The organism is Candidatus Paceibacterota bacterium, from assembly GCA_041666915.1.
GTDB lineage: Bacteria > Patescibacteriota > Minisyncoccia > Phycocordibacterales > PALSA-1337 > C7867-002.
The window spans coordinates 1-55075 of sequence record JBAYFZ010000004.1; the positions used below are offsets into that span (position 1 = coordinate 1).

At 38.6% G+C, this 55075-nt stretch carries 64 protein-coding genes and 7 tRNA genes (1 of these 71 cut by a window edge); 51 read left to right on the forward strand and 20 right to left on the reverse strand.

Features of this window, described 5'->3' with window-relative positions; all coding sequences use genetic code 11:
- The first annotated feature begins 827 nt into the window (after positions 1–827).
- From tsaE to WCS89_03435, 5 genes are all read left to right on the forward strand, one after another.
- Positions 828–1280, forward strand: a complete 453-nt coding sequence (gene tsaE / locus WCS89_03415) for a tRNA (adenosine(37)-N6)-threonylcarbamoyltransferase complex ATPase subunit type 1 TsaE (GenBank protein MFA6554533.1) — start codon at positions 828–830, stop codon at positions 1278–1280.
- A gap of 17 nt (positions 1281–1297) precedes the next feature.
- Positions 1298–3757, forward strand: coding sequence for a DNA polymerase (locus WCS89_03420; protein ID MFA6554534.1), 2460 nt, complete (start codon positions 1298–1300; stop codon positions 3755–3757).
- A 98-nt stretch (positions 3758–3855) separates the two neighbouring features.
- Positions 3856–4572, forward strand: a complete 717-nt coding sequence (locus WCS89_03425; protein ID MFA6554535.1) for a hypothetical protein — start codon at positions 3856–3858, stop codon at positions 4570–4572.
- A gap of 56 nt (positions 4573–4628) precedes the next feature.
- A tRNA-Lys gene (locus WCS89_03430) sits at positions 4629–4701 on the forward strand.
- 183 nt (positions 4702–4884) lie between these two features.
- Positions 4885–5499: a hypothetical protein gene (locus WCS89_03435; protein MFA6554536.1), complete on the forward strand. Its 615-nt coding sequence runs from the start codon at positions 4885–4887 to the stop codon at positions 5497–5499.
- 68 nt (positions 5500–5567) lie between these two features.
- Here WCS89_03435 and WCS89_03440 read toward each other — a convergent pair whose 3' ends face one another.
- The 3 genes from WCS89_03440 to WCS89_03450 all read right to left on the reverse strand — a co-directional run bounded on the left by WCS89_03440 (position 5568) and on the right by WCS89_03450 (position 6953).
- Entirely contained in the window at positions 5568–5759 is a 192-nt protein-coding gene (locus WCS89_03440) for a hypothetical protein (protein MFA6554537.1), read from the reverse strand.
- The gene (locus WCS89_03445) at positions 5753–6475 is read right to left on the reverse strand and encodes a zeta toxin family protein (protein ID MFA6554538.1); all 723 of its coding nucleotides are present in this window, start codon (positions 6473–6475) and stop codon (positions 5753–5755) included. Before WCS89_03445 ends, WCS89_03440 begins: the two co-directional genes overlap by 7 nt.
- A 112-nt stretch (positions 6476–6587) precedes the next feature.
- On the reverse strand, positions 6588–6953 hold the full coding sequence (locus WCS89_03450; GenBank protein MFA6554539.1) for a hypothetical protein: 366 nt from the start codon (positions 6951–6953) through the stop codon (positions 6588–6590).
- Between the two features lie 71 nt (positions 6954–7024).
- Between WCS89_03450 and WCS89_03455 the strand changes: the two genes are divergently transcribed.
- A complete protein-coding gene (locus WCS89_03455) occupies positions 7025–7498 on the forward strand; it encodes a TrmH family RNA methyltransferase (protein MFA6554540.1) in 474 nt (157 codons plus the stop codon).
- 21 nt (positions 7499–7519) lie between these two features.
- On the opposite strand, the gene mutM is transcribed toward WCS89_03455, so the two are convergent.
- Positions 7520–8491 carry a bifunctional DNA-formamidopyrimidine glycosylase/DNA-(apurinic or apyrimidinic site) lyase gene (gene mutM, locus WCS89_03460; GenBank protein ID MFA6554541.1) on the reverse strand — a complete coding sequence of 324 codons (972 nt, stop codon included), beginning with the start codon at positions 8489–8491 and terminating at the stop codon, positions 7520–7522.
- 27 nt (positions 8492–8518) lie between these two features.
- Between mutM and WCS89_03465 the strand changes: the two genes are divergently transcribed.
- Positions 8519–9802, forward strand: a complete 1284-nt coding sequence (locus WCS89_03465) for an N-acetylmuramoyl-L-alanine amidase (GenBank protein MFA6554542.1) — start codon at positions 8519–8521, stop codon at positions 9800–9802.
- Between the two features lie 90 nt (positions 9803–9892).
- On the opposite strand, the gene murE is transcribed toward WCS89_03465, so the two are convergent.
- The gene (gene murE / locus WCS89_03470) at positions 9893–11176 is read right to left on the reverse strand and encodes a UDP-N-acetylmuramyl-tripeptide synthetase (GenBank protein MFA6554543.1); all 1284 of its coding nucleotides are present in this window, start codon (positions 11174–11176) and stop codon (positions 9893–9895) included.
- Between the two features lie 25 nt (positions 11177–11201).
- Positions 11202–11807: a Holliday junction branch migration protein RuvA gene (gene ruvA, locus WCS89_03475; GenBank protein ID MFA6554544.1), complete on the reverse strand. Its 606-nt coding sequence runs from the start codon at positions 11805–11807 to the stop codon at positions 11202–11204.
- Between the two features lie 48 nt (positions 11808–11855).
- Here ruvA and rpsT point away from each other — a divergent pair, with 48 nt between their 5' ends.
- From rpsT to purD, 5 genes are all read left to right on the forward strand, one after another.
- Positions 11856–12122, forward strand: a complete 267-nt coding sequence (rpsT, locus tag WCS89_03480) for a 30S ribosomal protein S20 (protein ID MFA6554545.1) — start codon at positions 11856–11858, stop codon at positions 12120–12122.
- A gap of 15 nt (positions 12123–12137) precedes the next feature.
- Positions 12138–12209 (forward strand) — tRNA-Arg (locus tag WCS89_03485).
- Positions 12210–12241: 32 nt separating this feature from the next.
- A complete protein-coding gene (locus tag WCS89_03490) occupies positions 12242–12682 on the forward strand; it encodes a hypothetical protein (protein ID MFA6554546.1) in 441 nt (146 codons plus the stop codon).
- A 41-nt stretch (positions 12683–12723) separates the two neighbouring features.
- The gene (locus tag WCS89_03495; GenBank protein MFA6554547.1) at positions 12724–12990 is read left to right on the forward strand and encodes a helix-turn-helix transcriptional regulator; all 267 of its coding nucleotides are present in this window, start codon (positions 12724–12726) and stop codon (positions 12988–12990) included.
- 87 nt (positions 12991–13077) lie between these two features.
- Positions 13078–14328: a phosphoribosylamine--glycine ligase gene (gene purD, locus WCS89_03500; GenBank protein MFA6554548.1), complete on the forward strand. Its 1251-nt coding sequence runs from the start codon at positions 13078–13080 to the stop codon at positions 14326–14328.
- Between the two features lie 18 nt (positions 14329–14346).
- Here the strand turns inward: purD and WCS89_03505 are convergent, their stop codons facing one another.
- Both WCS89_03505 and WCS89_03510 read right to left on the reverse strand, forming a co-directional pair.
- Positions 14347–14811, reverse strand: coding sequence for a hypothetical protein (locus tag WCS89_03505; GenBank protein ID MFA6554549.1), 465 nt, complete (start codon positions 14809–14811; stop codon positions 14347–14349).
- Positions 14812–14909: 98 nt separating this feature from the next.
- Complete coding sequence (locus tag WCS89_03510) at positions 14910–15380, reverse strand: hypothetical protein (GenBank protein ID MFA6554550.1); 471 nt, start codon at positions 15378–15380, stop codon at positions 14910–14912.
- A 101-nt stretch (positions 15381–15481) separates the two neighbouring features.
- Here WCS89_03510 and WCS89_03515 point away from each other — a divergent pair, with 101 nt between their 5' ends.
- Entirely contained in the window at positions 15482–15976 is a 495-nt protein-coding gene (locus WCS89_03515) for a hypothetical protein (GenBank protein ID MFA6554551.1), read from the forward strand.
- A complete protein-coding gene (locus WCS89_03520; GenBank protein MFA6554552.1) occupies positions 15973–16530 on the forward strand; it encodes an NUDIX domain-containing protein in 558 nt (185 codons plus the stop codon). Before WCS89_03515 ends, WCS89_03520 begins: the two co-directional genes overlap by 4 nt.
- 197 nt (positions 16531–16727) lie before the next feature.
- Here WCS89_03520 and WCS89_03525 read toward each other — a convergent pair whose 3' ends face one another.
- The 3 genes from WCS89_03525 to WCS89_03535 all read right to left on the reverse strand — a co-directional run bounded on the left by WCS89_03525 (position 16728) and on the right by WCS89_03535 (position 18142).
- A complete protein-coding gene (locus WCS89_03525; protein ID MFA6554553.1) occupies positions 16728–17183 on the reverse strand; it encodes a hypothetical protein in 456 nt (151 codons plus the stop codon).
- 261 nt (positions 17184–17444) lie between these two features.
- Positions 17445–17810, reverse strand: a complete 366-nt coding sequence (locus WCS89_03530; protein ID MFA6554554.1) for a hypothetical protein — start codon at positions 17808–17810, stop codon at positions 17445–17447.
- A 245-nt stretch (positions 17811–18055) separates the two neighbouring features.
- Positions 18056–18142: transfer RNA gene (locus tag WCS89_03535), tRNA-Ser, on the reverse strand.
- A gap of 107 nt (positions 18143–18249) precedes the next feature.
- On the opposite strand from WCS89_03535, the gene WCS89_03540 reads away from it, so the two are divergent.
- The 8 genes from WCS89_03540 (at position 18250) to WCS89_03575 (ending at position 22423) form a co-directional block, all read left to right on the forward strand.
- Complete coding sequence (locus WCS89_03540; protein ID MFA6554555.1) at positions 18250–18639, forward strand: RuvX/YqgF family protein; 390 nt, start codon at positions 18250–18252, stop codon at positions 18637–18639.
- 18 nt (positions 18640–18657) lie between these two features.
- Positions 18658–19077, forward strand: coding sequence for a hypothetical protein (locus WCS89_03545; GenBank protein MFA6554556.1), 420 nt, complete (start codon positions 18658–18660; stop codon positions 19075–19077).
- A 1-nt stretch (position 19078) separates the two neighbouring features.
- Entirely contained in the window at positions 19079–19711 is a 633-nt protein-coding gene (locus tag WCS89_03550) for a DedA family protein (GenBank protein MFA6554557.1), read from the forward strand.
- A gap of 213 nt (positions 19712–19924) precedes the next feature.
- Positions 19925–20830 carry a pilus assembly protein PilM gene (gene pilM, locus WCS89_03555; protein MFA6554558.1) on the forward strand — a complete coding sequence of 302 codons (906 nt, stop codon included), beginning with the start codon at positions 19925–19927 and terminating at the stop codon, positions 20828–20830.
- 5 nt (positions 20831–20835) lie between these two features.
- Positions 20836–21378 carry a hypothetical protein gene (locus WCS89_03560; protein MFA6554559.1) on the forward strand — a complete coding sequence of 181 codons (543 nt, stop codon included), beginning with the start codon at positions 20836–20838 and terminating at the stop codon, positions 21376–21378.
- Positions 21378–21950, forward strand: coding sequence for a hypothetical protein (locus WCS89_03565; protein ID MFA6554560.1), 573 nt, complete (start codon positions 21378–21380; stop codon positions 21948–21950). The genes WCS89_03560 and WCS89_03565 overlap by 1 nt, the downstream gene beginning before the upstream one ends.
- 4 nt (positions 21951–21954) lie before the next feature.
- Positions 21955–22296 carry a hypothetical protein gene (locus tag WCS89_03570; protein ID MFA6554561.1) on the forward strand — a complete coding sequence of 114 codons (342 nt, stop codon included), beginning with the start codon at positions 21955–21957 and terminating at the stop codon, positions 22294–22296.
- Between the two features lie 55 nt (positions 22297–22351).
- A tRNA-Arg gene (locus WCS89_03575) sits at positions 22352–22423 on the forward strand.
- Positions 22424–22610: 187 nt separating this feature from the next.
- Here WCS89_03575 and WCS89_03580 read toward each other — a convergent pair.
- A tRNA-Val gene (locus WCS89_03580) sits at positions 22611–22683 on the reverse strand.
- Between the two features lie 149 nt (positions 22684–22832).
- On the opposite strand from WCS89_03580, the gene WCS89_03585 reads away from it, so the two are divergent.
- From WCS89_03585 to WCS89_03595, 3 genes are all read left to right on the forward strand, one after another.
- Complete coding sequence (locus WCS89_03585; GenBank protein MFA6554562.1) at positions 22833–23621, forward strand: RluA family pseudouridine synthase; 789 nt, start codon at positions 22833–22835, stop codon at positions 23619–23621.
- Positions 23622–23636: 15 nt separating this feature from the next.
- Positions 23637–24062 (forward strand): 50S ribosomal protein L19, encoded by a 426-nt coding sequence (gene rplS, locus WCS89_03590; protein ID MFA6554563.1) that lies wholly within the window; start codon positions 23637–23639, stop codon positions 24060–24062.
- Positions 24063–24137: 75 nt separating this feature from the next.
- Positions 24138–24221 (forward strand) — tRNA-Leu (locus WCS89_03595).
- Between the two features lie 5 nt (positions 24222–24226).
- On the opposite strand, the gene WCS89_03600 is transcribed toward WCS89_03595, so the two are convergent.
- A complete protein-coding gene (locus tag WCS89_03600) occupies positions 24227–24850 on the reverse strand; it encodes a PH domain-containing protein (protein MFA6554564.1) in 624 nt (207 codons plus the stop codon).
- Positions 24851–24928: 78 nt separating this feature from the next.
- Here WCS89_03600 and WCS89_03605 point away from each other — a divergent pair, with 78 nt between their 5' ends.
- From WCS89_03605 to WCS89_03645, 9 genes are all read left to right on the forward strand, one after another.
- Positions 24929–25483 carry a cob(I)yrinic acid a,c-diamide adenosyltransferase gene (locus WCS89_03605; protein ID MFA6554565.1) on the forward strand — a complete coding sequence of 185 codons (555 nt, stop codon included), beginning with the start codon at positions 24929–24931 and terminating at the stop codon, positions 25481–25483.
- Positions 25484–25532: 49 nt separating this feature from the next.
- Positions 25533–25607, forward strand: a tRNA-His gene (locus WCS89_03610).
- Positions 25608–25679: 72 nt separating this feature from the next.
- Entirely contained in the window at positions 25680–26789 is a 1110-nt protein-coding gene (locus tag WCS89_03615; GenBank protein ID MFA6554566.1) for a hypothetical protein, read from the forward strand.
- Between the two features lie 33 nt (positions 26790–26822).
- Positions 26823–27302 (forward strand): TspO/MBR family protein, encoded by a 480-nt coding sequence (locus WCS89_03620; protein MFA6554567.1) that lies wholly within the window; start codon positions 26823–26825, stop codon positions 27300–27302.
- A 182-nt stretch (positions 27303–27484) separates the two neighbouring features.
- Positions 27485–28312, forward strand: coding sequence for a hypothetical protein (locus WCS89_03625; GenBank protein MFA6554568.1), 828 nt, complete (start codon positions 27485–27487; stop codon positions 28310–28312).
- 81 nt (positions 28313–28393) lie between these two features.
- Positions 28394–29278: a hypothetical protein gene (locus tag WCS89_03630; protein ID MFA6554569.1), complete on the forward strand. Its 885-nt coding sequence runs from the start codon at positions 28394–28396 to the stop codon at positions 29276–29278.
- A gap of 123 nt (positions 29279–29401) precedes the next feature.
- Complete coding sequence (locus tag WCS89_03635) at positions 29402–29611, forward strand: hypothetical protein (GenBank protein ID MFA6554570.1); 210 nt, start codon at positions 29402–29404, stop codon at positions 29609–29611.
- Positions 29612–29663: 52 nt separating this feature from the next.
- Positions 29664–30014, forward strand: a complete 351-nt coding sequence (locus tag WCS89_03640; protein ID MFA6554571.1) for a hypothetical protein — start codon at positions 29664–29666, stop codon at positions 30012–30014.
- Positions 30015–30093: 79 nt separating this feature from the next.
- On the forward strand, positions 30094–30459 hold the full coding sequence (locus WCS89_03645; GenBank protein ID MFA6554572.1) for a hypothetical protein: 366 nt from the start codon (positions 30094–30096) through the stop codon (positions 30457–30459).
- Positions 30460–30551: 92 nt separating this feature from the next.
- Here the strand turns inward: WCS89_03645 and WCS89_03650 are convergent, their stop codons facing one another.
- Both WCS89_03650 and WCS89_03655 read right to left on the reverse strand, forming a co-directional pair.
- Positions 30552–32132 carry a hypothetical protein gene (locus WCS89_03650; protein ID MFA6554573.1) on the reverse strand — a complete coding sequence of 527 codons (1581 nt, stop codon included), beginning with the start codon at positions 32130–32132 and terminating at the stop codon, positions 30552–30554.
- A gap of 124 nt (positions 32133–32256) precedes the next feature.
- The gene (locus tag WCS89_03655) at positions 32257–33714 is read right to left on the reverse strand and encodes a phosphoribosylaminoimidazolesuccinocarboxamide synthase (GenBank protein ID MFA6554574.1); all 1458 of its coding nucleotides are present in this window, start codon (positions 33712–33714) and stop codon (positions 32257–32259) included.
- Positions 33715–33866: 152 nt separating this feature from the next.
- On the opposite strand from WCS89_03655, the gene WCS89_03660 reads away from it, so the two are divergent.
- The 7 genes from WCS89_03660 to WCS89_03690 all read left to right on the forward strand — a co-directional run bounded on the left by WCS89_03660 (position 33867) and on the right by WCS89_03690 (position 39196).
- Positions 33867–34649 carry a polysaccharide deacetylase family protein gene (locus WCS89_03660; protein ID MFA6554575.1) on the forward strand — a complete coding sequence of 261 codons (783 nt, stop codon included), beginning with the start codon at positions 33867–33869 and terminating at the stop codon, positions 34647–34649.
- Positions 34650–34655: 6 nt separating this feature from the next.
- A complete protein-coding gene (locus WCS89_03665) occupies positions 34656–35228 on the forward strand; it encodes a hypothetical protein (GenBank protein ID MFA6554576.1) in 573 nt (190 codons plus the stop codon).
- Positions 35229–35390: 162 nt separating this feature from the next.
- Positions 35391–36047, forward strand: coding sequence for a DsbA family protein (locus WCS89_03670; GenBank protein ID MFA6554577.1), 657 nt, complete (start codon positions 35391–35393; stop codon positions 36045–36047).
- On the forward strand, positions 35995–36459 hold the full coding sequence (locus WCS89_03675; GenBank protein ID MFA6554578.1) for a vitamin K epoxide reductase family protein: 465 nt from the start codon (positions 35995–35997) through the stop codon (positions 36457–36459). Before WCS89_03670 ends, WCS89_03675 begins: the two co-directional genes overlap by 53 nt.
- 1 nt (position 36460) lies before the next feature.
- Positions 36461–37423 (forward strand): class I SAM-dependent methyltransferase, encoded by a 963-nt coding sequence (locus tag WCS89_03680; protein ID MFA6554579.1) that lies wholly within the window; start codon positions 36461–36463, stop codon positions 37421–37423.
- Positions 37424–37466: 43 nt separating this feature from the next.
- The gene (locus WCS89_03685; GenBank protein ID MFA6554580.1) at positions 37467–38333 is read left to right on the forward strand and encodes a bifunctional 5,10-methylenetetrahydrofolate dehydrogenase/5,10-methenyltetrahydrofolate cyclohydrolase; all 867 of its coding nucleotides are present in this window, start codon (positions 37467–37469) and stop codon (positions 38331–38333) included.
- Positions 38334–38413: 80 nt separating this feature from the next.
- Positions 38414–39196: an SIMPL domain-containing protein gene (locus WCS89_03690; GenBank protein ID MFA6554581.1), complete on the forward strand. Its 783-nt coding sequence runs from the start codon at positions 38414–38416 to the stop codon at positions 39194–39196.
- Between the two features lie 455 nt (positions 39197–39651).
- On the opposite strand, the gene WCS89_03695 is transcribed toward WCS89_03690, so the two are convergent.
- Complete coding sequence (locus tag WCS89_03695) at positions 39652–40059, reverse strand: hypothetical protein (GenBank protein MFA6554582.1); 408 nt, start codon at positions 40057–40059, stop codon at positions 39652–39654.
- Between the two features lie 140 nt (positions 40060–40199).
- On the opposite strand from WCS89_03695, the gene secE reads away from it, so the two are divergent.
- From secE to rplK, 3 genes are all read left to right on the forward strand, one after another.
- Positions 40200–40376: a preprotein translocase subunit SecE gene (gene secE / locus WCS89_03700; protein MFA6554583.1), complete on the forward strand. Its 177-nt coding sequence runs from the start codon at positions 40200–40202 to the stop codon at positions 40374–40376.
- A gap of 73 nt (positions 40377–40449) precedes the next feature.
- Positions 40450–40995, forward strand: coding sequence for a transcription termination/antitermination protein NusG (gene nusG, locus WCS89_03705; protein ID MFA6554584.1), 546 nt, complete (start codon positions 40450–40452; stop codon positions 40993–40995).
- Positions 40996–41089: 94 nt separating this feature from the next.
- A complete protein-coding gene (gene rplK, locus WCS89_03710; GenBank protein MFA6554585.1) occupies positions 41090–41512 on the forward strand; it encodes a 50S ribosomal protein L11 in 423 nt (140 codons plus the stop codon).
- Between the two features lie 125 nt (positions 41513–41637).
- Here the strand turns inward: rplK and WCS89_03715 are convergent, their stop codons facing one another.
- Positions 41638–42135, reverse strand: a complete 498-nt coding sequence (locus tag WCS89_03715; GenBank protein MFA6554586.1) for a dihydrofolate reductase family protein — start codon at positions 42133–42135, stop codon at positions 41638–41640.
- Positions 42136–42238: 103 nt separating this feature from the next.
- Here WCS89_03715 and WCS89_03720 point away from each other — a divergent pair, with 103 nt between their 5' ends.
- Positions 42239–42868, forward strand: coding sequence for an adenylyltransferase/cytidyltransferase family protein (locus WCS89_03720; GenBank protein MFA6554587.1), 630 nt, complete (start codon positions 42239–42241; stop codon positions 42866–42868).
- Entirely contained in the window at positions 42849–43754 is a 906-nt protein-coding gene (locus tag WCS89_03725; protein ID MFA6554588.1) for a deaminase, read from the forward strand. The genes WCS89_03720 and WCS89_03725 overlap by 20 nt, the downstream gene beginning before the upstream one ends.
- A gap of 30 nt (positions 43755–43784) precedes the next feature.
- On the opposite strand, the gene WCS89_03730 is transcribed toward WCS89_03725, so the two are convergent.
- From WCS89_03730 to thyA, 3 genes are all read right to left on the reverse strand, one after another.
- Positions 43785–44369 (reverse strand): hypothetical protein, encoded by a 585-nt coding sequence (locus WCS89_03730; GenBank protein MFA6554589.1) that lies wholly within the window; start codon positions 44367–44369, stop codon positions 43785–43787.
- Between the two features lie 82 nt (positions 44370–44451).
- Positions 44452–44925 carry a hypothetical protein gene (locus WCS89_03735; GenBank protein MFA6554590.1) on the reverse strand — a complete coding sequence of 158 codons (474 nt, stop codon included), beginning with the start codon at positions 44923–44925 and terminating at the stop codon, positions 44452–44454.
- A gap of 1 nt (position 44926) precedes the next feature.
- Positions 44927–45838 carry a thymidylate synthase gene (thyA, locus tag WCS89_03740; protein ID MFA6554591.1) on the reverse strand — a complete coding sequence of 304 codons (912 nt, stop codon included), beginning with the start codon at positions 45836–45838 and terminating at the stop codon, positions 44927–44929.
- Between the two features lie 276 nt (positions 45839–46114).
- On the opposite strand from thyA, the gene glyA reads away from it, so the two are divergent.
- The 5 genes from glyA to WCS89_03765 all read left to right on the forward strand — a co-directional run.
- Positions 46115–47344: a serine hydroxymethyltransferase gene (gene glyA / locus WCS89_03745; protein ID MFA6554592.1), complete on the forward strand. Its 1230-nt coding sequence runs from the start codon at positions 46115–46117 to the stop codon at positions 47342–47344.
- A 441-nt stretch (positions 47345–47785) separates the two neighbouring features.
- Positions 47786–49483, forward strand: a complete 1698-nt coding sequence (gene argS, locus WCS89_03750) for an arginine--tRNA ligase (GenBank protein ID MFA6554593.1) — start codon at positions 47786–47788, stop codon at positions 49481–49483.
- Between the two features lie 15 nt (positions 49484–49498).
- On the forward strand, positions 49499–53071 hold the full coding sequence (locus WCS89_03755) for a class I tRNA ligase family protein (GenBank protein MFA6554594.1): 3573 nt from the start codon (positions 49499–49501) through the stop codon (positions 53069–53071).
- 2 nt (positions 53072–53073) lie between these two features.
- On the forward strand, positions 53074–53694 hold the full coding sequence (locus WCS89_03760) for a recombination protein O N-terminal domain-containing protein (GenBank protein ID MFA6554595.1): 621 nt from the start codon (positions 53074–53076) through the stop codon (positions 53692–53694).
- Between the two features lie 10 nt (positions 53695–53704).
- Positions 53705–55075, forward strand: the 5' portion of a protein-coding gene (locus WCS89_03765) for a hypothetical protein (GenBank protein ID MFA6554596.1). 576 nt of this gene lie beyond the right edge of the window; the window shows 1371 of its 1947 coding nt (coding positions 1–1371); its start codon is at positions 53705–53707; its stop codon lies beyond the right edge, outside the window.

Sequence of the window (55075 nt, forward strand, 5' to 3'; positions counted from 1 at the left end):
GTCGTCTCTGGTAATATGCGTATACATATCCGTTGTTGTTGCTAGTCTGTTAACACTACTAGCGTACAGCAGCGGATATGTTCTTTACAAAAGTTAGTATTGCACTTCAGAGTGGAATTCTAGGGTGTTGGTTGTTATCTCGTTTGTTGGGTGTGCCCGTAATAACATTGAGGAGCGGTACGGTCCCGATGGTTATTACCGTAGTGACCGGAGCAGTTCGCCAATCCGGGTTTGGGGTTCAAATCAGGAACGGAGCAATTTGGGCCGAGTTGAGTATCGGTATTACAATAGCCCCAGCCCCGCTGGCGGGATTTACGGGTATCAAGGAAATACCGCGGTACCGATTCAGCCCCAGCCCCAAATTCAACCTCAGGGCGCTTACTCGGGGACTTGGAATTTTCCACCGCCCCAGCTCCAACAGAATCAGGGGCAACCGCAACAACAGTTTCAAGCACAACCCCAACAGCAACAGCGGGTTCAACAGCAAATTCAGGCGCGACCTCAGGCTCAACAGCCCCAGATTAATGTAAACCTTAACGGTTTGAACTGTTCCTGTTGCGGAAAGCAGGTTCAGCCCCAAGTACAGAATCATCAATTGATTCAGCAGGGGCCCCAACCTCAGGTTAAACAACCTGTTGGTCCGCTTCAGCAAAAACAAGGGCAACCGCCGGTACAACAAAAGGGGCAACTGCAAAAGAAAACACCGAATGCGTCGGTGTCACCAAAATGCCCCAGTTGTAGTAAGAAGTAATCGTTCTTTTCTCACTCAGCCGTCTTTCTTACGAAGGACGGCTGATTTTTTGTACAGAAAGGGTTATGATGGTTATATGAAGACAAGGACGTCTCATTCATTAGAAGAAACCCAAGATATAGCCAAAGAATGGTTGGTGGATATTTCTATTAAAACTGAAAATTTGGATAAGGCCACGATAGTGGGGCTTTCAGGACATTTGGGGGCAGGCAAAACCGCTTTTGTAAAATTGATAGCAAAAATGTTGGGCATAAACGAGAATGTTACTAGTCCGACTTTTGTAATTATGAAAAATTATAATGTAGATCCAAAAATGGGTTATGCAAATTGGAAAAAATTGGTTCATATAGATGCGTATCGTCTGGAAAAACCAGAAGATTTGGAAGCTTTGAATTTTGAAGAAATTATTTTGGATAAAGATAATTTGATAATGATTGAATGGCCAGAGAATGTCGGTTTGAAAACAGACAATCAAATAAATATGAAAGCGGTAGAAGGAGAGGGGGTTTTTGAGATGAGCTTTGTTTAAAATGCTACAATGCCTTCATGAAAGTATCTTCCACTCAAACAAAAAAGAGATTAGTCCTTTTGGACGCACATGCCATATTGCATAGGGCGTATCATGCTTTACCAGATTTTGCGACGGCAAAAGGTGAACCTACTGGCGCATTGTATGGTCTTTCTACGATGCTTATAAAGATCGTTGAAGATCTGAAACCTGATTATGTGGTTGCTTGTTACGACGTGAAAGGTCCAACATATCGTCATGAAGCTTACAAAGAATATAAAGCTGGCAGACAAGCAGCGAAAGATGATCTCATAGCTCAGATGAAAAGATCCAGAGATGTTTTTTCAGCTATGAACATTCCTATATATGATAAAGAAGGTTTTGAGGCTGACGACATGCTCGGAACTATTGTGGAACAATTGAAAGATCGTATTGGTGAAAAAGGTGATTTGGAAATTATTATCGCTTCTGGTGATATGGACACTTTGCAATTGGTCAAAGGTAAAGGTGTTCAAGTCTATACTTTGAAGAAGGGGATTAAAGATACAATCATGTATGACGAGAAAGCTGTTTTGGAAAGATTTGGTTTTGGTCCAGAACTTATACCCGATTACAAAGGACTCCGAGGAGATCCTTCCGATAATATTATTGGAGTAAAGGGTATTGGTGAAAAAACAGCTACGATTTTGATCACGACTTTTGGTTCAGTTGAAAATATGTACAAAGTTTTGGAATCCAATGGAGAAGACAAATTCAAAGCCGTTGGTATAACACCTAGGATTATCCAGCTTTTGAAAGATAATAAAGAAGAAGCGGAATTCAGTAAGATGTTGGCTACAATACGTCGTGATTCGCCCATAACTTTTACTTTTCCCGAAAAAACTTTCAAAGATAATTTGGATATAAAGAAAGTTAGTACTCTCTGGCATGAATTAGAATTTAGAACTTTGACCCAAAGATTGGAGAAGGTTGTTGGTGGTGCTGTCATTCCCGCGAAGGCGGGAATCCAGGATGTAACCAATGAATCTGTACCTGGTGGTAATATCCTGGATTCCCGCCTTCGCGGGAATGACACAGAAAATCACAAGGATTCACCTAAAGAGTTCGACGGGTTCTCTGAGGTGTCCCTAGCCCTGTGGTTAATTAATTCAACAATAACTAATCCAAAAATAGAAGACATCCTAAACTTTACCGAAACAGAAGATTATGAAGAATCCAAAAAAGCTATTTTTGCAGAATTAGATAAAAGAAATCTACGCAAAGTTTATGAAACTATTGAATTACCACTTATTCCCGTTATCAAAAAGATGGAAGATCGTGGTGTGAAGATAGATAGGGCAATGCTAAAGAATCTGTCGGAAACTTACCATGTAGAATTGGCAAAACTTGAAAAGAAAATTCACGAATTTGCAGGAACAGAATTTAATATAAATTCACCAAAACAATTGGGAGAAATTTTGTTTGATAAACTCCAACTTACTGCAAAGAATATGAAGAAAACTAGCGGTGGCGCTCGTTCTACACGCGAATCAGAGTTGGAAAAATTGAGAGATTTGCATCCAATAGTTCCATTACTTTTTGAATATCGTGAATTGCAAAAGCTTCTTTCTACTTATATAGATGCGATACCGCCATTGTTGGATGATAAGGATCGTCTTCATTCAAATTTCATCTCTTCTGGATCAACGACTGGTCGCATGGCTTCTCAAAATCCAAATTTACAAAATATCCCTATCAAGTCAGATCTGGGTAAGGCTATACGCAACGCTTTTGTTGCAGAAAAAGGTTTCAAACTTTGTGGCTTTGATTATTCACAGATGGAATTGCGTATTGCTGCTTTCTTGTCTGGCGATGAAAAGCTTATAGAGATATTTAGAAAAGGGGAGGACGTCCACACTTCGGTAGCTTCTTTTGTTTTCAAAGTTCCACAAAACGAGGTCACCGCTACGATGCGTCGTCAGGCCAAGGTCATCAACTTCGGAATAATTTATGGAATGGGTGTTATGGCTTTGAAACAAAATCTTGGTACAACCCGTGATGAGGCTCAGAAATTTCTCAATGATTATTTTGAGACATTTTCAACTTTGGCTAACTATTTGAATGACGTTAAATCAGAAACAGGTAGACGTGGTTATACCGAGACTTTCTATGGTCGTCGCCGTTATTTTGAAGGTATAAATTCCAAGATACCTTATATCAAGGCTTCGGCAGAAAGAATGGCCATCAATGCTCCTATTCAAGGTACAGAAGCTGATGTGATTAAGTTGGCAATGATTGAGATTGATAAATTTATTGTGAAAAATAGGTTGGAGGATATTGTTTTTCCACTTTTACAAGTTCACGATGAGCTCATTTATGAAATAAGAGAAGATAAAGCTGGGGAGATTGCTCCGCAAATAGAAAAGATCATGGAAGCGATCATGGATCCAAAAGATACGAAGGGAATAGTTTTGAAGGCCACGGCAAACATTGGAGATAATTGGGGAGAACTTAAGTAGCTGTGTCATTCCCGCGAAGGCGGGAATCCAGGATTATTATGATATATTATTTATTGTTCCAACATGGATTCCCGCCTTCGCGGGAATGACACAAAAACATGCTTTACATCTTCCACGGTACAAATATTTCAAAATCTAGTGACAAGGCTCGTTCTTTGGTCAATTCTTTGCGTGCAAAAAAGCCAGATGCTACTTATGTAGAAATAAATTCTGATAATTGGAATCCAAGTATTATAGAAGAACATTTGGGAGGACAGGGATTGTTTTCCAGCAAGTACATAATTTTTTTGAATCGTTTAGCTGAAAAAGAAGATGTGCGAGAAAAATTAATAGAAATGCTATCTGTAATGAAAGAGTCAGATAATATTTTCATCATAAATGAAGGCAAGATTTTGGCTGAATTGAAAAAAGCTTTTGATAAAAATGGAGATAAAGTTGTAGTTTCTGATGAAGTAAAAAGTTCTGTGACAAAAGATTTTAATATTTTTTCCTTGGCGGATGCTATTGGTGCAAAAGATCGTTTCAAAGCATGGAGTATTTATCGTCAGGCTATAGAAAAAGGTTTGGAATCAGAAAGTATTTTGGGTACTATCTTTTGGCAAATAAAATCCATGGTTCTGGCTTTTGATGCAAAATCTGCCAGTGAAGCGGGCCTAAATCCTTTTGTTTATAGTAAAGCCAAGAAATTTTCTAGCAATTATTCCAAACAAGAATTGAGTGATCTTCTTCTAAAATCAATAACCCTGTATCATGAAGGGCATAGGGGACGAGTTGATCTTGAATTGGGTACCGAGAAACTACTATTGAAGTTATAGAAAATTATGTTATTGTGTATCTTGCTTCGGTTTGTAGAGAAAGTGATAGGTAATACGCGCCCATAGCTCAGGTGGTAGAGCAACTCCCTTTTAAGGAGTGGGTCGTTGGTTCGAATCCAACTGGGCGCACTATTTCGCTCCCCGCTAAAAGGCGGGGAGCTTCGTAGTGCAAGCACAAATGAAAAAACCGCCTCTTATGAAGCGGTTTTTAGGAAATTATTTTAATAATTACGCGCATCTTGACAAATCATAAAATCCATGTAGTCTGATATTGAATAGTTCCAATAAACAATGTATAAAACGAAAGGCATTATGCAAGGACTAACATCGTTAGATGAAAAACGAGTAAAGACTCTGTGTAAATCAGGACAAGGTGAAGTAACGTGTAGTTTCCTTGTCGCTGATAGCACGGGTATGTGTTGCTCAAAAGGTTCCGTGTTCGAGCAGGCCATCCTCGAAAGAAGGTCGACTATGGGTTCCAAAGCTGACAATTGCTCTGGTCCTCCAGACTTCACTCCGAACATTGATCCTATGGCCAAAACGTCTACCAACATGTCCAACTTTGAATTGTGGAAAGAAATCGCGGGACGTAAGGACCTTGTTGGTGGGGATGTGGAGTCCATTGAGGACGGTAACTACTATAGGGGTCCTATCAAGAACATCAAGGTCACGGACCAATGTGTTCACTTCGAGACTGAGTGGTCAGCCACCCGTAGCAAAGGTTCGAAAGAGTGGGTCAAACATAACATCGACGGTTTCGTTGTGGATATCAACAGAACTCGACCATTGATTGATTCTGATGGAGTCGTCCACTTCTCAATGATGTTTCTCGGTCCAGTCACGATCTTTCCAAAAGGGACACACAATTTGGACCCAGCTGGTGTTAAGGGTCTTAGGTTCCAATGGAAAGCGACAGTAGTCGAATAAACGACGGTATTATCAAAAAGACGCACGACCTTCGGGTACGGCGTCCTTTTTACAACACTTTTTTAATTTTATACCTCAACTTTCAATTGAGCTTGCTTAAAGATCCTCATCTGATCCTCGTTTGCTTTGCGAGCGGCTTCGGTAAAAACCTTCTTTTGCTCATCAGCTGGAGCGTGCATGAAAAAGTCAGAAAGACTTTCATATTTTTTAGTATCTTCCGATTTCTTTCTTCTGAATATATTTTTAAGCTTATTTAGCATAGTAATTTCTTTAAGTCATTCTCAGTATATCTTACCCCGAGATAATCTTCAATATTGGGACCATCCTGCCTAATTTCAATGAGATCTTCTACGGCATGAGTCTCAAAATTCTTTTTCGCTAAGGATATGATGATACTGTTATCAAAATCTTTCCTTATTCGATTAATTGTCTCTCGCGAGTCAATAAATTGCTGTATAAAAGCATCTTTAGGAATATGTCGACCTTCTATTTTCTCACGAGCTTTAGTAAATGCCCAAGCTACATCGGGCTTCTGGTATACATAGAAAATACGTACTTGTCGTCCTTTGTTTAACGAGCGCTTAATATTTGTTACCGTTTTATCATATTTTGAAAGAGTGCCATCGAGAAGGAAAGTTTGTTTATTATCTAAAACCATGTCATGAATTCTTTCGACGATTAGAGATATTGCGGTTTGAAAAAGAAAAGAATTATTACCTGTATAGCCGGGCATACGCTCACGAAGCTCATCACCGTCAATCCTAATGACTCTATGATTCATCTTTTCTTCAAGGATTTTTATCAAGTTTCGTGAGTATTCTGTTTTTCCAGCGCCCGGTGAACCAGCCATGAATACTGATGTAGGAATTGCATCAGGAATGTATATTAACCTATTAGTTAATCCTTTGGCTATGTGTTGTCTATTTGCTCTAGCAAATTCCTCGGCCGTAAGTTTTATTTTTTCTGCTTCATTCATAAGTGAATTATATAGTATTTTATATTTCAAAGTAGTCTTGTTTGTAAGAATGCTGGTAGGAATGAAAAAACCGCCTCTTATGAAGCGGTTTTAGCAGATCTTTTTAATTGTTTTACAACGGCATATCAAATGCTACGAAACCTGCGCCGGTGAAGAGGAGGGAAAGGGCGAGGACCAAGAGGATGAGGTAATAATTTACACCGTCAGTAAGGAAAGATTTGGCCATAATCTTTTGGTAGAGGCGAACAATGAGGTCAATCGCTATAGTGAGGGCACCAAGCTGGGTCCAGAGGCCTAGGACGAGCAATATACCAGCAAGACCTTCTATGATACCAACGGCTTTTTGTTTTGAATCAGGAGAAGATTTGAAAAAAGTCTTATATGACCAGAAAATGAAGATACCACCCAAAGTCAGGCGAATGAGTAATGGTGAAAGTTGTTGCCAAGAAAGTAAAGAAGGAAAAACTGAAAGGATCATATTTTTATTTTATTATGGTAATGTATGGTTATTATAATCATTTTGAACTTAATTTCCAATGATTATCATATATGGCCAAGATTAAAGATATAAGATTGTTGCTAGATAATATCCGAAGTGTTCATAATGTCGGCTCTATTTTTCGTACCGCAGAAACCGTCGGTGTAACCAAGATATATTGTATAGATACGACACCAACACCTACAGATAGGTTCAATCGTAAACGCAATGATCTTGCGAAAGTCGCTCTAGGTGCAGAGGATTTGGTTCCTTGGGAATATTTGAAAGATAGTATTTCTCTGGTAAAGAGACTTAAAAAAGAAGGTTTCAAGATTGTTGCTCTTGAGCAAGCAGAAAATTCCATTAATTATAAAAAAATAAAAAGCAAAGAAAAAGTTTTACTTATTCTTGGAAATGAAGTGGGAGGTGTATCAAAACAACTTTTGAATTTGTCGGATGAGATAGCGGAAATACCTTTGAAAGGGAAGAAGGAATCTTTGAATGTCTCTGTGGCTGGAGGAATTATGATGTTTGAGTTACTATAATTTCAAATACAAAGTTTATCTTTAAATCCTGGATTCCCGCCGAAGTTTATCCTCGGAGAGGACGGTAAATGACACAAGTAGTTTTTGGTGCTTATCACAATAGTGTGTGGCTCTTCCGCCGACTACTATTCTCACAATAGTTCCTTTGCAACCACGTTTTTCGCACTTTTCACCAGTTTTCTGGTAGGCATGATGTTGTTCTTGGAAATTACCTTTATTTCCCAAGACATTACGATAATCAGACATAGAGTCTCCACCGAAATCTATTCCAGAAGAAAGGGTTAGTTTTATAGCCTTAAAAAGGTCTTTGAAATTATTTACAGGAATATCTCTAACTTTTTCTAGAGGGTGTATGTTCGTGCACCACAATGATTCGTCGGCATAAATATTTCCTATACCAGAAATAATAGTCTGGTCAGTCAGGATTTGTTTTATTTTCATATTGGGTCTGAGTTTCAGGCGCTCAATGAATTTTTCAAAAGTAAATTCTTTTTTCAAAGGTTCTGGTCCGAGATTATTCAAATGGTCGGATTCGTGAATGATATCTGTATTGATCACAGCCACTTTTGCGAATTTTCTAGTATCAGAAAGCGCCAAATACTTTCCATTATTAAAAGTGATGACGAAACGAATACGTCTGTTGTAGGGATCTTTCAAAGATTCTGGTTCTATTGGTTCCCACGGACCTTTCTTATTTTTTGGAATGAATTTGTATAGGCCATAGAGTAGGTGACCAGTCATTTTCATGTGGACAAGGATAGTTTTATTGCCAGTTAGGTTTATGAGAATATTTTTTGCACGTCTCTCTATTCCAATTATCTTTTGATTCAAAATCTCATTTTTGAAATGCTTAAAATAGGCTGGATCTTTGATAGTTTTTGATCCTTTGAAGTAAGGGCTATTATAATTTGTCCAAACGTCCTTTATGGATAGACCTATGATATGCTTTGTTAACCCATTTACGGTTGTTTGTACTTCAGGTAATTCGGGCATATCGCCACTATAATGTATAATATTCGTATGCGCCACATCTTCGCTGTTGTTTTTCTCATCATGCTTTTGGCTGTGCCTTGGTTTATGTATAACCCAGAGCAAGCTAGTTACGTTTACTCCATCATTGGTAAGGTAGAAAATCAGATAGCGGCGGTTATTTTGACTCATAGTCCAAAGACCGTTGTTGATATCAAATCTCGTTATGCTGATGCCGAAAAACAAACAGTATTTGGTACAAAAGTTACTGATAAGAAAGTAAAAATCCTTCTTGTTCCTGGGCATGAACCAGATTACGGTGGGGCAGAGTACGGCTCTCTTTTTGAAAGGAAAATGACAGTAGAGATAGCCGAACAACTTCAGAAATTTTTGGATACGAATGGGCGTTACCAAGTCTATGTAACTCGTGACGAGAATTCTTGGTCACCAATGTTTTTTGAATATTTCAAAAATAATTGGAGTGACATTATTGCTTGGACAAAAGGTCATAAAGAAGAAACGGTACATCTAACTAGAATGGGAGAATATCATCCTGTCGTTCCCAATGTTATACACAATAATGCGCCAAATGATGTAGCCTTTCGTCTTTATGGTTTGGGTAAGTGGTCCAATGAAAATGATGTAGATATCATTATCCATCTTCATTTTAATGACGCTCCAGGGCATGGACGCAGTACTCCTGGTAAATATTCTGGTTTCTCTATTTATGTTCCAGAAAATCAATATTTCAATAGTTCAACAACATTATCTTTGGCCAATACTATTTTTAGTCGTCTACAAAAATATAATGGAGTTTCCAATCTTCCCGGTGAAAGTGGTGGGATAATTCAGGATCAAGACTTGATAGCTGTTGGTGCTTATAATTCTCTAGACGCCGCTAGTTTACTCATTGAATATGGTTATATTTATGAACCACAATTTACTAATCCTGATTTGCATGATACGGCTGTAAAAGATTTGGCATTTCAGACATATTTGGGATTACAAGATTTCTTTGATGAACGTAGTCCTGCAAATGTTACAGGTTCATTTGATACTTTGGTAATGCCGTATTCTTGGAGTAATACCATAACTGATAGTAAGCATGATGATAAAGATGTCTTCTCTTTGCAGACAGCTTTGGTCATAGATGGGGTTTATCCTCCAGCCAATAAATCTTTGAATGATTGTCCTAGAAGCGGATCTTTTGGACCATGTACGAAAGCGTCAGTTGATTCTTTTCAGAATAAACGTGGAATAGTAGGGGAGAAGGGAGTTGTTGGTGTAAAAACTTTGCAAGAGTTGAATAGGTTGTATTCAATCAAAGCGATATAGGGAAGTTCTTGTGTTGTCATTTACCGTCCCCTTCGAGGATAAACTTCGGCGGGAATCCAGTGTATGACCAACTAAGCTAGATCCAGTGGTTTAATCCTGGATTCCCGCCTTCGCGGGAATGACACGATTTATCTCTTCGTTAACTATCCCCGTATCACTCCAAGGAATCTTTGTGCCTCTTGGACCCATAATATATGGATCTGTACCTTTGCCAGTGATCAGAATAATATCTTCAGGCTTGGCTCTCTTGATAGCTTCTCTTATAGCTTCTCTACGGTCCATGATGATAGTTGGCTTGTGGATCTTTATTCCTTTGGCAACATCATCAACTATTTTCCTAGGGTCTTCGTCGTAAGGATCTTCATTGGTTAGAATTATTTCTGAACAATAATTGTCTGCCAATCTACCCATTTCAGATCTTTTCCATGTATCGCGTCCACCGCCTGTGCCACCCAAGACGGCTATTATTCTGGAAGATTTGAATACTTGGTAAAGTTTTTCTAGAGAATCTGGAGTGTGAGCGTAGTCAACAATCACGATAAAATCTTTGCCAGCAATCTTTTCTACGCGTCCAGGAATACCGAGGATCGTTTCTGTTACATGATTTGTATCTTCTAGAGAGACATTTTCATTACGAGCACAAGTAGTGGCCGCAAGAATGTTGTATAGATTGAAAAGCCCAGAGAGGTGAGAGTGGACTAGGCGTCCATTGAAAGAGAATTCAAGACCCTCTTTTTTTATAGTATAAGGTTCAGTGTCATGTATGCTGTAACTCAATTTTTTATCGGCTTCGCAAGCAAGGAAATGATCGGCTTCTTTATCGTCTGAATTTACAATGATAGTTCTAGGAGATTTTCCTGAACGCTTCATATTTTTAGCTACTGAAAGTTTTGAGTCGCGATAATTTTCGTATGAACCATGAGCTTCTATATGTTCAGGGAAAAGGTTTGTAAATATCAAAGTATTTAATTCTATAAAACGATGACGATACGATAGAGCACCTTGGGATGTCATTTCCATAATTACATAATCACAACCAGCATTCACTGCTTTGCGTATAAGTCTTTGGGCGAAGAATCTTCCAGGCATGCTCATCTTGGATAAATTTCTTTTGGAGACGTCACCTATTTTGTAACGAATGGTATTTGAAAGCGCTGTCTTGTGACCAGCTTTTTCTAACATAGCGTTTAGTATTTCAACGGTTGAACTTTTACCTTTTGTTCCTGTTACAGCTATGACATTGATGGCTTTTGAAGGGAAACCGTAAACTAGAGCTGACAAAAAAGCCAAAGTCCAATGATAGCTAGGATTGAGAAAAGAAAAGACCTTTTTTGGAATGAAACGGCGGATAGAATAAAGGGTTTTATCTAGCATAGGTTAAGGATAGCTTTTTGTTGATTTAATTCAAGACCTTGAGAGCAGCTTTGACTTTGGCTCCAGTGTCGGTAAGAGTCTTGTCTATTTTCTTCAAAGATTCACGAGCCTCATCTGCTTCGTAACCAAGCATCTTCAAAGCTTCTATAGCGTCAGCGTCACTAGATAATCCAACGACATAATCTTCACTAGTGAGACCTCCAAGTTTATCTTTGAGTTCAAGGACGATCTTTTCGGCAGTTTTCCTGCCAATACCGGAAACTTTGACCAAATGAGAAGTTGAACCGGTTTGGATAGCGTTTACCAGCGTGTCACAGGAAACAGCTGAAAGAATGTTCATTGCACCTTTTGGTCCTATTCCAGAAATGCTGATAAGTAATTCAAAAAGATTTCTTTCTTTTTCATTCATAAATCCGTACAAATCCAAAGCGTTTTCACGAACAGCTAAATAGGTGAAAATACTGGCATCAGAGCCGAGTTTGAGTAAATGCAAACTATCGTCAGTAACAAAAACTTTGTAGCCAATGTTGTTGACCTCTATTATGACGTGTTTGGAATCGGTATGGGTTATGGTGCCGTGTAGGGAAGCGATCATAGTTGGATTATAGCAAGTTTGGGGAATATTAGGCATCCTCTTTACTTTATCTGGTAGTCATGTTAACTTGTCTACACACAACTTATGGCAATCACTTCATCAGCAAAGAAAGCATTTCGCGCCGCAAAAAAGAAGCGCGTTTTCAATCTTCGTCGTAAATCTACGATAGAAAGTCAGATCAAGGAGTTTCGCCGTATGGTCGCCTCCAAAAATAAAGTAGAAGCACAAAAGCTTCTTCCTTCTCTTTACAGAGCTCTAGATAAGGCTGCAAAGACAAACTACATCAAGAACAATACTGCTTCACGATTGAAGTCCCGTGCCGCAAACGCTCTCGTGAAGATCAGTAAATAGTCGCGCGTAGCATTTGCCCTCGTCGTTCAACGGATAGGACGCAGGATTGCGGATCCTGCAATCGTGGTTCGATTCCACGCGGGGGCACAGAATGGTGAGAGAGGTTGATTACTATGTTTATGGTCAAGCATCAATATAAAAATTTAATATTAGATCTTCCTAAAAATTGGGTATATGAAAAAGAACAGGGTGATATAGAATCTTGCTTTGACCCTAATTCAAAAAGCACGTTTCGTATTAATGTTATGCAGATGAAATCTCCAGAGGATTGGTCAAAAGAGACAAGAATTAAATCATTAGTTAGTGCCTTTGCTAGTAATTTGGATTATATCGTTACTAGTCGTGGTTATTTTCTTACTAAAATCCAATTAAAAGAAACTTCTGATCAGGGTAATAAAATCTCTCTATTTTCATGGAGAATCATTCAACTCTTTGATAATGGACATGCAAATGTAGCCGTGTTAACTTATACCATTCTTTCTAATGAAAGGGATTCGAAAGAAGAGAAAGATGTAATTACTAAATTAGAAAATTCTTTTGCAGAGGCCACTTTTGTTTAAGGGACTGTATAGTATAACATATATGTTATACTAGTTACATAATGAAAACATTTAAACAATTTGAAGAGGAATTTCTCAAAGATCCAGCCAAGAAGAAGGCCTACGACAGTCTTGAAGTTGAATTCAAGATTTATAATGCCCTTGTAAAAGCTCGTATAGAAAAGAAACTTACTCAGAAACAATTGGCTCAAAAGCTTGGTATTGCGCAATCAGCCCTTGCTCGTTTTGAATCTGGTAGGACAAATCCAACTCTCTCTTTTCTCCAAAAAGTCACTTCTGGTTTGGGGCTGAAAATTACTATTGTCTAAAACCCCCACCTTTCTAGTAACTTATGCAAAAAATGTTCGTGATGTTCGGTTTCTGCAATATATTTGAGCGTGAGTTATAATCTACTTATGGATGTGTTAATTACAGGAAGTGGTGGAAGGGAACATGCTCTCGCGTGGAAATTGAAGCAGTCTAAAAAAGTTAAGAATATTTTTGTTGCCACTGGAAATGCTGGAACTTCCAAGATTGCTAAAAACATAGACGCTTCAAATGTTGAAGAGATTATTGGTTGGCTTGAGAATAATCCTGTAGATCTTGTAATCATAGGTCCAGATAGCCATCTTTCTTTGGGAATTGTAGATAAACTGGAAGATCTGGGTATTAAAGTTTTTGGTCCTACAAAAGCTGCTTCAGAAATAGAGTGGTCAAAATCCTTTGCAAAAAAATTTATGAAAGAAGAGGGTATACCAACTGCTTCTTATGAGATTTTTAGTAATATTAAAAAAGCGAAATCATATATAAAAAAACAAAGTTTCCCTTTGGTTATAAAAGCAAGTGGTTTAGCTTTCGGTAAAGGTGTGGTTATCGCTAAGTCTTTAAAAGAGGCTGAAGATGCACTTCGTGAAATTATGAGTGATAAGATTTTTGGTGAAGCTGGCAACGAAGTGGTGATTGAAGAATATTTACAAGGTAAGGAGATATCAATTCATGCTTTCTGTGATGGAAAAAATGCCGTTCTTTTTCCTTCTGCTCAGGACCATAAGAGCATATTTGATAATGATAAAGGACCTAATACTGGGGGAATGGGAACTATTGCTCCTGTTCCATGGGTAACAAGAGAACAAATGAAGGAAATAGAAGATATGGTTGTGATTCCTACGATTAAAGCTTTGGAAAGACGCGGCAAACCATTCAAAGGAATCCTTTTCCCGGGAATTATGATCACTAAGTCTGGTCCGAAGGTGATTGAATTTAATGCTCGTTTTGGTGATCCTGAGACTCAGTCATATATGAGAATCCTTGAAACAGATTTGATTGATATTATCCTTGCTTGTATACATGGAAATATTAAAGATCAGAATATAAAATGGTCTCCAAAATCTGCTTGTTGTGTAGTCTGCGCTTCAGGTGGTTATCCAAATAAATATGAGAATGGGAAAATTATTAGTGGATTAGATCTCAATGAAGATGCATTTGTATTTCACGCAGGAACTAAATCTGACGGAAAAAATATTGTTACAAATGGCGGTCGTGTTCTAGGTGTCACTGCTGTAGGCAATAATCTTAAAGAATCTTTGGGGAAGGCTTATAAGGCAATCAAATTAATTTCGTTTGAAGGTATGCAATATAGAAAAGACATAGGATTAAAATCCTTATAATCAACTCCTTCTCATTATCTAAAACCCCCACCTCTCTAGTAACTTGTGCAAGAAATGTTCATGATGTTCAGTTTCTGCAATATATTTGAGTAATACCTCGCGGACTATTTCGGGATCAATCTCATCAATGAAGATGATGATATAAGGCATGAATGTTTTACGAGACTTCACAATAATCTTTGAAGGCATTTCATCGTGGGGGATCCAGAATGATTCTAGAGAAAGGAATGGAAAGAATCTATCATTGACCATGATTCCTCGGTCGTTAATCTCGTGATATATCTCGCGGGGCGGGTGAGAGGCGTGAATGACTAGAGCTACGGCCGCTACGAGTACAAAAATTCCAGTGATCACGTTGCCGAGAATAATGGCAACAGCTGATAGTGCCAAAGTTATGATTCCAACAACCCAATACCAATCGGGTCTTTTTTCAACATAGAAATGTTCTGGTGCTTGCCAAGATATGAGAGGTTCAGTGGCCATGTACTAATTATAACCTAGTGGCCAGTTTGAAGCTATGTATTTAATTAATAAAAAAATCCTGCAGTATGGTCCTGCAGGATTTTGTGTAAAACTCGTTGTTAATCATAGAGTTCAAATGGAGCTCGGTCTCGAGACACGAGTGTGTCGCGAGTTCCGGCTTCAGTATCAACAACAACCGTTTCGCCTTCTTCAACCACATTGAGTATGTTGGGGTCTGGCTGAGAGTTTGGAACTGCGTTTTGGAGAAAATAAAGCGGAAAGAAAGTGGCAAGCTTTTCGTCTCCAATGACTATGACTACGTCAGCATCGTCGGCGATATTCTTGATAAGTTGCAGAATCTCCCCACATTGATTTTCTGAAACCAGAATACGGTGGATACTTGATTCTGGAGTTTCCAACTCACTTGCCAAGCAGATGGATTCGCTCAAGAATTCTGCCGGATACGTACAAATGATTGATACCGTATGTCCGTGCGTATAACGCAGGATCCGACCTACAAACTCTTTGAACTTGGGTATATTTCGCGTACCACGGTGAACCAATAGACACTTAATATTTTCAGTTTTCATTTGAGCCTTTCTGTAATGTAGATTACTCATTATTGGGGATATGTCAAATTTGATGGATTACAAAATTAAGAGTAAAGTATTTTTAGAAAGGTTTGAAAATTATGAAAGAAATACACTTTAGACGATGGTTACCGTCTGACAGAAAAGCTCTTGAAAGAGCTAGATCGTTCAAGACTTTGTCATTAATAGCTCTAGATGTCATGTCACGTATACGTGGTGATATTGAAATGGTTTCAGGTCCGATTTCCACAGGAGGTGTTGGTACCCTTGAAGGGAATCGAAGGGTTTTCGAGAAAACGATTGAAATACTCATTAATGAACAAAGAAATTTGTTTAGCCAGATGCCTTTTGAAGATAAAATGGTGGAACTATACAAAATTTGGCATACGGAACATCCAACTGAAAAGTATTGCCTACCAATATTAGATCATTTCTATGAGGTAATTTTTTCTCAGGGAAGAGTTACTAAGTTGAATTTTATCTTTGGTTGGGAATCATCTTTTGGGGCGAGATGGGAGCATGACAACTGTAATCGTTGGAAAATTGAAAGAGAGTATCTTCCAGAAGAATTCTCTAGAAAGGTATTGGTGTTATGAAAAATAAGACTAATGTAGGGAACGTCATTATCGTCCTTGATAAACCATTAGGACGTGACGATGTTCGCATTCTCCTTGGTCGCAAAGGACCAAGAAAGAAAAGTGATGACAAACGTAAACGTAAGAGGGTTGGCATTGGCTGTTGGGTACCACCTGGTGGCGGTACTGAAAGTGACGATAAAAGCCAAAAACACTCGGCTCGAAGGGAATTGTTAGAAGAAACAGGTTTTCTTTTTCCTTTGAAATCTTTCAAGAAAGTTGGTGTTATGAGAGTGTTTCTGTCGGATATTTTGATTTGGGTGGTCCACATTTATTTGGTAGACACTACTGACCCCAATCTTGATTATGCAATCGGGGAAGATGACGGAGAATACTTGGATATGCGCTGGTTCAGCCTTGAAAAATTACCTTTTGCAAAAATGTTGGAAGGTGATGGTGATTGGTTGCCGAGAATAATGAAAGGGGAGAAGTTGTCCATCATCAAAAGGATAAAGAAATCCCCAAATGGTAGTACAAAATGTTCAGTTGAAATGAAGCCCGTCAATTTCAACTGATTTGACTTCATTAACACAAAGCCGATCAATAGTGGTCGGCTTTTTTAAATTCTTAATAAATGGCGAAGGTCGCCGTCGCTCTTGCAGAGCTATGGCGACCAATGGCGGAGAGCTTGGGACGATGTCCGAATAGCTTTAAGTTTAGCATATATACAATAAACCCCCGAGCCGAATTGCTCGAGGGTGCGTAACATCATTTAGCTTGCGACTGTCTTTTCAAAGACATACGAGGCCGATACTAGTGACTGGCAGTCTTCTTCCAGGCCGTCTAAGACCTTGAAGAGGCCTTCGACCAAGGGTGGGAGTGAAGTATAGACCGATTCAACAGCCTTCATGTGGATTTCGAGCTGGCTTCTCGAGTCGTATCCAAGTAAATCCCCCGGATGGCAAAGCTTGATCCAACAGTTGAACGTAACCTCTTTCCCTTTCTTCTCGATTTTCCAGTATCCTAGCGGCGTTGGGATCTGAAAGCTAGTCTCGTAGAATGTGATGTTTTTTAGGATAAGCCCAGTTAGGGTTCCTATTAGCACGTCAATTTCTTGCCGCATTTTGTTGATGTTTTCTGAGCCCTGAATCAGCCGACGAGTTTTTTCTGTAGCATTCATGCGTATTCTTTCCCAAAGAACCCTTCCGGGTGCATTGTTTGTGAACATTCCTGTTCATGTTGCTGCTATCGACTTGGCCACAATGGTTTCGTCATAGCAGAGAATTGCTCAAAATGAGTAACTTTCTGCTATGACGAATCGCAAGTATTTGATTTTAAAGAGCTAACTCTCAGGATTCGCAATCTTTCAATTGTAAATCCAGTAAAGTGGAGAATTAGGTTCTCCATTTCCCGTGCTGCACACGACACTCACGCTTTTAGAAAGGTGACAACGATTGAAGCTTCTGTATTGAAGGTTAGCTCCGTCCTTCTACCAAACCTCTGGCCAATCCTCGGGCGGACGCTCAACTATGAAACCAACGGTTTCAAGCTGCCGTGCCAATCCTTCGAAATAGGTGAAGTCCGAGCAAGGTTGAACTGTGGAATCGGTCATCCTTATTCTCACGCCATCCTGCAATCTGACTTTTCCTTTTACCCCACTTTGACGCAAGGTATCGAGAATCATCTCTTGCAATGGATCGCGAGAACCGCTCTTAACGTTCAGTATGACCTGACCCCCAATCATTATGCTTGCACAGTAATCTTTCCAGGGTTTATCGAATGGCTTTCTGATTCCAAGGAAGATGTCGACTGTGACACCAACCCTCGTTCCAGAGTAAGCCCAGGTTTCTGTCATTATCACAAATTCCTTGTGCTGGTGCTCAAAGGCGCACCTATTTAAAGCCTTGTAAATCAATGTTCTGACCTAGGTTAAGTCTAGCATATTACAATACAAAAGTCAAGCTCTGTCTAGTCTACAGCGTGGCTATGTTAAGCCCTGTTATAGAAGCGGTTTGTTCGCGACAGGCGGTTCAATACTTATTTAAAAATCAGTATCAGGTGCTCGCTTTGGCACCTAAAAACACTGATTTGAATACGATGCGGATGGGGTGAGATTCGAACTCACGGTGCCCTTGCGAGCACGACAGTTTTCAAGACTGTTGCCTTAAACCACTCAGCCACCCATCCTTTTGTTTTTGTAAAAGCCCTGAGCTTGTCGAAGGGCTTTCCAGCTATATTAAACGAAAAAGCATTGTTTCGCAATGATTTTACTGATATTGTAATATGACCAAATTATGAAGAACAAACGTATACTCGGTATAGACTATGGATCCAAAAGGATAGGGTTGGCTCTTTCTGATGAAAATAGACAATTCGCTTTGCCTTTATCAGTTATACAGAACACCCCATTTTATTTTGAAGAGATAGAAAAGATCGCTATTGATAATGAAGTCAAAGAGATTGTTATGGGGGAGTCACGAAATTACAAAGGAGAACCAAATGAAATTTTTTTGGATAGTCTTGAGCTAAAAGAAAAATTGGAGATGAAAGGTTTCAAGGTCTATTTTGAAGCAGAATTTATGACAAGTATGCAAGCGGAGCGTTTTCAGGGAAAAACAGATTTGTCAGATGCTTCAGCGGCAGCGCTTATACTTCAAAGTTATTTGGATCGTAGCAAAGAATAATTAAGATATAATAAAACCATGATTACTTACGAAGAATTCAAAAAAGTTGAGATTAGAGCTGGAAAAATTATTTCAGCTGAAAAAATTCCCGATACAGATAAACTATTAAAACTAATGGTTGATTTTGGTGAAATGGAAGAAGTTAAGACGGCTCCAGCTGTAGAAGGTATTGTTGCAAGTATTCCAGCTGTAGAAGGTGCGGTGAAAGTTGTAGAAAAAGTTCCAAAATTTAGGCAGATTGTATCTGGTATTGCTTTGAAATTCCCAGATACCGCTAGTTTGGTGGGGAAGACTTGTATGTTTGTCACCAACCTAGAACCACGCACCATAAAAGGATATGAAAGTAACGGTATGATATTTGCTGTTTCAACTAACGAAGGAGGATTTTCATTATTAGAACCTAATTCCACGATTCCAGCAGGAACTTTGGCAGCATAAAATGGATTTATCTTATTTTTTTAATTTAATAAACCCAGAGACAATAGTGCAAACTTTGGGACTTCTTGGTGTCATCGCTATTATTTTCCTAGAGACAGGCGCTTTCTTTGGCTTCTTTTTTCCAGGAGATTCTCTTTTGTTTACAGCCGGATTTTTTGCTTCACAAGGATATATTTCTTTTAGTTTACTTTTAATCTGTACTTTCTTGGCTGCTGTAGCTGGAGATAGTCTGGGATATGCTTTTGGTAAAAAGATCGGCCCAGCTATTTTTACAAAAGATGATTCTATATTTTTTAATAAAAAACATATTGTTAGAGCTGAAGAATTTTATAAAAAATACGGAAAGAAGACTATTATTTTGGCTAGATTTATGCCTATCATCAGAACTTTTGCACCGATAGTGGCTGGTGTAGGGAAGATGGAATACAAGACTTTTCTTGCTTACAACGTTTTAGGAGGATTTCTTTGGACATGGGCAATGCTTTGGCTAGGTTATGGTTTAGGTTCTCTTATTCCAAATCCAGATCGTTATGTGATACCAGTGGTCGTTATTATCATCATACTTTCAGCGTTACCACCGATTAGGGAAGTGTTGAAAGCGAGGAAAGAGAAAGAGAGAATTTCTAATTTTTAATTGTTGTGTCATTCCCGCGAAGGCGGGAATCCAGGATTATTACGAGATAATAGTTTGTTATAATTATTTATAAATGGATTTTTTGGTAACCATGGATTCCCGCCTTCGCGGGAATGACAACAAAAAGGTCTTCGCGGGAATGACATGCAGTGCTATAATTAACCCATGCACATGTCGTTGTTCTTCAAGTTGATACCACCTCCTAAGTTTCTGATGATGAGACACGTAGGTCTAGATATGTCCGACGACGCTATTCGTTGTTTGGAATATTCTGGCCGAGCTCCAAATTTTAAGATTGCAAAATATACCTCTTTGGAATTACCTAATGGACTAATTGATGGTGGTGATATAAAAGATGAAAAAGCTCTCGGTGATATTCTTCAAAAATTAGATAAAGAATACAAGCTCTTGTATGCGAAAGTTTCTATTCCAGAAGAAAAGGCTTATCTTTTTCAAACTGATATTTCTACCACTGACCGTGTAGCTATCGCTCAGAATATTGAATTTAAATTAGAAGAGAATGTTCCTCTACCTGCTTCTGATGCTGTTTTTTATTTTGATATCTTACCTATGTCAGTTACTGGTGGTAAACTGCGTGCCAGTGTTTCGGTTGTGCCAAAAGTTTATGTAGAAAAAGTAGTTTCTCTTTTGCGTAATGCAGGCATTTCCCCAATGGCTTTTGAAGTAGTCCCAAAATCTATAGCTAGGACCATTATTCCAGAAACAGAAGATAGTACCGTCATGATTGTTCATATTATGCACAAAAAGACTGGTGTTTATATAGTTTCCGGAGGAGTAGTCTGTTTTACTTCTACTGTCACTTGGGGTAGTCAAACAGGTGGTAGCATAGCACTTCTTACTGCTGAAATGGAAAAAATCTATGCTTACTGGGAATCACATGTAACCAAGACGTCAAGAATAGTACGCATTGTTATTGTCGGTAACGGCGCGTCAAAATATGAAGGCGATATAGGTAAGTCTATAAAAGGTACCGATATTGTTGTTTCTGTAGGAAATGTTTGGACCAACGCTTTTTCGGTTGATAGTTATGTGCCACCGATTTCCAAGGAAGATTCTTTGGATTATTCAGTTTCTGCTGGTTTGGCTATGGATCTATAAATTTTATGCGTCATACACTTTTACCATTACAAGAAAGAATCGTACTTCGTAGAGAATATTACAAGCGTATTGTACTTGTTTTGAGTCTTACTCTTTCTTTGGCGATTTTCGTCGGTATGGCTTTCCTTGCTCCAACTTTCATCAGAGCTTTGTCTACAGAAAGGGAAGTTGGTGGTAATACAGCAGATGTTTCAAAAGGATCCAATAATAATGATTTGAAAAATGTTCAACAAAGTTTTGCTCGTTCGTTGGTGATGATGAATTCTCTGAAGGAGGGACAAGGTTCTCCGAGAATATCCGAGTTGGTGAATGAGGTAGTGGGTATAAGAGAGACAGTTAGGTTCAATTCATTCATTGCTACAAAAGTTTCTACCACGACATTTACCATGGTGATTCAAGGTGTATCTCCTACACGTAACGCTCTGTTAGCTTTCAAGAGTAATTTTGAGAGTATGGCTGTCGGTAATAAAGTAGAACTTCCTGTTTCTGAATTGGCAAAGAGTTCTAATATTCAGTTTTCGTTGAAACTTAATAAGAAATTAAAATAATGAAGAACAGAAGCTCAACAATTCTTGCACTCTCATTATCTCTAGTCATTTTTACTGGGGCAGTTTATGGGTATATGTATTATATGGTAGACGTTTTCCTTGATAGGATAGTAGAGGCTCAGACTACATCCAACTCTTTGATTCTTACGAAAAGTCAGGAACAAAGTTTTCTTGAATCTTACAAGTCTACGGCTTCAAGGTGGAAGAGTTTACCAAATTATTTTGTAGACTCTGGTCACGTCGTCAATTTTATTGAAGTAATTGAAGCACTTGGTACAGAATCTGGTAGCAAGGTTTCTATTAGTTCTATAGATTCTGATAATTTAGATGGTGCTCCTCTCGGTAAAGAGGGAGTATTGAGTATGCGTATAACTATTCAAGGTTCCTGGTCATCTGTTATGCGAGCATTATCTCTAACAGAAACTCTGCCTTATAAAATATCTATAGATGAGATCAAGGCGAACACTTCCAATGAGAGTGGGTCAACTCCAGCTTCAAAGGTTATATGGAATCTATCTTTTAATATGAAGATAGCTATGCTTGTAGGATCTTCAACTCCATCGTCAATATAAAAATATGAAGTTTTTTAAATTCAAAAAAATAACAAAAACCGAAGTTCCTGTGGTCATAGGATCCAGATCGGTATGGCGTCGTATTGGTAAAGACTCTCATGTTGACTGGGCTATCATCGTTGGTATTTCTTTCATAATAATGCTCACCCTTATATTTTTGAGTTTATCAAAGTATAGATATTTTGATGTGAGTTTAAAAAATAGAATTTCTACTACGAAACCGCAAGATTCATCAATGGTTGATACGCAAACATTGGATGGTGTTTTGAAAGTTTTTGAAGAGAAGGCCAATATTAGAGCAGGTTTATTAAAAGGTTACAATGGTCCCGGAGATCCTTCCATTTAGTTGAAAATCTTTTAACCCTTGGTTCTTGTGACTTAATGTGTTATTTTCAATACAACCCCTTGTAGCTCAATGGATAGAGCAGCGGACTTCTAAGCCGTTGATGCAAGTTCGATTCTTGCCAGGGGGACTCGTCATTTCATATGAACCACCGTCACTTTGCGGACATAAAAGCCGTTGATGAAGGTTCGATTCCTTCCGAGGGGACATATCCAGCTTTTTAATGTAAATATTTTTTGTGCTTGCACTTCGACTTGTCCTTCCGAAACCTTGGTGTAGGAGGAAACAACCCCGTGTGTTACGGGGTTGTGAAGTAGTGCGCCCTGAGGGATTCGAACCCCCGACCTTCGCTGTGTAAAAGCGCTGCTCTACCAACTGAGCTAAGAGCGCAGATATGATTTTCTATCTGCAACTATATTTTTTCAGCTATCTCGCTTATACCTACCAAGACAGCTAAGAGCGCAGGCGTGATTCCTGCTAATCGCGCATAATTTGATCAAATCTTTGCGCTTGTATACAGATTAGCGTATATTCTAGATATGAGCAATAAAGCAATAGAAAACATCAAAATTCTCTATGAAGACAAGGATTGCCTTGTTGTAGACAAACCACCAGGACTTATGGTGCATTCTGATGGCCGTGCAGAGGGTCCATTCCTCACAGATTGGATAGTAAAGCACTATCCAGAAACTGTCGACGTGGGTGATCCTATGACAGATCAAGAAGGCAAGCCTGTAAACCGTGCAGGTATTGTTCACCGACTAGATAGGGAAACTTCTGGTGTTCTTATTATTGCAAAAAATTCAGAAGGTCATGCCAATTTGAAAAAACAATTTAAAGATAGAACAATTTCAAAAAGATATTTAACTTTTGTTTGGGGAGATATGAAAGAAGAGTTTGGTACCATAAATAGACCGATAGGTCGTTGTGGGGGAGACTTCAGAAAATATTCTGCACAGAGAGGTGCTCGTGGAGAAATGAAAACAGCTGAGACATATTGGACCAAGAAAGGTAATGGCAAGTGGGCAGACCCAAAAAATCCAGATGCAAAAGAAGAGAAGTTCTCATTTGTAGAAGTGGAACCAAAAACAGGTAGGACTCATCAGATTAGAGTTCACTTTAATGCGGTGAACCATCCTGTGGTTGCCGATAGCCTATATGCTCCAAAAAGGCCTACAGCTTTGGGTTTTGAACGTCTAGCACTACACTCAAGGTCTATTGAGTTTGTAACCATTGAAGGCAAGACGGTCAAAGTGTCCGCACCTTTACCAAAGGACTTTGAAACAGCTTTGAAGGCCTTGGGTATTGAATCTTTATCGTCCATATGATAAGGTAGTTCCACTATGGCAACCAAGGTAATAACAACAGTCAATGTCGCAGAGCGCAGAAAGCAGGCTATTCATCCTGGAGATACTGTTCGCGTCTGGCAGAAGATTGAAGAAGACAAGGGTAAGTTCCGCTTGCAGGCTTTTGAAGGTATCATCATGTCTCACAAACACGGTCTAGAAGCTGGCGCAACTTTCACAGTTCGCAAAGTTATTGATGGTGTTGGAGTAGAAAGAACATTTCCATTATATTCTCCAATGATTGATGAGATTGAGACTGTCAGTCGTTCCAAGGTTCGCCGTTCAAAACTATATTTCATCCGTCGTAAGGCTGCCAAGGAGATTCGTCACAAGATGCGTCGTATCATGACTACTCGCGATTCAGTTGAAGCAGTTGCTGAGACTACACCCGAAGCGGTGGTAACTCCAGAAGTTTCAAAATAATATTTAAAAAACATTGCGAAAGCGATGTTTTTTTGTTGATAATATTCACCCTTTCAGCTATAGTTGTCCCTGTACGCACGGGTGGCGAAATTGGTAGACGCACTACCTTGAGGTGGTAGCGCCCATTAGGGCATGGAGGTTCGAGTCCTCTCCCGTGCACAATATTAGATAGATTTTATTTTATCTACAAAATTTTCTCTGTCTGCTTCACTTTCGTGTTCAACGACTTGGACACCGATGCGACGTCCTAGAAGTTCTCGGATTTTTTGGGCTAGTTCACAATCTATCGGATCAAAGACAGTATCTGTTTGTTCTGGCTCACCAACTTGTTCGTGCCCAGCAGAAAATATTACCAATCTACTTATGCCGAATAGTCTGTAAATAAGTGGTCTAGTCACATCTATGTTTTGCATCTGACGATAGGGTATGACTATTTCTTCAATATTTAAAACTCCTTTTTTGAGTCGGAGACCAAATTCTTCAATAGTAAAAACGAAGAATTTGTATTGCAGTATATTTATAATTATACCGAGACATCCTAATATTACTGCTAAGAAAAATAGTGCTGGGATGAGTAAGGGAATAAAAGAGGAGATGATGTTTCCTAGTGACGGTATAGCCTCACTCATGAGAGAAAGGTTTGTTATTAAGTTTTGAGCGATTGTTTCCTTGAAGAATGATAAAACAACAACAAGTATCATTAGAACCAATCCGGGGGCTACTCCTTTCAAAAACATTATTATAAAAGTCTTACTACCTAGATGTTGTGGTCGTCCTACAGGGATCATGATAGTTCATAGTTTACAATGAAATACAAAAGGTCGCTATGTGTACTAAAATAACAGTTATTGAGTTACACTTATCATATGCTTTACACTGGAAAAGGGGATGATGGAACAACGAGGACTCTCGCCAAATCTAGCGGACGTATTTCCAAAAGTTCTTGCCAGACCGAGTTGTTGGGTGTTTTGGATGAACTTAATTCTTTTATTGGTTTGGTAAAAGTGAAAGCCTACGATAAAAATTTATCAGTCAAAGGAAAATCTTTTGCTGATATCATGTTGTGGGTACAAAATAATCTTTTCATTATTCAAGCGGAGACGGCTGGTTCGGATAAGGAGATTACAAAAGGGAAGGTGAAAGAGATGGAAGTTTGGATTGATGCTATAGAACATGAATTGCCACCAATAAAAACTTTTCTGATTTCTGGTGGAACAGAGCTGACTGCATTATTGGATATTTCTAGGACCTTGGCACGTAAGGTTGAACGTAGGTTGATCGGGGCTTGTGAGGAAAAGAGTATAAAAGTTGGTTCAGAAACTCTGGCTTTCCTAAATAGGCTCTCTTCGTTGTTCTATGCCATGGCTCGACTAAGTAGCCATAAATCTGGTATAAAGGAGGTACCACCGAGTTATGAGTAGTTAGGTGGTGTGTTAGGTGTGTTATAGGTTGTAAGCGTTTAGTTATATGGTGCCTATGGTGTAATGGTTAGCACTGAGGTTTGTGGAACCTCCAGTCCGGGTTCGAATCCCGATAGGCACCCCAAGGTGAAAATAAGTCGAATGATTATAAAAGTTAACACTAACAGAAGTTGTATTTTCTTGGTATAATTTTGGTATGAAAAAAGTCATACTCATTATATTAGGTATATTAATATTGTCTTTCGCAGCTTTCGTAATATATGGTTTTATCGTTATGCCACCAGAAGGTGCTCCAGTAATAAATGGGGTATCTTTTCAGACACAATATCCACTCGGCTCAACGATGATAGGTACAATTGATTTTGGAAGTTATGATAAAAATGTCGTTGGATTAGTAATAAAGCATCTAGAATCCACTGATAAGGTAAATAATGTTGATTTACGCCCTCTCGGAACTGAAGGTGATATTTCTGGTTCGATCACGAATACTATTAATGCTGGTGATGAGCGAAATGTAATTACAGAGTCGTTTACTGTCGTTGACTCAAATGGTAGAACCAGTAGACCATTTCCTGTACGTATACTGTATGGTGACTTGAGTAAGGTGGTAAACACTTATACACAAAATATTCAAAGAAAAAATACTTCTACGTCTCCTAAAAAATTAAATTTTATTATCGTCAAAGACACGGATACAGAGTTTGGTGATCAATCTACCAGCACTTCTAGTGGTGTAGTTGAAAATGTTATTGCGAATCAGATAATTCCCAAGATCAATGGAATCTGGAGTCAGTGCGATGTTGGTTTTACTTTAGGAAAAATATTGTATGAAGATTCTAAGACACTCAAGACGGTAAACGGGAGATCATTCAATTCTATGTTTTCAAGATTAAATGGGGAAGGTGTTATATCTGTTAAATCTGATCAAAAAAGTGACGCACTTTGGATCGATGATATTAGACAACAGATCGGTCTATCTAAAGATGATTACGTTGTTTATATTATCGGAAATAGGATTATCAATACATCTTCAGGTAAACCCGAATCTGGCTTCGCTTCTAATAAAAGCGTAGTTATTCCATGGAAATATTTACCTGTACAAAATCCTAAAACTGATGAGTGGTTTGTTCCAGAAACTCTGGTATCTATCCTTGCTCATGAGATTGGTCACAATTTAGGGTTGCTACATCCATCTGAGTCCCAGATTTCGACAAGTCGATATACCGACTCAAATCTTATGGACGTCAGTGAAGCGATACCTGTGTCGAATCTCATTAAGGAACAGTGCAATATGCTCATATTATAGTTACGTTTATTTTATAAATGTTACAATTATGAGATGAAAATCTCCAATCCTCTCAAATTAATAATCGCTATAGTCGTCTCAGAGCTCGCTGGTATTATAGGAACAGTATTTACTAGTCCTTCCGTTACGGGTTGGTATTCAACTCTCATTAAACCAAGTTTCAATCCACCTTCATGGGTATTTGGTCCGGTTTGGACGACACTCTTTGTACTTATGGGAATAGCTGCATTTTTGATTTGGAAAAAGGGACTTGAGAGGAGAGATGTGAAGATTGCATTATCTATATTTATCGGACAACTTGTACTCAATACACTTTGGTCTATCATCTTTTTTGGAATCCACAGTCCCGGTGGCGCTTTCATAGAAATACTTTTCCTCTGGATGGCTATTCTCGCTACTATCATCTCTTTCTACAAAATTTCAAAAGCAGCAGCGTATTTATTGATACCTTACATTCTATGGGTTAGTTTTGCCATGTTTTTGAATTACACTATTTGGATGATCAATATTTAGCTACTTTTTTGTCACTTTTTTAAGTGATTTTTGACATGTTTAAAGTGAATTAGCTTGCAAGCTTTGTTGTATTTAGAATAAGAATTCACCGATTCTGATTTGACAAGTTATATTAATAATGATACGGTTAGTAAAATTTTGTACATAGACATAATGTAAACCAATAACGTAGAAAGGTTAATGTGAAGAAAAAGAAAAGAAATAAGTCCAATTTTTGGCGATTTGTCTCAGTGATTATGGTTGTGTCCACGGCTGCAGTTATATTTTTTTGGTTCACAAAAGAACCAGACACAATAAATCATTCGCAAGAGGAGTTGCAAGCAAGATACGATTATAATCTCAATCATAAATCGTCGACTAACGTCCACCAATTACTTCGTCCGGTCTATTTCAGTAAAGGAAAGTATGCCGCCGCTTGTGGTACGATGGTGCTCGGTAAGGATGAAAAACCCTCTTTTATTGTTACGGCTAGTCATCTCTTTTCGGAGACCGATCCAGGTTCCGATTTTTATGATTATCATGTGCTTGGACCAAGTGGTTTTACCTCACAAGGGCATCTTTCCAGAGTCGTCCTCGATAGTCTGAGGACGTCATCGTCGCCGAAAGGAATTCAAGACATTGCAATCTGTTATATAGGTGATGCTGGACAAATTTCCCGAACATCGAAGGTTATTATCTCTGCATCATCTCCGTCACAACATGATTTCAGTCTCAATTCCGTAACTCCTTTCAGGGTAACCTCGGTTACAACTGGTGAGCAGTTTGAAATAGTGGGTGAGGCTGTAAACTCGGTTACAAATGCATTCTACGTCATGTTGTATGAAAGTGTGAATGGGGAAAGCGGTAGCGGTTTCTGGAAGGACGAGAGCGAACAATTTCCGAATGGTGGCGGGAAGCTCTATGTTTTGTCTGGGGATATAGCAATTAGTCAACAAACGCGGAGAGATCTTCATATCCCTGCTCAATACAAACGCCTCACACTCATGAGCGCTATTCAAATTAAGTGGTAGAAAAAAATTGTATTCAAACAACCGTAGAGATTACTCTCTGCGGTTTGTCTTTTTTTATTTTATAAATGTTACAATTGGTGCATGAAAAATTATAGAAAAACTCTCATCGTTTTATTATTGATTGTAATTGTTGCGTTAATTATTGGTTGTGCAATTTATTATTATAATCCTAATAAAGTTGTCACCACCATTTCAGTTAATACGGATATTACTAATAGTGAAATGCCACCTCGTGGTAAAGCTCCTTATTTGAATGTTCAAAATATAAATGAACAGACAGGATTAGCTGTAATTGATTCGCCAAAATTTGGAGACTCTTTTATTTTAGGAAATCCTATTACTATCAAATGGAATCCAGAACTTATTGACGTGTCTACGATCCAACTTGTTTCAGGTGATGATTCAAAGATTGGTGGTATGCAAATATACAAGAGAGCTAGTTTGGATGATAAGAATATTACGAATGCTAGATTTGATTATGTTATTCCAAATAACCTTACTGTTTACCCAGGACAATACCGAATAAAGCTATTGAGTTACGCTGGGAGATATAGTTATACAAGTGATGTGTTTACGATAAAATCTTCAGCACCATTACGTCAAAGGGCAGATAAGCCATTTGTTATTAAATCAATAATGGGAGCTATGGATTCTTACAGAGTAGGGGAGTCTATGAATTTGAATATTGAGACAGAAAATGGTGATGGAACACCAGCTGATAATTCAAAAGGTTTTAATGTGCAAGCTAGGTTATATAACAACGACGGGCAAGGAGTTTGGTCTGGTAATGCTACTTATAACCCAAATGCGCAAGTGTGGCACCTTAATGTTCCTTTAGTTAAAGATACATATAGATTACAGGTTACGCTTTATTGTAGTTTGATCAGTATAAATTCAGTTTGTGCACAAGAGTATGACATCAACAAAGAAGTGAGTCAGTACCTTAATTTTATAGTTAATCCTTAATCTTTGAGTTATCTTACAGGTGTTGCCATGTTTTTGAATTACACTATTTGGATGATCAATACTTATCCACTTTTGTAATCCAGAATCGGTGTAAGAGAGATATAATTACCTTGGAGGTGTTCTATGCTTGTAGATCAGATCTTCCAAGAAGTTGTACGGGAAGCACAGAGTAACGTAAATCGTTTCTTCGCTTGGCGGGCTCTGAGACATGAACCCAACGATGAGGAATTAATGAGACATTTTTTGGAAAATGGTGGCGAGGAATACGTTAAAAGAAGATTGAATATTCCAAGACAAATTACCAGTGAAGATTTTCGATTTTTTCGCTGGTAACCTTTAGGCCGACATTTGTTGTCGGCTTTTTAATTTGATATGATTCTTACATATGGAAAATTTACCAAAAAATGAATCAGAACCAGTTTTTGAAGAAGGTCATGGTCAGATTTCGCCAGAGAAAGAAGTTATCAATGATTTGGCGACACCGCCAACTGAAGGTTTGCTCGGTGGTATTACAGGTGAACAATTATTACGAATAAGAGAGGCTATAACTACTGATCCACAGTTGATGTCTTATTATAATTCAATCAAGGAGAGGTTAATCAAAGAGAGTGGTAAATATAGTATACATAGGGGACAAGTTTTAAATGAAATGCATAAAACATTATCTACAGGAGGAGATAATGAGAAAATGTTAGCTAAAAAATTGGAGGGATTTGTTACTACGTTTAGTTCCTAGGAATGCCATTTTTTGTCCTTTGACTCACCGGTCTTGTGGGTATATAGTTTTGTTAGGTTAGTAAATAGAAAGGAAAATTATGAGAATGTTCCTTGTTAGTATCTGTATGTTTCTTGCTGGATGTGCAGGTGATTGGAATAAAAATCCTTATGCTACTGTTAAATCTGGTAACGGCGATATTTTGGAATATTGGGGAACCAAGTATGGAACAGTGAAAAAGGTGATTGATCTACCATCTTTTCGTGGCTCAACCAATTCTGTCGCAGGTTTTATTGAAGTGACTTTCACAGATGATAAAGGTAAAACTTTTACTCGTATCGCTTTTCCTTCATCTACGGCGCCACCACTTAAGATCGGTGATAAAGTGATTGTTCGTCTTATATATGTCTGTACGGATTCTGGTAGTGCACAATGTGTTCGTCTTGCTACCAAATCAAGTGATTGAATATCTTGTCACAAATCTCCCTAGGAAACTCGGGGGATTTTTGTATAAAAAATGCCGTACCTGTTTATGGGTACGGCATTTGAGTTTTTGTTTTAATGTCCAAAGAATCCTCGGAGGATAGAATCTGGAAGCATGTAAAGAGCGACTCCGTTTTTGGTACAGAGATCAATTGTCTCTTGATCTTTCACTGAACCGCTTGATGTTAGGATTGCTCTGACTCCAGCATCAATGAGTGTTTGTGGACCGTCTGGGAAAGGGAAGAACGAATCGCTATAAGCTACTGCACCTTGGGTGTTATGCTTTGAACGAATCGCCCTTTCTATTGCCAGCTTGGCTGCACCGACACGGTCTTGTTGACCAACACCGTTACCGATGAGTTGTTCGTTTTTAACGAGAGTAATAGTATTACTGTTACTTGTTGAGCCAATCGCCCAAGCGAGCATCATATCGCATTCTTGCATAGGAGTTGCTTTTCCGTGCCTCATAATCTCTCCTCGCTCAAAATCGGGAATAGATGTGTAGTTTGGCTGTACTAAGAATCCGCCACGAACGAAACGGAAACGAGGTGTTCGATCCAGATTTCCGACAAGTTCGTTTAGTGCTGGATTGATGATGAATCGGCATTTATTACCTTTGCGACGAAGTAACGCGACAGCACCTTCAGTAAAAGCTGGAGCGATGATACCGTCCAACATTTTGCCTATAAGCGACTCACACAAAGCCTCGTCTACTTCGAAGTCTGTCATGACGAGTCCGCCAAAGATAGCCAATGGGTCGCCCGTCATCATCTTCTTTACTACTTCAGCTCGATCTGGTCCAGCAGATGCACCACATGAATTTCCATGCTTCACACCAACAGCGATTGCTGTGCCGACACCTTCGTTGATTGCGTATCCTTCAGCGATATGAGTCGCTGTTTGGAGTAGACGATCAACGTCGCACCAGTTGTTGTAGCTTGGAGGCGTACCCTCGATTACAATAAATTTGTCGAGGGCAAGTGGGTCGGAAGTGCCAGTCGAATATAGGTGTGCCGGTGCCTGCCAGGCATTTTCACCGTATTTACAAGTATCAACTTTTTCACCGAAGATCCCGTGGTATTTTCCTTGGCTTCGAAAACGGGCTGAGTCCATGCAGTATTTGCTGATGGTGTATTCGCCTTTGGATGCCAATTCTTCAATGAAATTTCCATCAGGTTCTCCAGCTTTGAACCATTGGATGACTCGTTCACGATCGTTTGGATCGCAGACGACAATACGTTGACCTTTTGCGGCAGAACGAATCATTGTTGGACCACCGATATCAGTCTGCTCAATCACTTTCATGAGCGTACTATCCGGTTTGGCTATCTCTTGTTTGAGTGGATACAAATCCACGCAGACAAGGTCAATGAAGGGGATACGTAGACGAGAGAGCTCATTCAAGTCATCTTCAATGTTTCTTGCCAACAGTCCGGCATGAACTTCGCGTGATAGGGTAACTACCCTGTGCCCAAGAATGGCTTCTCCGCCGACCAGGGTGGCAACATCCACAACTTCAATACCATCCTTTTTCAAGTGTTTGGCTGTACCACCAGAGGCGTATATGACGAATCCGAGTTTTACCAATTCTTGCGCGAAATCAGTAATTCCATCTTTATGGAATACAGATAAGAGCGCATTTCTTATTTTTTTCATAGAACTTTTTCCTTTGTTGAGTTTTCACTTATCTCCAATGAAAGACTATTCTTTTATTATCTTTTGTCAAATTTTTGTATAAAAAACACCACCCGAATTTCTTCGAGTGGGTTTGATTTTAGTTTTAACTAATTGCATTGATATGAATTTGTGCTGGTTTATTGGACCTAGTTTTCGGCAGAAATTCATCGTTGACGGCTGATTTACAAGCCTTCAGAAATCCTTCTGGTCCAAAGTAGGCTCTACCATCAGGATCGAGTTCTACCGGTTGACCAGGCAAACATTCAATAGAGAGTTTTGCTGCTTGGTCATCCTGCTCCGTTTTTCCTTTGAAAGCTACGCCAATGACTGGGATCTGAACGTGTCCAAGTGCGCACAATTCAGCTTTCACTATTCCAGGCAAAGCGGCTGCCATACCAGCTCCAGCTATGAACACGTCAGCTTTGGAAGCTTTTTCTTTGAGGAATTTCCGAAGTTCGTCGGGGTTGCGATGGCAACTGATAATACTCAGGTGAGTGTCGGATATGCCCGAAATGGAAACCATATCAGTTCCAGTTTGACACAGGTCACTTTCACTACCGACGATGACTTCAATTCGCGGTACTTTTACAGTTGAATTGATACCCATGAAGTTATTTTGATAGACTTCAATCTGCATACCAGTCAATCTCCAGAAGATGTAACGGTATATGAGCGTGGTCGCATGAACCACATCCGAAGGAACTTTCACGGAATCGACGAAGGCGATATCTTCGGGATTCAAAGGGTTGCGTTTATCAATACCCATTTTTTTACCCCACTCCCGCACATATTGTTTGTCGAGAGATGGTGGAAGCTTTCCTTCTTTCTGTGCCTTCTGCCATTCTTTTTCGTCGACGAAACGACTTGAGTCTGGAGTTCCTCTTTCATCAACGATTGTTTCTCCACTGAACTCAAACTTTGTATCAAACATTCTGATACCACACTTCAAAGCGTGGTCGGCGATGGCACAAGCTGCTTGCAGGGCCAAACGTTCACGCATGAAGCCATATTTTTTGATCACATCGTTGACCAGCATATGTTCATCATGCCCAACTTTTGCTTTGGTAGTTGGGGCGTAGATAGGGTAAGGGAGCAGGTCTCCTTCTTTAATCCCTGGCGGTAAACGGTGCCCGCATATGGTCTGATTTTGTTTGTAGCTTGTCCAGCCACTTCCAGCCATAACAAGGCGGACAATATCTTCAACTTCGGGCGCCGGATGTATCCTTACCACTGTTGCCCGTTTTTGAAGTTCCAGATTATCACGGAGATTTTTTGGAAGATACTGATTCATGTCTTTGCCACAGGCCACGAAATCGGTATTGCAGAAAGGATTGATTATCCGTGTCTGGAAATGATTTAATGCGGTCAAGTTTTGACCTTTTTCTGGTACTAACGTCGGCAACACGAAATCGTAAATACTACAACGATCCGAAGCGACGACTAGCATTTTGTCTGGGTGGCCCGGAAGTTCGTACGAATTACGGACTTTACCGCGATTAAGGAGTTTGAGACCTTCTAGGTCCGGTTGTCTGTCTAAAACAGATTGAGGTATATGAGCCATAGTTTTTATCCTTTGGTTGTTTTTGTTGTACTTTGTATATCCCACATGAGATACGTTGTAGTCAATACTATTGATAAAAAAATAAAAAGCAAGAGTCGGTCGAATCCATCAAAGTCTCATGTGGAAAACAATACGTACGCGCGTCTGTTATAATGAATGGTACTCACCATTTTCTCATGCCACCAGAACAGAAAAACGAAAAGATTATTGTTACGCCAGAGACCAAGTTATCTATTTTAATGACCTTTCTTTTTTCTTTTTTGGTAATCTGGAGCAATTTTTCGGAAAGGCCAGAGGTCTTTGTTCCTGAAAAAATAATTCCACGCGCCGTTTCTTCCAGAGAGATAGTCAGAGGAGATGTCTCAAAAAGACAAGTTATATTTACTTTTGATGGGGGAGATGGTATCTTGTCTGCTCGTAAAATTTTGGGAGCTTTGGCTAAGCATAAAGTAAAAGGAACTTTTTTTCTTACAGGTAAATTCATAGAAGCTCATCAAGCTATAACAAAACAGATAAATGAAGAAGGGCATGAAATATTTAGTCATACTTATGACCATCCACATCTGACGGAAATTTCTAGTAAAGAAATTTCTTTGGAAATGAGAAAGACGGATCAGATACTAGAGCAAACAATCGGTAAATCTTCAGGACCATATTTCCGAGCACCTTACGGCGATCGTGATGGTAGGGTAATAACCGAGATGTTCAGAGATGGTTATCAATCGGTTTATTGGACTATAGATGCTATGGATTGGTTGGAGAAAGAAGGAAAGACCAAAGACGAAGTAAAAAATCTGATTGCTTCAAGTTTGGCTCCGGGTAATATTTATCTTATGCACATAGGGGACAATATTACAGGGGATATTTTGGATGAAGTTTTTTCAAATATTGAATCGCAAGGTTACAAGATTGTTTCTTTAACTCAAGGTTTATAATTTTTTATGAGGAAATCTTCAGGAATAAAAAAGAATAAAGCTAGACAAGAACTTACAAAGGATTTTACACTTGTTTTTCTCGGTGCTGTCATCGCTTTTAGTATGGCAAATCTGGGGATAATAAGTTGGTTGGTAAATAGTATTGGAAATCAAATCATTTCAAGTTTCTTGGCTGGAATATTTTTTACTTCAGTTTTCACCATCGCTCCAGCTTCGGTGGCTTTGGTCAGTATTTCCAGCATTTCTCCTATGACGGTAGCTTTTTGGGGAGCTCTAGGTGCAATGTGTGGAGATCTCATCCTTTTCTTTTTCATTCGTGATAGGTTCGCTGATGATGTTATCGCTTCGGTCAAACCTTCTGTAATGAAGCATATTTTAAGTTCTTTTCATTTGGGTTTTATGAAATGGTTATCGCCAATCTTGGGAGCTTTGATAATCGCTTCACCATTACCCGACGAATTCGGTCTGACATTACTCGGTCTTTCCAGAACAAAAATTTCTATTTTGATACCAATTTCTTTAGTTATGAATTTCACCGGTATTTATTTACTCCTAAGGTTTGCTCAGGCGTCATTTTAGTGCAAAGTGAAAAGTGCAAAATGCAAAGTTGTAGTTATTAGTTGATAGTTAAGGAAACTTAATAATTTTTCACTAAAACTTTGCATTTTGCACTTTTCACTTTGCACTTGTTGTAATGACACGCAACTTGCTTAACCTCCATTTCTCCTTTAAACTTGCTCCATGAATACAAAACGATACATTTTTTGGGCTAGTTTCATCATTATATTGGGACTCATCATCTGGGGGCTTGTTGTTTCCATGAATAAGCCCGTAGTTGTTCCTGGAAAGAGTTTGGGTACACCAGCACCTGTGAGTAGTGCAGATCATGTTCTAGGACCAGAGAATGCGCCAGTTACGATCATTGAGTATAGTGATTTTCAATGTCCTGCTTGCGGAATTTACTATTATGTTGTTGAAAAGCTTTTGGCTAGCACGACTGTTCCTATCAAGTTCGTATACAGACATTTTCCATTGTCACAACATCAAAATGCTATCTCAGCTTCTTTAGCTTCAGAAGCCGCCAATGTTCAAGGCAAATTTTTTGAGATGTACAAACTCTTGTTTGAAAACCAAGACAAATGGTCAGAATTGGAAAATGCAAGTCTAACATTTGTCGGATATGCAAAAGATTTGGGACTTGATGTAGAAAGGTTTAAAGCTGATATGGCAAGTTCTACTTTGAAGGCACATATTAATAATGATTCCGATGAAGGTGTTCGTATTGGAATAAATTCTACTCCAACCTTCTTTGTCAACGGAAAAGCGATAACAAACCCACAAGGATATGATGAATTTAAAACAATTATTGAAAAATCCGCTTCAGGCAGTACCAAATAATATAATCATATTTCTTTTGATTATAGCTTTGCTCGGTTTTGTTGATGCAAGTTATTTGACGGTGGAACATTATCAAGGACGTATACCGCCATGTTCTATTACTGCTGGTTGTGATCTTGTTCTCACTAGTTCATATTCAGTAGTCCTCGGTATACCAGTCTCTTTGATGGGTTCTATTTTCTATCTTATTGTCCTTATTGGAGTCTTCGGATATCTAGAAAGTAAGAAGACTTGGCTATTAAAATGGACTCTCTTGCTCACGGTATTTGGTTTAGTGGCTTCTATGTGGTTCGTATATATACAAGTTTTCGTAATTCATTCATATTGCTTGTATTGTCTGGGTTCAGCTTTTACTTCTACGGTCTTGTTTGCAGTAGCTATGGAAATCTTTAGAAAATATCAAGAAAAATAATATGAAAAAATCCAACATTCTTGTGACAGAACCAAGCTCTGATTACGAGCTTATTGATTCTGGAGATGGAGAGAAGTTGGAACGATTTGGCAAAATTGTTTTGTCACGTCCTGACCCACAAGCTTTGTGGAGTAAAAAATTGGATATATCAGAATGGAAAAAAGCCAATGGATCTTTTACTAGGGAAGAAGGTTCTGGTTGGTCACTTTCAAAAGGAATGGTAGATAAGTGGACTATAGAATTGGGTGGTCTCAAGTTTATTATAAAACCAACAGCTTTCAAGCACGTTGGTCTGTTTCCAGAGCAATCGGTCAATTGGGAATGGCTCAAAGAACAAGTGCAAAGTGACCCAGTAGGTGATTCTGCTGAATCAAAAGTGAAAGTGCAAAATTCTGTCGCAGGGGCAGAGCTAGAAGTCTTAAACCTATTTGGTTATACAGGTGGAGCTACTTTGGCTTGTGCTAGGGCAGATGCGAAAGTTGTTCATGTAGATGGTTCAAAGTCCGCTATCGCTTGGGCTCGTGAGAATGCCGAAGCTTCCGGTTTGGACAAAAAGCCAGTCCGTTGGATATTGGATGATGCTAGGGCTTTCGTCTCTCGTGAGATAAAGCGTGATAGAAAATATGATGGTATCATCATGGATCCACCAGCTTTTGGTCATGGTCCAGACAATGAATTATGGAAAATTGAAGAAAACTTTTTACCACTTGTAAAAGATTGTTTCAAAATTCTAAAAGATAAACCTTCTTTTTTCCTTATCAATGGTTATTCAGCAGGTTACTCTGCAGTTGCTTATGAAAATATTCTTTTACCATTGGTTGAAAAATATGGTGGCTCTATAGAAATAGGGGAACTTGTTATAAAAGAAGGACAAAATTCTGTCACATCTGAAAACACTGATTCTCAATTATCTGAGCCAAGATTGCTTCCTTGTGGAATATTTGCTAGATGGAGTGCAAAATAGGTGATATTTAAGTATATTCGTCTAATATGCTATGCTTTTTTGTATGTCAGCTATTATTTTAGATGGAAAGAAAACTCGCGACGAAGCTATACCAGAACTCGCTAAAAGAGTTACGGAGCTTTCTTTTGTGCCAAGTTTAGTCATTATTCAAGTTGGAGAAAGAGCTGATTCTACTTCATTTATAAAATCCAAAAAATCGTTTGCTGAAAAGATCGGTGTAAATACGAAGCATATTCAAGTGCCCGAAAATATAAAACAGGACGAACTTGTAGATATTATAAAAAAGAACAATGAAGATGCTTCTGTAAATGGAATTATTGTTCAATTACCTTTACCTTCAGAAATTGATCGTGATGTCGTCATTGATACTATTTTGCCAAATAAAGATGTAGACGCTCTGACTGCTCACAACGTAAAACGTTGGTTGGATGGTAATGAAAACGCTATCATGCCGGCAACAGCTAGGGGTATTCGTGAACTTTTGAGAAAATATAAGATAGGGCTTTCTGGCAAGAAAGTCGTAGTAGTTGGACGTTCAACCTTGGTAGGGAAACCTATCACCGCTATGTGTCTGGATGAAAATGCTACAGTTACAGTTTGTCATAGTAAAACTCCCGATCTTGCCAAAGAAACACAAAGTGCAGATGTAGTCATTGTTGCTGTTGGTAAGCAAGGTCTCATAAAAGCTGAGCATGTAAAAGCTGGGCAAATTATCATTGACGTTGGTATCAATACAGTTGAGGGTAAAAAGCTTGATGATGAAATCCCTAACAAGAAACTTTATGGTGATGTTGATTTTGAAAATGTTGTAGGCAAAGTTTCGGCTATTACACCTGTTCCTGGTGGGGTAGGACCGATGACCGTGCTATCCCTTTTTGAAAACTTGTTGGATTTGTGCAAAAAAGTTTAGTCTGTTGGTATTTGCATTATTCTTGCTCAAAACCTAACAAGGCGATAATATAAGTTGATTAATCACTAAATACAAATAATATGAATATTCCTGAAAAATTATGGAAGTCGTTAATGGGGGTCTTTGGTTTGTTAACTATCTTTTTGATAGTTGTTTCTGTTAAAGAAATCAAATCTATCTTTTACGTTAGTCCAAACCCAATTGTTACCAATACTATTACTGTTGAAGGTACTGGTGACGCTATCGCTGTTCCCGATATTGCCACATTCTCATTTAGTGTAACCGAGACTGCCAAGACTGTAGCTGATGCTCAAGATCAAGCAACGGCAAAGATGAATTCTGCTTTGAAAGCAATCCGTGATGGTGGTGTCGCTGATAAAGATATTCAGACTCAATCTTATTCTATAAATCCTCATTATGAATATCAGGGTAGTGTCTGTTCAACCTATAGTTGTCCTCCTTCAAAATCTATTTTGACTGGTTATGAAGTCAGTCAGAGCATCGTGGTCAAAGTCCGTGATTTGAAGAAAGCTGGAACGTTGTTCACTTCTATCGGGACTTTGGGTGTTCAAAATATTGGCAACCTCTCATTCTCAGTTGATGAACCTGATGTTGTAAAAGCTAAAGCAAGAGCAGAAGCTATCGCCAATGCTCAATCAAAGGCCAAGGAGTTAGCAAAGCAACTCGGTGTTTCTCTAGTCCGTATTACCAGTTTCTCTGAAAATAATAGTAATTACCCACGTCCTATTTATGGAATGGGTGGAGACATGATGTCTGCAAAGGTTTCTTCAGCTTCGCCTGAGATACCAGTAGGTGAGCAGAAGGTTACGAATAGTGTTTCTATTACTTACGAGATTAAGTAGTATTAAGATTTGGTGGAGTTATTGCTGGACTGGGGAAATGGTGGAAAAGTTCGGTATTAAAATAGAAAGATCTGATAAGTAAAAAATTCTCATAAGATAAAAAACAGCGGATTTGATCATTCGCTGTTTCTCTTGGTGAGGAAGGGAAATTTTTGGGCAAGTGCGGTGACGTATGGAAATTGCGTAATTGTAGTTAGGAATTTTTTTGAAGAAGCCTGCGAGGGAGGGGGATTTTTGAAGAAGTCGGCGGGGCGAGGTCGTATGCCAAATATAAATATTGATACCCCCGGGGTATCAGGTTAGGAAAGTCGTTAGGTACCCCTCCCCCGGGAGGGGGGATGTGGTGACGAAGAAAATATATGAACAAGAATCCTTGACTCTATATTTATGAGAAATTTAGATATATAAAAAAGTGCCACTCTTTGGTGGCACTGATTTTGATTATAGGTTTCTAGTTATTGAGACAAGGCAAGGAGTAAGGTTACTCGATCTGATTCTTCTCCAAAATTCATCTCACGGATATCTTTAGCGGTACTCCAAGTAAATACAGAAGTTTTTTCTGGGTCAATCCCGATATCTTCTGAATGGAAGTTTGCTTTGAAGGCAAATACTTCCGTTCGTTTTCTTGTGTAGTGTCGTAGTAAAGGGGTATTTTTACATTCCGACATAATCTTAAAACCAACGCGCCGGCCCAATTCCATGTTGACTGCGTCGTGTACATCTTCAACCCACATATCCATATCTTGTTCATGGGTTGGAGCACATTCGACTGGAAGTGGAAACGGGGTTCTTCCTATTCTGGTGAGTACTTTTTTAGTGTCATCGAATCTCGCAACGATGATTAGTTGAATAAGTGTTGGCATAATGTTATTTAGTTGTGTTTACTATCTAATTCAGAGATTACCTCTTATTGATGAAAAGTCAATCTATTCTCCTTGACTTTACCACCCCCAAGATATACTATACACAGGTAGTCCCCAACAGGGGTTTTTTAATACAAATTATGAAAATTACTGAATATATCAAGGATACAAGGGCCGAAATGAATCACGTCAACTGGCCAACACGAGCAGAAACCATAAGGTTTACAGTCTTGGTTATTGCCGTTTCTCTAGCTGTCTCAATTGTTCTCGGCGTATCAGATTTCGTTTTTGAAAGATTACTTACGCTATTATTCTAAGTCTTTGCGAAATCCACAAGATATCCACATGTCTTTAGGGACGCTTAAAAAGATACTTTAATCTTAATTAATCATGACCAAACAACACACAACAGGTGAAAGAAGTTGGTACGCAATACATACGTATGCGGGCTATGAGAACGCGGTTGCACGTAACTTGAAACAGCGTATAGAATCTCTAGGAATGGAAGATAAGATTTTTGCTGTCATTGTTCCAACCGAAAAGAAGATCAAAGTCAAAGCTGGTAAGCGTGTTGAAGAGGAAGAGAAGATATATCCAGGATATGTTCTCGTGGACATGATAGTAACTGATGACTCTTGGTATGTGGTCAGAAATACTCCACGTGTTACAGGCTTCGTTGGTGCAGGAGTTTCTCCGGTTCCTTTGGATCCAAAAGAGGTTGAGACTTTGTTTTCAAGAATGGAGAAGAGTACAACTCAACATTCCATTGATCTTACAAATGGAGATTTGGTCAAGATTTCTGATGGTCCGTTCAAAGATTTTGAAGGTAAGGTTGCAGAAGTTGATACAGAAAGAGGTAAAGTTAAGGTTTTGGTTTCAATGTTCGGACGAGAAACACCGGTTGAATTGGACTTTTTGCAAGTAAAGAAAGTGTAGAGAGTAACCAATAACCAAACACCAATAATCAAGAGGTGATTTAAAAGAGTTTGATTTAACAGATAACATGTAGTAGGATAGCAAAACTGAATTTATGGCCAAAAAAATAATCAAAAAAGTTAAAGTGATAGCTCCAGCAGGGAAAGCAACCCCAGCCCCTCCTTTGGGTCCAACTTTGGGTCAGGCCGGCGTCAACATTGGTGATTTTACCAAGAAGTTCAACGATGCTACCAAAGACAAGATTGGTGATATGATTCCAGTTCTCATCACAGTTTACGATGATCGTTCATATTCTTTCGTTTTGAAGACTCCTCCAGCTTCTAGTCTCATTTTGAAAGCTATCAAGAAAGACAAAGGTTCTGGAAAGCCAAACTTGAGTAAAGTCGGTACTATTACAAAGGCTCAGATCAAAGAAATTGCAGAAAAGAAAATGCAAGATTTGAATGCAAATACAGTTGAAGCAGCTTCAAAGATTATTGCCGGTACAGCTAGATCAATGGGTGTGGATGTGAAGTAAGTTCACTTAGTTAGAAGTTAAAAGTGCAAAGTGCAAAATTGTAGTTATTAGTGAATAGTTAAGGAAACTTAACAATTTTTCACTAAAACTTTGCATTTTGCACTTTTAACTTTGCACTCAAAATTCTAATTTACTATTTCATACTCCAACAGCAACGTTCCTCCTTCAGTTTTTTCGCAATTCAAAAGTTTTAGTTTGAAATCCAGATCTTCTTTGAATAATTTCATACCTTCGCCAAAAAGTACTGGTTCAATGGTTAGATAGAGTTTACTTACGAGACCAGCTTTCATAAACATATTATAAATCGTTGTACCACCACAGATGGCAACTTCTTTGAAGCCACGAGCTTCTAGACTCTTTAGAAGTTCTGTTGGTGGAAGTGCCGTGATCTCCATCCCAGGCATGGTTGGTATTTCTGTAGGGGAGTAGACGACATTCAGACGATCTTTGAGTGGTTTGCCTAGTGTCTGCCAAGTATTGAGGCCCATGACCATTACACCAGCGCGCTTGGTTATCTCAACAAAGCGCTTTTTGTCTTCTTTGCTGGTCCACATTGCGGCATGCGTCTGATTTTTGGCTATGAAGCCGTCGGCGGTCAAGGCGGAAATGATGAAGGTTTTCATAAAAAGATTATAACATTACATAGATTTTAATACTTATCATTTAGATATGAATTTTTGAACTTGTCATGATTGCATTCTTGTCCTCGTAGATTATACTTCTAGAATGACTAAAAAAGGATTTGTTACCAGAGGAGGAATATTCGCGCTAGGTTCTAATTTCAAGGATCGCTTTGTGCCGGATTACAATCATCTAAAGAGACTCGTAGATCATTGTAAGGGTGTAGGCCTCAAGATAGTCCTTACTCAAGGAACTTATGATATGGCTCATATCGGTCACGCTAGATATTTTGAAGAAGCTAGGAAGCATGGAGACTTGTTGGTTGTTGGTGTAGATAGTGATAAGAAGGTAAAAGCTAGAAAAGGTCCAGATCGCCCTATTGTGCCTCAAACTGAGCGTTTGGAAATGGTTACGCATCTTCGTTCTGTAGATATTGTCACTTTGAAGGAGCTTAATGTTCCTAGGTGGCATCTCATCAAGACGGTTGAGCCAGACGTTTTGATTATTACAAAAGAAACTTTGGAGAAATATTCAAAAGAAGAAGTAAAAGAGATGAGTTCATATTGTGGAAAAGTCGTTACGTTGGCGCCAATGGCTACAACTTCTACTAGTGCCAAGATTAGACTTCTTCAACTCAAGCTCGCCAAGAAGTTTGAAAAGGCTATAGTACCAAAATTGGCAGATATGATCAGTTCTGCTCTCGGATATCCAAAAAATGCCGGTAAAAAGAAATAATCTAAAGGTTAAAAAGATTACTACTTCAAAAAAAGAAGTAGTAATTGTTGCGTACGTACCAGTTTTACATGAAGGCTATAGAAGATTTTTTGAAAATCATTTGGAAGCCAAAACTTTGTATATTCTCGGTAATGAAATAACAAAAGAGTTTGTACCTTTGGTGAAAGATATAAGAGCTTTGCCCGTAGAGGTTGTAAAGACTTCTTTGGAATCGTGGCATAGGTTCAAAAAGATTGAAATTATTGAATCTTGTGATTGGGATAAAATTTCTAAAGGAAATAGAGAAATAATAATGCCAGATGATGAAGTTATGAGAGATTTGAAAGGTAAATTTTTACCTGATTCAAAAGTTGTTTTTGATACGATATTTTTGCGATGGGATAAGCATAAATCAAGCCAAGGTCACCCCGTTGAGATAGATCAGAAGATTTCAGTTAAGGATTCCGATAAGCAAATGATTAAGCTTCTACGAAAAGAAGCTGAAAAGAGCTCGGATTTTTGGAGACAGATAGGTGCGGCGATTGTTAAGGATGGAAAAATATTATTTATGAATCATAATCATTCTGTACCTTCAGAATTTATGCCTTATGTTGAAGGTGATCCTAGGAGTGATTTTCATAAAGGTGTAAATGTTGAATTATCTACAGTTCTTCACGCTGAGGCGGGTCTGATCGCTGAAGCCGCCAGAGAAGGAGTCTCTCTGGAAGGTGCAGAGATGTACGCAACAACTTTTCCTTGTCCTCCTTGCGCGAAGATGATCGCTTATTCTGGAATCAAAAAACTTTATTACGCTGATGGTTATGGAGTCTTGGATGCGGATAGAATACTCAAAAGTAGGGGGGTTGAAATTATTTTTGTGGAGACAAAAGAAAACGGCCACAATTAAGTGACCGTTTGTTGTTCTGTTTGCTAATTATTAACCGAGACGATCTTTGACCAGTTCTTGTTCTTCTGGAGAAAGTGATTCAAAAGGCGTTCCCAAACGCATTTTTTCGTAAATCGCAACGACTTTCCAGTGCCAAAGAATCTTATCTTTATCTTTTGCTAAGGTCACTTCCAATTTTCCATTACCGTCTGGTACTTGGATGTTGCAATGAAGATGACGAATGGTGCCAGCGTTGAATAGTGGATCTCCAAATCGCATTGTGACACCGCCACCAGGTAGTTCGAATTCTATGTCTGCCCAATTAAACACATCCACTAAATCAGCACCTTCATCACGCCTCAATTGTCTTACATGAGTAATGTGCCTCTTACAAGGAATAACTAAATGAAGTGCGGTATTCTTTTTTCCTAGGACAGGATTAACCCACGCCCTCCACGAATCGTTTTCATAAAGGATTTCATTGATTTTGTGATCAATCTGACAGAATGGACAAATCCCTTCCTGTAAGTTTTTGACCATGAGGCAATAGTATTTGTAGCTTCCTACAAAGAGTAGTGAGCCTATGTCCATCCGATCAATTCCTGGTATTGATAACAACGGATTTTGTATTTCCATAACTATCTCTCTTTCTTCTGATTGTTGTAACGTCCAAAACAACCTTATAATAGGTTTAAGTGGTTGTCAATTTAGTAATAAACTAACCCTTCTTATAATTTTTCGGTTGACCAAATTTGAATTTCCAAGATTCCTCTGGGGCTAGTGCTTCTAAATCTGGTTCTATAAGGTGAGCGTGAAGATGTAGGACACTATTGCCATATGAACCATGTTCTGGATTGCTACCAAAACGAATAGCGATACCTCCGCCGGGTATGTTCCTTTTTACTGCTTCAGTTTGGAACATTTCTATAAGTTCAGTGCCAGCCACTGGATCCATCTCAGAGATATGTTCTATGTGAGTCTTGTATATAGCTAGTAACTGATGTTTGATCTTTTCGTAAGGCCATTGGTTGTCAGTGAGAATCCAATATTTACCTTCTTTTAAAATAGGATTTTTGTGATATTTCAGTAGATTTTCTGTACAAAAAGGACAATGATTTTGATCAGCTATTTCATTCATAACCTCAGTCTGATCTTTTCGTCTTACATTATCCAAGATAATAAATTTTTTCATATTATATTGCCACAGGTATACCTTTGATGCCTGGGTGTGGAGCGTAATCTGAAAGAGTGAAATCTTCTTTTCTAAAATCAAACAAATCTTTTTTGTCAGAATTTATGATCATTGTAGGGAAAGATTTTGGCTCACGACGAAGCATTTCTTCTACGGCTGGTATTTGATCTACGTAAATATGAGCATCAGAAATAGTGTGGATGTATTCATAAGGCTCAGTACCGGTTGCCCGTGCAATAGCCATGAGTAGGGCAGCGTATTGGATCATGTTTGCTGGTACTCCTACTGGCACATCGCCAGAACGTTGGATCATATGCAGAGTTAGTTTATTATCCAAAATTCTCAAGTGAATCCAGCCGTGGCATGGTGCAACGACGACTTTTTGTTGTTTTCCTGCACCACGAATAGTGTATTGAGGTATCCAAGGTGTGATGAAATGGGTTCGTAAATGAGGAAATTCTTTTATTTGTTCTATAATGTTTTTGAATTGATTGTATGTGGAACCTTCGGATGTGGGGAAGTCGTGGAAGGCTGCTCCATAAGATCCTGGGCCAAGATCGCCGGTCTCTAGTCCACGTTTTTTACATTTAGCTTCTGTACCCCAAGGAGCCCACCATGAACAACCAAATTCTTCTAACATTTTCAAAGTTCTAGCACCATTTATGAAAGCTAAAATTTCGGCTACAGCTTGTTGCCAAATTGTTACCTTTAGCATCTCTGAAGTCTTGGGATTCATATTTCTCTCAGTAATCATTGGAAAACCATTTTCCAATTTGAAATGCATAGAACCAGGTCCCATGAGAGTGATAGCGTCTACTTCTTGTTGAGTCTTTGTTCGTACACCTTTTTCCAAAATCTGTTTGAGGATGTCCCGGTATTGTGTATCAGGTGTTCTTTCTGCAAATGGCTTCATGTAAGTGGGATATTTTTGTTTATAATACAGCGATTATAACACTTTACTGCTTGCGAATAACTAGTTGACAGAAAACACCTATAGGTGTAAGGTTATATAAGTAGTACTTTTGATTTCTGCTTTTCTTCGCAGTACTTGCCGTCCATATGTGTTCATGTTGACGTTCCTGAGTGGTTGGTACTGAAGCGAGTAGGTTAGGGTGTGGGTGGGTCCGTCGCATTGTGCATTTTGCGACGGACCCCTTTTTTTACACGGACAATATGATACGATTGGGGCATGAAAGACACACAAATAAAAAAGCTCATAGAAGCTGAAAAGAAACGACAGAAGAAAGTTATCAATCTGATCGCTTCAGAAAACTATGTTTCCAAAGATGTGTTAGAGGCTCTCGGTTCCGAATTAACAAATAAATATGCAGAAGGGTATCCAGGTAAACGCTATTATGGTGGTAATGAGATAGTAGATAAGATTGAAAATGTTTGTATAGAGAGGGCTCTGAAACTTTTTGGTCTTAGTGGCCCCTCGACTGACGCTCGGGGCAATTCGCCTTTGGCAAATTGGCATGTCAACGTTCAGCCACTTTCTGGTTCACCAGCAAACTTGGCGGTGTACACAGGTTTGGTGCCTCAAGGTGGAAAGATCATGGGTATGTCACTTGCTCAAGGTGGACATTTGACTCATGGACACAAAGTCTCGGCAACGGGAAAGTTTTGGCAACAAATACCTTATGGTCTAGATTCTGCGACTGAAGTTTTGAATTACGATCAATTGAAAGAAACTGCCATGAAAGAAAAGCCAGCTATCATCGTCTCTGGTTTTACTGCCTATCCTCGTACGATTGATTGGAAAAAAATGCGCGAGATCGCCGATACAGCAGGAGCTTTGATGATGGTGGATATGTCACATATTGCGGGCCTTGTCGCTGGTGGAGCCTATCCTTCACCTTTTGAATATGCGGACATCGTCACAACTACTACTCACAAGACTTTGCGTGGTCCAAGAGCGGCTCTCATCTTCGTAAAGATTGATGCTCGTGAACTTGATAAAAAGATAGACAAAGCAGTTTTCCCAGGTCTCCAAGGTGGTCCCCATGAAAATCAAATTGCCGGAGTTGCAGTGGCTCTCAAAGAAGCCAATACTCCAGCTTTCAAAAAATATGCAAAACAAGTAGTAAAGAATGCTAGTGTTTTGGCGGTAGAATTATCTAACCTCGGTTGGCGTCTCATCTCTGGTGGTACGGAGACTCATCTTATATTGTTGGATACTTGGAATATGGGTAACAAAAATGAAAAGGGTGCTGGTGGCGTCTCTGGACAAGAGGCTAGTTTGAAATTAGAAAAAGCTGGGATTATAGTAAATAAAAATGCCATTCCTTTTGACACTCGTCCACCAGCAGATCCATCTGGTATTAGGTTAGGAACAGCAGCAGAGACTACTCGTGGAAGAAAAGAAAAAGATTTCAAGGTTATTGCCAAAAAGATTGATGCGATTTTGAGGAAAAATTAATGAGAATTTTGGATAGATCGGGTGTTAAAGAATCAGAGACAATTAAATATATAAATATATAAAAGAAAAACGCAACATTCATGAATGTTGCGTTTTTGTAAATGACCCCCTTGCCCACATTAAAGAGGACGAGGTGAGCAAGAGGGGGAGACAGGTATTTGAATTTTGAGAACTCATTTACCATACCTTGGAGCAACGTCAGTATGATGCGACAGGTTATCATGCATGCCACAGCGTACTATAGACGAGGTATGCCTAACGGCACGAAGTATTCGTCTCCAAAATCAAGGATCTAATCCATTGTCATCTTATGTGAGTCGTCCGTGTGTGTCAACGATAATTTCATTAGTATCTTAATACCAGTAGTTGTGTCAATTGACAGGTATTAGATATTTTGGATAATTCGGGCAAAATACTGAATATTTTGCTAGAATACATCCCATGAAAGAGAAATTGAGCGAATATCTGAAAGGGGTTGTATCAGTGTTTGGTGCTGATATTGCTGTACCAAATCTCGATTATCCGGAAAATCCAGAGCATGGGGATTTTTCGACCAATACAGCTATGGCTAATGCAAAGAAATTGGGCATGTCACCCAAAGTTTTGGCCGACAAAATAGTTCTTGAATGTAAGAAGAATATGCCAGAATTTATCCGTGATATCAGTATCGCTGGTCCAGGATTCATTAATTTCTTTATTAAAGATCAGTTCATAGCCGAAGAAGTTTTGAATGTTGGAAAAAATTATGGAAAATTTGATAAAGAGAATGGTAAGAAAGTTTTGGTTGAATATACCGATCCAAACACTTTCAAAGTATTTCATATCGGCCATTTGATGAGTAATTCTATAGGTGAGTCACTTTCTAGACTCGTAGAATATTCTGGAACTTCTGTTACTAGGATTTGTTATCCATCAGATATTGGTTTGCATATAGCCAAGTCAGTTTGGGCTGTACAAAAACATATAGATGAAATGCCAAAAGAGTCAGCTCCAATACAAGAGAGGACAGATTTTTTGGGTAAGATGTATGTCTTTGGCACAAAAGCTTACGATGATGATGCAAATGCAAAAACAGAAATAGATGCTTTGAATAAAGTTTTGTATGACAAGACAGATCCGAAGGTTAATGAATTATATGAAAAGGGAAGGAAGTGGAGTTTGGATCACTTTGAATTATTGTACAAAACATTGGGTACAAAATTTGATGATTATATTTACGAAAGTGAAATGGCTAGTATTGGACTTGCGACGGTCAGTTCCAATTTGGGAAAAGTTTTTGAAAAGAGTGAAGGGGCTGTTGTTTTCAAAGGAGAAGAATATGGTTTGCACACCAGAGTTTTCGTCAACGCTCATGGAATACCTACTTATGAAGCCAAAGATCTTGGTTTGAATATAACTAAATTTAAAAAATATCCTACAACTGACCAATCAATAATAGTTACAGCTAGTGAACAAAACGATTATTTTAGAGTTCTTACCAAAGTCATATCTTTGATTGATGAGAAGAATGGTTCAAAGACCAAGCATATTGGTCATGGCATGATGCGTTTCCTTTCTGGAAAAATGTCTTCACGTACAGGTAATGTCATAACCGCAGAAGCTTTGCTTCAGGATATAAAGGATTTGGTGAAAGAAAAGATAAAAGACCGAGAATTTTCTGCTGGAGAAGCCGAAGAATTGTCAGAAATGATCGCTGTTGGTGCTATCAAATATACGATCCTACGTTCATCTGTTGGTAGTGATATTATTTTTGATTCATCAGCTTCTATTTCTTTTGAAGGTGATTCTGGCCCATATCTCCAATATTCAGCTGTGAGAGCAAATTCCATTATAGAAAAAGCAGAGAAGGAGGGGATTACAAAAGATATTATTTTGCCAGAATCGGTCAATCTCATTGAAAAACTCATTACCAGATTCCCAGACATCGTCATGCGAGCTAAGGATGGTTATGCTCCACAAATTATCGCCAATTATCTCATCACTCTTTCCGGAGCATTCAATAGTTTCTACGCTTCACAAATTATTGTAGATAAAAATAATAAACTTTCTCCTTACTACATCTCATTAACTAAAGCATTTCTTATTACTATGACAAATGGTTTGTGGATTTTGGGGATCAAAGTGCCAAAGAAGATGTAATAGTGTAAAAATATCATGGAAAATCAAAAAATAAATAAATCAACTCACACTGAAAGAGAAGAACGGATCCTGAATTTCTGGAAAGAAAAAGGAACATTTGAAAAGTCTTTGAACAAGGAATCTCCAAAAGGGGAGTTTACTTTTTACGATGGTCCGCCTTTTGCTACAGGAACTCCTCATTATGGTCATATTCTCGCCGGTACTATCAAGGACGTCATTCCAAGATGGAAAACGATGCAGGGTTACCATGTACGCCGACGTTGGGGTTGGGATTGTCATGGTTTGCCAGTAGAAAATCTCATAGAAAAAGAGCTTGGTCTCAAGAGTAAAAAAGATATTGTTGATTATGGTATCGGCAAATTCAATGAAGCCGCTAGAGAAAGTGTCATGCGTTATGCCGATGAATGGAGGACCATTGTCCCTAGATTGGGGAGGTGGGTAGATATGGTGAATGATTATCGCACTATGGATGCAACTTATACTGAGTCGGTTTGGTGGATCTTCAAAGAGTTACATAATAAAGGTTTGATTTATGAAGGTTTCAAATCTATGAACCTTTGTCCTCATTGTGAGACGACATTGTCCAATTTTGAGGTTGCTCAGGGTTACAAAGATATCACAGACATTTCTGTTTTTGTTAAATTCAAATTAGTTTCCGGAAGCCTCGCTTCCGGAGGCTTCACCTCCGGAAGTTCAGATCCTGTCTATTTCTTGGCTTGGACGACAACACCTTGGACTTTGCCGGGTAATACTGCTTTGGCAATAAATCCAAAGATTGAATATATGAAGATTTCTATTTCTGAAGGAGATGAACAAAAGAAAGGTTTTTATATTTTAGCCAAAGAAAGATTGGCGGTTTTGAAAGATGTCAAATATGAAATTGTAGAATCAATGAAAGGTTCGGAACTAGTCGGTCAATCATATCAACCGCTTTTTGATTATTATTCAAAAGATAAAGATCTCAAGAATAGGGAAAATGGTTGGAAAGTTTATGGTGCTGAATTTGTAACGATAGAAGATGGTACGGGTATCGTTCACATCGCTCCAGCTTTTGGTGCAGATGACTACGCTTTGTCTTTGGAAAACAATTTACCATTTGTTCAGCATGTCTCTATGGATGGAAAATTCAAAAAAGAAATCACGGAATTTGCTGGAACGAAGGTGAAGCCAATAGATACTGATGAAGATAAGAACGCTCATCAAAAGGCTGATATAGAAATCATAAAATGGTTGGCTCACAACGGATTTTTGTTTGAAAAAGAAAAGCTCATCCACTCATATCCTCATTGTTGGAGATGTCAGACACCATTGCTCAATTACGCTACATCTTCTTGGTTTGTAAAAGTTACGGATTTGAAAGATAAACTTGTTTCTGAAAACAATAAGGTCACTTGGGTTCCACCAGAAGTGGGAAGTGCTAGATTTGGTAATTGGCTAGAAGGTGCTCGCGATTGGGCTATATCAAGGTCTAGATTTTGGGGTGCACCGATACCGGTTTGGAAAGAAGAATCGGATGATGCAATGAAAGTAAAGTATCATGTATTGGGTTCAGTTGATGATCTAAAGAAGTTTAGTAAATCAAAGAATACGTATTATATGATGCGACATGGTCAGTCGGAGAATAATATCTTGAAAGTTTTGAATTCGGATAAATCAAAAAAGTTTCATCTGACTGAGCTTGGTAGAGAACAGGCTAAAAAGACGGCAACCGATTGGAGTATTAAGATTGATCATATATTTTGCTCGCCAATCCTCCGAGCTCGCGAGACGGCAGAATTATTTGCTGAGAACGTTGGCTTTGATAAAGATAAAATCGTTTTTGACGATCGCCTTTGTGAGATGGGAATGGGTGAATTTGAGGGTGTTGATGAAAATAAATTAGGAAATCTTTTTGAGAGTCGAGAGGAATATTTTACAAAAAATAAAAATGGAGTTGAGAATCGTAATGATCAGAAAAAACGTGTCGGCTCATTCTTGGAAGAGACTGATAAAAAATATGAAGATAAAACTATTCTTGTAGTTAGTCATGATGGCCCTCTTTGGATGTTGGAATCGGCGGCGCATGGTTTGGATATTCAAGGTTCTTTGGCACTCAAACCAAAAGATAGTGTGTATCTGAATAATGCCGAAGTTAGAAAATTGGATTTTTCACCACTTCCTCATAATGCCGAATATGAATTGGATTTGCATAGACCTTATATAGATAATATTGAACTCAAGACAGAGGATGGTAATAAACTAACGAGAGTTCAGGATGTTTTTGATTGTTGGTTTGAATCTGGTTCAATGCCTTACGGAGAATCTCATTATCCATTTGAGAATGAAGAGTTTGAGCCAAAATCTGGTTTGCTCCACAAATCAAAAGGTTATCCAGCTGATTTTATAGCGGAAGGTTTGGATCAGACAAGAGGATGGTTTTATTCCATGCTTGTTTTGGGGGTGGCACTTTTCGGAAAGACTCCTTACAAAAAAGTTATCGTTAACGGCTTAGTTTTGGCAGAAGATGGTGAAAAAATGTCCAAGTCAAAGAAGAATTATCCTGATCCAATGCTGGTGGTAGGTAAATACGGAGCCGATTCTCTCAGATTTTATTTACTCTCTTCACCGGTAGTTCACGGTCAGGATCTTTGTTTTAGTGAAAAAGGGGTGGATGAGGTGACGAAGAAAGTGGTCAATAGACTATTGAATGTGGTTTCTTTTTATGAAATGTATGCAAATTCAATAACCAATAACCAAACACCAATAACCAAGGGGATCTCTCAAAACGTTTTGGATAAATGGATCATTTCTAGATTGAATGAGACTACAAAAGAAGTTAGTGATGGTCTGGAAAAAGGGGAGGTAGATAGAGCTACAAGACCATTTTTGGATTTTACAGATGATCTTTCTACTTGGTATTTGAGACGTTCCCGCGATAGATTCAAAGAGGATAATGAAGATAAAGTCTTTGCTTTGGAAACAACTAAAATGGTTTTGCTTACGATTGCAAAATTGTTGGCGCCATTCATGCCATTCCTAGCCGATGAAGTTTATCAGAAGGTTGGTGGTTCAATGGAAAGTGTTCATTTGGAAGATTGGCCAGTAGATGACAAGGTTGATTTGAAAGTATTGGAGACAATGAAAGTTGTCAGAGATATAGCATCAAAAGGTTTGGAAGCTCGCATGTCGGTCAAGATCAATGTCCGTCAACCACTTGCAAGTCTCAAAATTTCTGCTTTTGCAAAAATGGTGACCGCAGAATCTACAGACAAAATAAAATTCAATTCAAAAGATATGGACGCGCAGTTTGTAGATCTTATAAAAGATGAAGTGAATGTTAAAGAAGTTATTTTTGGGTCTACTATTACAAATGAAGTAGAACTTGATGTAGTTTTGACACCAGAACTCAAGGAAGAAGGTGAACTACGCGAACTTCTACGAAAGATTCAAGATCTTAGAAAAGAAAAAGGCTTGTCGGTTGGAGATACGGCTGTACTCATTGCCACTGAAAATCTCAGAGGAATAATTTCTAAAAATTTGGAAACAATCAAGAAAACTACGAGTCTTGGTTCTATTGAATATGGAGAAGAGTTCAAGTTGAAAGTCTAGCCATGTACAACATATATACCACCCCCGGTTTCGTTGTCGGATCAAAACCCCATGGGGAAGCGGGTAAGATAATTTTTATCTTTACTCGTGATTTTGGCATGGTCACGGCTACGGCACAAGGTATTCGTCTGGAAAAATCAAAACTTCGTTACAATTTGCAGGATTATTCTTTTGGTACATTTTCTCTGGTTAGAGGTAAAGAATTTTGGAGATTGACCAGTGGAGCGGAGCAAGTTATTAGTTCTATTGAAAAAGGTGGTCCGATTGAGAGTGGCCCCTCGAATTCCTCGGGGCAGGGTAAACAACTCACGGCTCGCATAGCCTTACTTCTCCGAAGATTCCTCCATGGCGAAGAAAATCATCCAGAATTATTTGATTGCATTAGAAATGGAATTCAATTCTTGGAGAAAGTGTCAAATATTACCGAAGAGCAATTAAAAACCCTTGAATCAGTAATTGTTTTTAGAATGCTTGAATTATTGGGCTATATCGGAAAAGATTCCGTATTACAAGGTAAATTGCAATCAAACTCATTCTCAATTGAATTGCTGGATGAATTGGCCAGTAAGAGGGTAGTTATCAACCAACATATAAATAAAGCCCTTAAAGAGTCGCATTTATAGTGTTATAATAATGAACGTGCCTTCCCCTGACGACAAAAGTCATATTGATGAGTTGAAAAAATCTCTTTACTCTCGGACTGTCCCCGATGTACAAACTCGGCGCAAGCTTAGGTTTGATAGTAACATTTCAGATATAAAGACCAGTTGGGATGATGTCAATAAAAAAGTAACTGAGTCTGTGAATTTGAATGAAAATTATAAGGACCATTCTATGTCATTCTTTACAAAACTATTCGTCTTTTCAATAATATTTTGTGCTATTGCCGTAGGTATTGGAGCTTATCTATTTTGGAACGGGTCCAACCTTATCTCTGCTGACAATATAGAGCTTAGTATAAGTGGGCCAGTTTCTATTTCTGGTGGAGAACCAGTCACTTTTGATATTACTGCAATAAATAAAAATAAGATTGAACTTGAGCTTGTAGATATGTCAATTGATTTTCCTGTAGGCACGACCGATCCAAACAATTCCACTCAGATTCTCAAGAATTACCGTAAACTCATAGGCAATATTCCAACTGGTGGAATAGTCCACGAAAGCGTCAGAGCTACTATCTTTGGTGAAGAAAATCTACAGAAACAAATAACGGTCAATCTGACTTATGGTGTAAAGGGTTCAACTTCTACATTCACTAAGACGAAGACTTATGATGTCTTGATAAATTCATCGCCTATAAACTTTACAGTCTCATCTTTCAAAGAGATTACTTCTGGACAGGAATTTGATATGAAGGTTGAGGTCACTTCCAATTCACAAGAGACTCTCAGGAATATAATATTAAAGGGAATATATCCTTTTGGATATAGTTTCGTATCATCTTCACTTGTGCCAATTGGAGATAAAAGTACATGGAGTTTGGGTGATATTCCGCCTGGTGGAAAAAGAGTTTTTACTATCAAAGGGTCTCTTATTGGTGAAGATAATGATCTAAGAGCTTTTCATTTTAGTATAGGGTCTCAGAGTCTGGAAAATAGGAATATGATTGGTACACAATATATGGCTCTTGAACAAGATGTCATTATTCAAAAACCGTTTATTACTCTAGATGTTGATATTGATGGTGATCAAGGAACTAAAGATCATGTAGGACGACTCGGGCAAAATTCAAATGTAACAATAAAATGGTTCAACAATTTGCCAACGATAGTTTCTAATATGAAAATAACAGCTAAGATTGGTGGTTCGGTCTATGATAAGACAACGGTAGTATCTAACAATGGTTATTTTGATTCTAGAACCGACACAATAACTTGGAGTCAACAAACCAATCCAGATCTAGCGTCTATTGGTCCAGGTGAAAGTGGTAGTGTGACTTTCTCCATAATCCCAAAGAATCCTAAAGTGGCTGGTAATACAGTATCTAATCCTTCAATTTCTATC

Excerpts from the sequence above, each read along its gene's own strand:
- tsaE (MFA6554533.1), top strand. The coding sequence starts at position 828 with ATGAAGACAAGGACGTCTCATTCATTAGAAGAAACCCAAGATATAGCC.
- WCS89_03420 (MFA6554534.1), top strand. The coding sequence starts at position 1,298 with ATGAAAGTATCTTCCACTCAAACAAAAAAGAGATTAGTCCTTTTGGAC.
- WCS89_03425 (MFA6554535.1), top strand. The coding sequence starts at position 3,856 with ATGCTTTACATCTTCCACGGTACAAATATTTCAAAATCTAGTGACAAG.
- WCS89_03435 (MFA6554536.1), top strand. The coding sequence starts at position 4,885 with ATGCAAGGACTAACATCGTTAGATGAAAAACGAGTAAAGACTCTGTGT.
- WCS89_03440 (MFA6554537.1), bottom strand. The coding sequence starts at position 5,759 with ATGCTAAATAAGCTTAAAAATATATTCAGAAGAAAGAAATCGGAAGAT.
- WCS89_03445 (MFA6554538.1), bottom strand. The coding sequence starts at position 6,475 with ATGAATGAAGCAGAAAAAATAAAACTTACGGCCGAGGAATTTGCTAGA.
- WCS89_03450 (MFA6554539.1), bottom strand. The coding sequence starts at position 6,953 with ATGATCCTTTCAGTTTTTCCTTCTTTACTTTCTTGGCAACAACTTTCA.
- WCS89_03455 (MFA6554540.1), top strand. The coding sequence starts at position 7,025 with ATGGCCAAGATTAAAGATATAAGATTGTTGCTAGATAATATCCGAAGT.
- mutM (MFA6554541.1), bottom strand. The coding sequence starts at position 8,491 with ATGCCCGAATTACCTGAAGTACAAACAACCGTAAATGGGTTAACAAAG.
- WCS89_03465 (MFA6554542.1), top strand. The coding sequence starts at position 8,519 with ATGCGCCACATCTTCGCTGTTGTTTTTCTCATCATGCTTTTGGCTGTG.
- murE (MFA6554543.1), bottom strand. The coding sequence starts at position 11,176 with ATGCTAGATAAAACCCTTTATTCTATCCGCCGTTTCATTCCAAAAAAG.
- ruvA (MFA6554544.1), bottom strand. The coding sequence starts at position 11,807 with ATGCCTAATATTCCCCAAACTTGCTATAATCCAACTATGATCGCTTCC.
- rpsT (MFA6554545.1), top strand. The coding sequence starts at position 11,856 with ATGGCAATCACTTCATCAGCAAAGAAAGCATTTCGCGCCGCAAAAAAG.
- WCS89_03490 (MFA6554546.1), top strand. The coding sequence starts at position 12,242 with ATGGTCAAGCATCAATATAAAAATTTAATATTAGATCTTCCTAAAAAT.
- WCS89_03495 (MFA6554547.1), top strand. The coding sequence starts at position 12,724 with ATGAAAACATTTAAACAATTTGAAGAGGAATTTCTCAAAGATCCAGCC.
- purD (MFA6554548.1), top strand. The coding sequence starts at position 13,078 with ATGGATGTGTTAATTACAGGAAGTGGTGGAAGGGAACATGCTCTCGCG.
- WCS89_03505 (MFA6554549.1), bottom strand. The coding sequence starts at position 14,811 with ATGGCCACTGAACCTCTCATATCTTGGCAAGCACCAGAACATTTCTAT.
- WCS89_03510 (MFA6554550.1), bottom strand. The coding sequence starts at position 15,380 with ATGAAAACTGAAAATATTAAGTGTCTATTGGTTCACCGTGGTACGCGA.
- WCS89_03515 (MFA6554551.1), top strand. The coding sequence starts at position 15,482 with ATGAAAGAAATACACTTTAGACGATGGTTACCGTCTGACAGAAAAGCT.
- WCS89_03520 (MFA6554552.1), top strand. The coding sequence starts at position 15,973 with ATGAAAAATAAGACTAATGTAGGGAACGTCATTATCGTCCTTGATAAA.
- WCS89_03525 (MFA6554553.1), bottom strand. The coding sequence starts at position 17,183 with ATGTTCACAAACAATGCACCCGGAAGGGTTCTTTGGGAAAGAATACGC.
- WCS89_03530 (MFA6554554.1), bottom strand. The coding sequence starts at position 17,810 with ATGACAGAAACCTGGGCTTACTCTGGAACGAGGGTTGGTGTCACAGTC.
- WCS89_03540 (MFA6554555.1), top strand. The coding sequence starts at position 18,250 with ATGAAGAACAAACGTATACTCGGTATAGACTATGGATCCAAAAGGATA.
- WCS89_03545 (MFA6554556.1), top strand. The coding sequence starts at position 18,658 with ATGATTACTTACGAAGAATTCAAAAAAGTTGAGATTAGAGCTGGAAAA.
- WCS89_03550 (MFA6554557.1), top strand. The coding sequence starts at position 19,079 with ATGGATTTATCTTATTTTTTTAATTTAATAAACCCAGAGACAATAGTG.
- pilM (MFA6554558.1), top strand. The coding sequence starts at position 19,925 with ATGATGAGACACGTAGGTCTAGATATGTCCGACGACGCTATTCGTTGT.
- WCS89_03560 (MFA6554559.1), top strand. The coding sequence starts at position 20,836 with ATGCGTCATACACTTTTACCATTACAAGAAAGAATCGTACTTCGTAGA.
- WCS89_03565 (MFA6554560.1), top strand. The coding sequence starts at position 21,378 with ATGAAGAACAGAAGCTCAACAATTCTTGCACTCTCATTATCTCTAGTC.
- WCS89_03570 (MFA6554561.1), top strand. The coding sequence starts at position 21,955 with ATGAAGTTTTTTAAATTCAAAAAAATAACAAAAACCGAAGTTCCTGTG.
- WCS89_03585 (MFA6554562.1), top strand. The coding sequence starts at position 22,833 with ATGAGCAATAAAGCAATAGAAAACATCAAAATTCTCTATGAAGACAAG.
- rplS (MFA6554563.1), top strand. The coding sequence starts at position 23,637 with ATGGCAACCAAGGTAATAACAACAGTCAATGTCGCAGAGCGCAGAAAG.
- WCS89_03600 (MFA6554564.1), bottom strand. The coding sequence starts at position 24,850 with ATGATCCCTGTAGGACGACCACAACATCTAGGTAGTAAGACTTTTATA.
- WCS89_03605 (MFA6554565.1), top strand. The coding sequence starts at position 24,929 with ATGCTTTACACTGGAAAAGGGGATGATGGAACAACGAGGACTCTCGCC.
- WCS89_03615 (MFA6554566.1), top strand. The coding sequence starts at position 25,680 with ATGAAAAAAGTCATACTCATTATATTAGGTATATTAATATTGTCTTTC.
- WCS89_03620 (MFA6554567.1), top strand. The coding sequence starts at position 26,823 with ATGAAAATCTCCAATCCTCTCAAATTAATAATCGCTATAGTCGTCTCA.
- WCS89_03630 (MFA6554569.1), top strand. The coding sequence starts at position 28,394 with ATGAAAAATTATAGAAAAACTCTCATCGTTTTATTATTGATTGTAATT.
- WCS89_03635 (MFA6554570.1), top strand. The coding sequence starts at position 29,402 with ATGCTTGTAGATCAGATCTTCCAAGAAGTTGTACGGGAAGCACAGAGT.
- WCS89_03640 (MFA6554571.1), top strand. The coding sequence starts at position 29,664 with ATGGAAAATTTACCAAAAAATGAATCAGAACCAGTTTTTGAAGAAGGT.
- WCS89_03645 (MFA6554572.1), top strand. The coding sequence starts at position 30,094 with ATGAGAATGTTCCTTGTTAGTATCTGTATGTTTCTTGCTGGATGTGCA.
- WCS89_03650 (MFA6554573.1), bottom strand. The coding sequence starts at position 32,132 with ATGAAAAAAATAAGAAATGCGCTCTTATCTGTATTCCATAAAGATGGA.
- WCS89_03655 (MFA6554574.1), bottom strand. The coding sequence starts at position 33,714 with ATGGCTCATATACCTCAATCTGTTTTAGACAGACAACCGGACCTAGAA.
- WCS89_03660 (MFA6554575.1), top strand. The coding sequence starts at position 33,867 with ATGAATGGTACTCACCATTTTCTCATGCCACCAGAACAGAAAAACGAA.
- WCS89_03665 (MFA6554576.1), top strand. The coding sequence starts at position 34,656 with ATGAGGAAATCTTCAGGAATAAAAAAGAATAAAGCTAGACAAGAACTT.
- WCS89_03670 (MFA6554577.1), top strand. The coding sequence starts at position 35,391 with ATGAATACAAAACGATACATTTTTTGGGCTAGTTTCATCATTATATTG.
- WCS89_03675 (MFA6554578.1), top strand. The coding sequence starts at position 35,995 with ATGATGAATTTAAAACAATTATTGAAAAATCCGCTTCAGGCAGTACCA.
- WCS89_03680 (MFA6554579.1), top strand. The coding sequence starts at position 36,461 with ATGAAAAAATCCAACATTCTTGTGACAGAACCAAGCTCTGATTACGAG.
- WCS89_03685 (MFA6554580.1), top strand. The coding sequence starts at position 37,467 with ATGTCAGCTATTATTTTAGATGGAAAGAAAACTCGCGACGAAGCTATA.
- WCS89_03690 (MFA6554581.1), top strand. The coding sequence starts at position 38,414 with ATGAATATTCCTGAAAAATTATGGAAGTCGTTAATGGGGGTCTTTGGT.
- WCS89_03695 (MFA6554582.1), bottom strand. The coding sequence starts at position 40,059 with ATGCCAACACTTATTCAACTAATCATCGTTGCGAGATTCGATGACACT.
- secE (MFA6554583.1), top strand. The coding sequence starts at position 40,200 with ATGAAAATTACTGAATATATCAAGGATACAAGGGCCGAAATGAATCAC.
- nusG (MFA6554584.1), top strand. The coding sequence starts at position 40,450 with ATGACCAAACAACACACAACAGGTGAAAGAAGTTGGTACGCAATACAT.
- rplK (MFA6554585.1), top strand. The coding sequence starts at position 41,090 with ATGGCCAAAAAAATAATCAAAAAAGTTAAAGTGATAGCTCCAGCAGGG.
- WCS89_03715 (MFA6554586.1), bottom strand. The coding sequence starts at position 42,135 with ATGAAAACCTTCATCATTTCCGCCTTGACCGCCGACGGCTTCATAGCC.
- WCS89_03720 (MFA6554587.1), top strand. The coding sequence starts at position 42,239 with ATGACTAAAAAAGGATTTGTTACCAGAGGAGGAATATTCGCGCTAGGT.
- WCS89_03725 (MFA6554588.1), top strand. The coding sequence starts at position 42,849 with ATGCCGGTAAAAAGAAATAATCTAAAGGTTAAAAAGATTACTACTTCA.
- WCS89_03730 (MFA6554589.1), bottom strand. The coding sequence starts at position 44,369 with ATGGAAATACAAAATCCGTTGTTATCAATACCAGGAATTGATCGGATG.
- WCS89_03735 (MFA6554590.1), bottom strand. The coding sequence starts at position 44,925 with ATGAAAAAATTTATTATCTTGGATAATGTAAGACGAAAAGATCAGACT.
- thyA (MFA6554591.1), bottom strand. The coding sequence starts at position 45,838 with ATGAAGCCATTTGCAGAAAGAACACCTGATACACAATACCGGGACATC.
- glyA (MFA6554592.1), top strand. The coding sequence starts at position 46,115 with ATGAAAGACACACAAATAAAAAAGCTCATAGAAGCTGAAAAGAAACGA.
- argS (MFA6554593.1), top strand. The coding sequence starts at position 47,786 with ATGAAAGAGAAATTGAGCGAATATCTGAAAGGGGTTGTATCAGTGTTT.
- WCS89_03755 (MFA6554594.1), top strand. The coding sequence starts at position 49,499 with ATGGAAAATCAAAAAATAAATAAATCAACTCACACTGAAAGAGAAGAA.
- WCS89_03760 (MFA6554595.1), top strand. The coding sequence starts at position 53,074 with ATGTACAACATATATACCACCCCCGGTTTCGTTGTCGGATCAAAACCC.